This is a genomic window from Rhodoferax sp. BLA1, assembly GCF_013416775.1.
Lineage (GTDB): Bacteria > Pseudomonadota > Gammaproteobacteria > Burkholderiales > Burkholderiaceae_C > Rhodoferax.
The window spans coordinates 1-57,671 of record NZ_SZVI01000009.1; the positions used below are offsets into that span (position 1 = coordinate 1).

At 59.3% G+C, this 57,671-nt stretch carries 49 protein-coding genes and 1 pseudogene (1 of these 50 running past the window's edge); 12 read left to right on the forward strand and 38 right to left on the reverse strand.

Annotated elements, in window-relative coordinates; all coding sequences use genetic code 11:
• Positions 1-121: 121 nt before the first annotated feature.
• Positions 122-580 (reverse strand): RidA family protein, encoded by a 459-nt coding sequence (locus FDG13_RS08570; protein WP_180126764.1) that lies wholly within the window; start codon positions 578-580, stop codon positions 122-124.
• Positions 581-685: 105 nt separating this feature from the next.
• Positions 686-1,276, reverse strand: a complete 591-nt coding sequence (locus FDG13_RS08575; protein WP_370528196.1) for a hemerythrin domain-containing protein — start codon at positions 1,274-1,276, stop codon at positions 686-688.
• 131 nt (positions 1,277-1,407) lie between these two features.
• Between FDG13_RS08575 and FDG13_RS08580 the strand changes: the two genes are divergently transcribed.
• Genes FDG13_RS08580 through FDG13_RS08600 form a run of 5 tightly spaced genes read left to right on the forward strand, consistent with a single transcriptional unit; the run spans position 1,408 to position 6,381 of the window.
• A complete protein-coding gene (locus FDG13_RS08580; protein ID WP_180126766.1) occupies positions 1,408-1,998 on the forward strand; it encodes a 2-oxoacid:acceptor oxidoreductase family protein in 591 nt (196 codons plus the stop codon).
• A complete protein-coding gene (locus FDG13_RS08585; RefSeq protein ID WP_180126768.1) occupies positions 1,991-3,244 on the forward strand; it encodes a transketolase C-terminal domain-containing protein in 1,254 nt (417 codons plus the stop codon). Before FDG13_RS08580 ends, FDG13_RS08585 begins: the two co-directional genes overlap by 8 nt.
• 21 nt (positions 3,245-3,265) lie before the next feature.
• Positions 3,266-4,270 carry a thiamine pyrophosphate-dependent enzyme gene (locus FDG13_RS08590; RefSeq protein WP_180126770.1) on the forward strand — a complete coding sequence of 335 codons (1,005 nt, stop codon included), beginning with the start codon at positions 3,266-3,268 and terminating at the stop codon, positions 4,268-4,270.
• 3 nt (positions 4,271-4,273) lie between these two features.
• Entirely contained in the window at positions 4,274-5,899 is a 1,626-nt protein-coding gene (locus FDG13_RS08595; RefSeq protein WP_180126772.1) for an NAD(P)-binding protein, read from the forward strand.
• A gap of 44 nt (positions 5,900-5,943) precedes the next feature.
• Positions 5,944-6,381 carry a universal stress protein gene (locus FDG13_RS08600; RefSeq protein ID WP_180126774.1) on the forward strand — a complete coding sequence of 146 codons (438 nt, stop codon included), beginning with the start codon at positions 5,944-5,946 and terminating at the stop codon, positions 6,379-6,381.
• Positions 6,382-6,451: 70 nt separating this feature from the next.
• Here the strand turns inward: FDG13_RS08600 and FDG13_RS08605 are convergent, their stop codons facing one another.
• The 7 genes from FDG13_RS08605 to FDG13_RS08635 form a co-directional block, all read right to left on the reverse strand.
• On the reverse strand, positions 6,452-9,358 hold the full coding sequence (locus tag FDG13_RS08605) for an adenosylcobalamin-dependent ribonucleoside-diphosphate reductase (RefSeq protein WP_180126776.1): 2,907 nt from the start codon (positions 9,356-9,358) through the stop codon (positions 6,452-6,454).
• A gap of 283 nt (positions 9,359-9,641) precedes the next feature.
• Entirely contained in the window at positions 9,642-10,346 is a 705-nt protein-coding gene (locus FDG13_RS08610) for a Crp/Fnr family transcriptional regulator (protein ID WP_180126778.1), read from the reverse strand.
• Between the two features lie 88 nt (positions 10,347-10,434).
• On the reverse strand, positions 10,435-12,270 hold the full coding sequence (locus tag FDG13_RS08615; RefSeq protein ID WP_180126780.1) for a nitric oxide reductase activation protein NorD: 1,836 nt from the start codon (positions 12,268-12,270) through the stop codon (positions 10,435-10,437).
• Positions 12,270-13,268, reverse strand: coding sequence for a 4Fe-4S binding protein (locus FDG13_RS08620; protein ID WP_180126783.1), 999 nt, complete (start codon positions 13,266-13,268; stop codon positions 12,270-12,272). Before FDG13_RS08620 ends, FDG13_RS08615 begins: the two co-directional genes overlap by 1 nt.
• Positions 13,258-14,046: a CbbQ/NirQ/NorQ/GpvN family protein gene (locus FDG13_RS08625; RefSeq protein WP_180126784.1), complete on the reverse strand. Its 789-nt coding sequence runs from the start codon at positions 14,044-14,046 to the stop codon at positions 13,258-13,260. Before FDG13_RS08625 ends, FDG13_RS08620 begins: the two co-directional genes overlap by 11 nt.
• Positions 14,039-15,484: a cbb3-type cytochrome c oxidase subunit I gene (locus FDG13_RS08630; protein ID WP_180126786.1), complete on the reverse strand. Its 1,446-nt coding sequence runs from the start codon at positions 15,482-15,484 to the stop codon at positions 14,039-14,041. The genes FDG13_RS08625 and FDG13_RS08630 overlap by 8 nt, the downstream gene beginning before the upstream one ends.
• Positions 15,485-15,521: 37 nt before the next feature.
• Positions 15,522-15,959 carry a cytochrome c gene (locus FDG13_RS08635; protein WP_180126788.1) on the reverse strand — a complete coding sequence of 146 codons (438 nt, stop codon included), beginning with the start codon at positions 15,957-15,959 and terminating at the stop codon, positions 15,522-15,524.
• A 206-nt stretch (positions 15,960-16,165) separates the two neighbouring features.
• Between FDG13_RS08635 and FDG13_RS08640 the strand changes: the two genes are divergently transcribed.
• Genes FDG13_RS08640 through FDG13_RS08650 form a run of 3 tightly spaced genes read left to right on the forward strand, consistent with a single transcriptional unit; the run spans position 16,166 to position 18,269 of the window.
• Positions 16,166-17,374: an NnrS family protein gene (locus FDG13_RS08640; RefSeq protein ID WP_180126789.1), complete on the forward strand. Its 1,209-nt coding sequence runs from the start codon at positions 16,166-16,168 to the stop codon at positions 17,372-17,374.
• A gap of 18 nt (positions 17,375-17,392) precedes the next feature.
• Positions 17,393-17,986, forward strand: coding sequence for a cytochrome c oxidase subunit 3 (locus FDG13_RS08645; RefSeq protein WP_180126791.1), 594 nt, complete (start codon positions 17,393-17,395; stop codon positions 17,984-17,986).
• Positions 17,987-17,999: 13 nt separating this feature from the next.
• Positions 18,000-18,269 carry a cytochrome C oxidase subunit IV family protein gene (locus FDG13_RS08650; RefSeq protein WP_180126793.1) on the forward strand — a complete coding sequence of 90 codons (270 nt, stop codon included), beginning with the start codon at positions 18,000-18,002 and terminating at the stop codon, positions 18,267-18,269.
• A gap of 29 nt (positions 18,270-18,298) precedes the next feature.
• Here FDG13_RS08650 and FDG13_RS08655 read toward each other — a convergent pair whose 3' ends face one another.
• From FDG13_RS08655 to FDG13_RS08740, 18 genes and pseudogenes are all read right to left on the reverse strand, one after another.
• The gene (locus tag FDG13_RS08655; protein WP_180126795.1) at positions 18,299-18,745 is read right to left on the reverse strand and encodes a hypothetical protein; all 447 of its coding nucleotides are present in this window, start codon (positions 18,743-18,745) and stop codon (positions 18,299-18,301) included.
• A gap of 97 nt (positions 18,746-18,842) precedes the next feature.
• The gene (locus FDG13_RS08660; protein WP_180126797.1) at positions 18,843-19,181 is read right to left on the reverse strand and encodes a TonB family protein; all 339 of its coding nucleotides are present in this window, start codon (positions 19,179-19,181) and stop codon (positions 18,843-18,845) included.
• Between the two features lie 122 nt (positions 19,182-19,303).
• Entirely contained in the window at positions 19,304-19,639 is a 336-nt protein-coding gene (locus tag FDG13_RS08665; RefSeq protein WP_180126799.1) for a hypothetical protein, read from the reverse strand.
• A 113-nt stretch (positions 19,640-19,752) separates the two neighbouring features.
• Positions 19,753-21,090: a gephyrin-like molybdotransferase Glp gene (gene glp, locus FDG13_RS08670; protein WP_180126801.1), complete on the reverse strand. Its 1,338-nt coding sequence runs from the start codon at positions 21,088-21,090 to the stop codon at positions 19,753-19,755.
• On the reverse strand, positions 21,087-21,722 hold the full coding sequence (gene mobA / locus FDG13_RS08675; protein WP_180126803.1) for a molybdenum cofactor guanylyltransferase MobA: 636 nt from the start codon (positions 21,720-21,722) through the stop codon (positions 21,087-21,089). The genes glp and mobA overlap by 4 nt, the downstream gene beginning before the upstream one ends.
• 87 nt (positions 21,723-21,809) lie before the next feature.
• Positions 21,810-22,970 (reverse strand): GTP 3',8-cyclase MoaA, encoded by a 1,161-nt coding sequence (gene moaA, locus FDG13_RS08680; protein WP_180126805.1) that lies wholly within the window; start codon positions 22,968-22,970, stop codon positions 21,810-21,812.
• Positions 22,971-23,162: 192 nt separating this feature from the next.
• Complete coding sequence (locus FDG13_RS08685; RefSeq protein ID WP_370528197.1) at positions 23,163-23,669, reverse strand: ribonucleotide reductase subunit alpha; 507 nt, start codon at positions 23,667-23,669, stop codon at positions 23,163-23,165.
• On the reverse strand, positions 23,644-24,435 hold the full coding sequence (locus FDG13_RS08690; protein WP_180126806.1) for a peptidylprolyl isomerase: 792 nt from the start codon (positions 24,433-24,435) through the stop codon (positions 23,644-23,646). The genes FDG13_RS08685 and FDG13_RS08690 overlap by 26 nt, the downstream gene beginning before the upstream one ends.
• 10 nt (positions 24,436-24,445) lie before the next feature.
• Positions 24,446-25,180 (reverse strand): respiratory nitrate reductase subunit gamma, encoded by a 735-nt coding sequence (narI, locus tag FDG13_RS08695; RefSeq protein WP_180126808.1) that lies wholly within the window; start codon positions 25,178-25,180, stop codon positions 24,446-24,448.
• Entirely contained in the window at positions 25,177-25,896 is a 720-nt protein-coding gene (gene narJ, locus FDG13_RS08700; RefSeq protein ID WP_180126810.1) for a nitrate reductase molybdenum cofactor assembly chaperone, read from the reverse strand. The genes narI and narJ overlap by 4 nt, the downstream gene beginning before the upstream one ends.
• A 154-nt stretch (positions 25,897-26,050) precedes the next feature.
• The gene (gene narH, locus FDG13_RS08705) at positions 26,051-27,574 is read right to left on the reverse strand and encodes a nitrate reductase subunit beta (RefSeq protein WP_180126812.1); all 1,524 of its coding nucleotides are present in this window, start codon (positions 27,572-27,574) and stop codon (positions 26,051-26,053) included.
• Positions 27,571-27,933, reverse strand: a complete 363-nt coding sequence (locus tag FDG13_RS08710) for a cupin (protein ID WP_180126814.1) — start codon at positions 27,931-27,933, stop codon at positions 27,571-27,573. Before FDG13_RS08710 ends, narH begins: the two co-directional genes overlap by 4 nt.
• A 37-nt stretch (positions 27,934-27,970) precedes the next feature.
• Positions 27,971-31,777: a nitrate reductase subunit alpha gene (locus FDG13_RS08715; RefSeq protein WP_180126816.1), complete on the reverse strand. Its 3,807-nt coding sequence runs from the start codon at positions 31,775-31,777 to the stop codon at positions 27,971-27,973.
• Between the two features lie 88 nt (positions 31,778-31,865).
• A complete protein-coding gene (locus FDG13_RS08720; protein WP_180126818.1) occupies positions 31,866-33,494 on the reverse strand; it encodes an MFS transporter in 1,629 nt (542 codons plus the stop codon).
• Between the two features lie 26 nt (positions 33,495-33,520).
• Positions 33,521-34,777, reverse strand: a complete 1,257-nt coding sequence (locus tag FDG13_RS08725; RefSeq protein ID WP_180126820.1) for a nitrate/nitrite transporter — start codon at positions 34,775-34,777, stop codon at positions 33,521-33,523.
• Positions 34,778-34,943: 166 nt separating this feature from the next.
• Entirely contained in the window at positions 34,944-35,648 is a 705-nt protein-coding gene (locus FDG13_RS08730) for a response regulator transcription factor (protein ID WP_180126822.1), read from the reverse strand.
• Entirely contained in the window at positions 35,645-37,585 is a 1,941-nt protein-coding gene (locus tag FDG13_RS08735) for a type IV pili methyl-accepting chemotaxis transducer N-terminal domain-containing protein (RefSeq protein ID WP_180126824.1), read from the reverse strand. Before FDG13_RS08735 ends, FDG13_RS08730 begins: the two co-directional genes overlap by 4 nt.
• Positions 37,586-37,702: 117 nt before the next feature.
• Positions 37,703-37,966 (reverse strand): annotated as a pseudogene (locus FDG13_RS08740) (IS3 family transposase); the annotation flags it as partial.
• Between the two features lie 155 nt (positions 37,967-38,121).
• Between FDG13_RS08740 and FDG13_RS21300 the strand changes: the two are divergent.
• Positions 38,122-39,864 (forward strand): methyl-accepting chemotaxis protein, encoded by a 1,743-nt coding sequence (locus tag FDG13_RS21300; protein ID WP_180126826.1) that lies wholly within the window; start codon positions 38,122-38,124, stop codon positions 39,862-39,864.
• Positions 39,865-39,871: 7 nt separating this feature from the next.
• Here FDG13_RS21300 and ybiB read toward each other — a convergent pair whose 3' ends face one another.
• The 9 genes from ybiB to FDG13_RS08790 all read right to left on the reverse strand — a co-directional run bounded on the left by ybiB (position 39,872) and on the right by FDG13_RS08790 (position 53,449).
• Positions 39,872-40,786 carry a DNA-binding protein YbiB gene (gene ybiB, locus FDG13_RS08750; RefSeq protein ID WP_180126828.1) on the reverse strand — a complete coding sequence of 305 codons (915 nt, stop codon included), beginning with the start codon at positions 40,784-40,786 and terminating at the stop codon, positions 39,872-39,874.
• Between the two features lie 42 nt (positions 40,787-40,828).
• The gene (locus tag FDG13_RS08755; RefSeq protein WP_180126830.1) at positions 40,829-43,732 is read right to left on the reverse strand and encodes a nitrate reductase; all 2,904 of its coding nucleotides are present in this window, start codon (positions 43,730-43,732) and stop codon (positions 40,829-40,831) included.
• Between the two features lie 16 nt (positions 43,733-43,748).
• Positions 43,749-44,150, reverse strand: a complete 402-nt coding sequence (gene nirD, locus FDG13_RS08760) for a nitrite reductase small subunit NirD (protein WP_180126832.1) — start codon at positions 44,148-44,150, stop codon at positions 43,749-43,751.
• 84 nt (positions 44,151-44,234) lie between these two features.
• The gene (gene nirB, locus FDG13_RS08765) at positions 44,235-46,778 is read right to left on the reverse strand and encodes a nitrite reductase large subunit NirB (protein WP_180126834.1); all 2,544 of its coding nucleotides are present in this window, start codon (positions 46,776-46,778) and stop codon (positions 44,235-44,237) included.
• 198 nt (positions 46,779-46,976) lie between these two features.
• Positions 46,977-47,813 carry an ABC transporter ATP-binding protein gene (locus FDG13_RS08770; protein WP_180126836.1) on the reverse strand — a complete coding sequence of 279 codons (837 nt, stop codon included), beginning with the start codon at positions 47,811-47,813 and terminating at the stop codon, positions 46,977-46,979.
• A gap of 24 nt (positions 47,814-47,837) precedes the next feature.
• Positions 47,838-48,770 carry a nitrate ABC transporter permease gene (ntrB, locus tag FDG13_RS08775; protein WP_180126838.1) on the reverse strand — a complete coding sequence of 311 codons (933 nt, stop codon included), beginning with the start codon at positions 48,768-48,770 and terminating at the stop codon, positions 47,838-47,840.
• A 132-nt stretch (positions 48,771-48,902) separates the two neighbouring features.
• Positions 48,903-50,147 (reverse strand): CmpA/NrtA family ABC transporter substrate-binding protein, encoded by a 1,245-nt coding sequence (locus FDG13_RS08780; RefSeq protein ID WP_180126840.1) that lies wholly within the window; start codon positions 50,145-50,147, stop codon positions 48,903-48,905.
• A gap of 331 nt (positions 50,148-50,478) precedes the next feature.
• Positions 50,479-51,126, reverse strand: a complete 648-nt coding sequence (locus FDG13_RS08785; RefSeq protein ID WP_180126842.1) for an ANTAR domain-containing response regulator — start codon at positions 51,124-51,126, stop codon at positions 50,479-50,481.
• Positions 51,127-51,385: 259 nt separating this feature from the next.
• Positions 51,386-53,449 (reverse strand): sodium-translocating pyrophosphatase, encoded by a 2,064-nt coding sequence (locus FDG13_RS08790; RefSeq protein ID WP_180126844.1) that lies wholly within the window; start codon positions 53,447-53,449, stop codon positions 51,386-51,388.
• Positions 53,450-53,679: 230 nt separating this feature from the next.
• Between FDG13_RS08790 and ppa the strand changes: the two genes are divergently transcribed.
• Complete coding sequence (gene ppa / locus FDG13_RS08795; RefSeq protein WP_078363200.1) at positions 53,680-54,219, forward strand: inorganic diphosphatase; 540 nt, start codon at positions 53,680-53,682, stop codon at positions 54,217-54,219.
• Between the two features lie 177 nt (positions 54,220-54,396).
• Positions 54,397-55,251: a fumarylacetoacetate hydrolase family protein gene (locus tag FDG13_RS08800; protein ID WP_180126846.1), complete on the forward strand. Its 855-nt coding sequence runs from the start codon at positions 54,397-54,399 to the stop codon at positions 55,249-55,251.
• Positions 55,252-55,377: 126 nt separating this feature from the next.
• On the opposite strand, the gene bktB is transcribed toward FDG13_RS08800, so the two are convergent.
• Positions 55,378-56,565: a beta-ketothiolase BktB gene (gene bktB, locus FDG13_RS08805; protein WP_180126848.1), complete on the reverse strand. Its 1,188-nt coding sequence runs from the start codon at positions 56,563-56,565 to the stop codon at positions 55,378-55,380.
• 111 nt (positions 56,566-56,676) lie between these two features.
• Positions 56,677-57,432 carry an SDR family NAD(P)-dependent oxidoreductase gene (locus tag FDG13_RS08810; protein WP_180126850.1) on the reverse strand — a complete coding sequence of 252 codons (756 nt, stop codon included), beginning with the start codon at positions 57,430-57,432 and terminating at the stop codon, positions 56,677-56,679.
• 92 nt (positions 57,433-57,524) lie between these two features.
• On the opposite strand from FDG13_RS08810, the gene FDG13_RS08815 reads away from it, so the two are divergent.
• A protein-coding gene (locus FDG13_RS08815) for an HPF/RaiA family ribosome-associated protein (RefSeq protein ID WP_180126852.1) crosses the window boundary here: on the forward strand, positions 57,525-57,671 show its 5' end (the start). Its footprint extends 171 nt past the window's final position; only the first 147 of its 318 coding nucleotides appear in the window; the start codon lies at positions 57,525-57,527; its stop codon lies off the right edge, out of view.

Genomic DNA, 57,671 nt, shown 5'->3' on the forward strand with positions numbered 1-57,671 from the left:
TGGCGGCCTCAGTCAAACCGGCTGCGAGCAAGCCTGGGGCACCCAAGCCCGCACTGAGCAACAACCCTGCACCAGCCAAGGCCAAGCTGGCGGCTGGGGTGGAGTCGGATTGGGAGAGTTTTTAAGCCAGTTCGGCGATCAATTCGATCTCGACACAGGCGCCCATCGGGATTTGCGCCACACCAAAGGCACTGCGTGCATGGGCCCCTTTTTCAGCCCCAAACACCTGGCCGATCAACTCGCTGGCACCGTTGGTCACCAGATGTTGTTCGGTGAAGTCGCCGGTGGAGTTGACCAGAGACATCAGTTTGACGATGCGTTTGATGCGGTTGAGGTCACCCACCGCCGCGTGCAAAGTGCCGAGCAGGTCGATGGCAATCGCGCGTGCTGCCAGCTTGCCTTCTTCGGTGCTGATGTTTTTGCCTAATTGGCCGACCCAGGCTTTGCCGTCTTTCTTGGCAATGTGGCCACTCAGAAACACCAGGTTGCCACTCTGCACAAACGGCACATAGGCTGCAGCGGGAATGGCCACAGGGGGCAGGGTGATGTTGAGTTCAGTCAGTTTGTCGTAAATGCTCATGGTGGTCCTGTATATAAGAAATAGGCTTCCAGCCCTTGATATATAAGGGCTGATAGCTATTAAAAATGAAATTCCGAGAAGGCTGATGGGCGCAGGTTACTGTACTCATGCGTTGGCCAGTTTAGCCTGCACTCCATCGTCCGGCGTGCAGTTGGTGCCGTGACAGCCTTCAATGGCGCTGGTGGGCAAGGCTTCGGTCAAGCGTACCTGGCCAGTGGTTTCGTCGTAGCCGACATGTCGCAAGTGCTGTGCCAGCGCCGCGTCCATGCTGTTGGCGTGTTGCGAGAACCAGATGCTCAACTCGTCAGCCATCTGCCGCACCACGGCCAGCTCACCGGCGTCACCACGCTTTTTCCCATCACGTAGTACCCTGAGAACCATCTGGTGGTGGAGAGTGTGACAGTTGTTGGCGGAAAAACCTGTGTCTGTCATCCAGCGGTCTTCGCGTGCAAAGTGGCTCACGGTGTGTTCAACCAGGGCGTTCCAAAGCGCCATCAATTGCGCATCGTTTGCCTGCACAACTTGCGCCAGCAAATCGATAAATTCCTCATGGGTCTGGTCCATTACCGGCACACCCATCTCAAAACTCTCCGACCACCGCAACTCTGCCATACCGATTCCTTTTAAAACGAAGGTGCCAGCATAGGCAAAAACAGCTTTTCTGCATTGACCCAGGTCATGGCTCAGAGATGACATCAGACGCTGTCAGTCGTGTGTCAGTTGTCTTTGATGTGCATCAATACTCTTTTTGCTATATGAACCTAAATTGCGTTTTGCAAAATAGCCAACCAGGTCTGGTGGCCATAAGCATATTTGAGGAGCAACTCATGTTTCAGGTTCGTATCCATGGCCGTGGCGGCCAGGGGGTGGTCACCGGTGCCGAGATGTTGTCGATCGCAGCCTTTCTGGGCGGACGCCATGCACAGGCTTTTCCCAGTTTTGGTTCGGAGCGTACCGGCGCTCCGGTGGTGGCGTTTTGCCGTATGGATGACAAAGAGATCCGCTTGCGTGAACCCATCATGCAGCCCGATGCCATCATCATCCAGGACCCCACCTTGTTACACCAGGTGGATGTATTTGGTGGCCTCAAAAAAGACGGCTATATCCTGATCAACACCACCCGCAGTTTTAACGAGATGGGGCTGGAGGAGTTCGCCAAGGGCTTTCGCCCGGAGCGCCTGCTGCTGGTGCCCGCGAGTGAGCTGGCGGTGAAACATGTGGGCCGTGCGCTGCCCAATGTGCCTTTGCTCGGGGCGTTTGCCGCCCTGTGTGGCCTGATCTCGCTCGATGCGGTGCTCAAGGCGATTGACCAGAAGTTTTCTGGCGCGGTGGCCAAGGGCAACCAGGCCGCTGCCAAAGAGGCGTTTGAGAGCGTGATGCTGCAGCAAAAACAAGTCGAGGAGACCCAACATGCTTGAACAATGTGAAGGCTCCCATGCCGTGGCGCAGGCGGTGGCATTAAGCCGCCCCGAGGTGATCTGTGCCTACCCGATTTCCCCGCAAACCCACATCGTCGAAGGTTTGGGTGAGCTGGTGAAATCGGGCGAACTCCAGGGCTGTGAATTCATCAACGTCGAGTCCGAATTTGCTGCACTCAGTGTGGCAATTGGCTCCTCGGCTGCCGGGGCGCGCTCCTACACCGCGACCGCCAGCCAGGGTTTGTTGTTCATGGCCGAGGCGGTCTACAACGCCTCGGGCCTGGGCCTGCCGATTGTGATGACGGTGGCCAACCGTGCCATCGGCGCCCCGATCAACATCTGGAACGACCACACCGACAGCATGAGCATGCGTGATGCGGGCTGGTTGCAGCTGTTTGCTGAGACCAACCAGGAAGCGCTGGACCTGCACATCCAGGCCTTTCGTATTGCTGAGGAACTCTCTTTGCCGGTGATGGTGTGTATGGATGGGTTTATCCTGACCCACGCTTATGAGCGGGTCGACATGCCGGACCAGGCGCAGGTGGACAAATTTTTGCCACCCTACGAGCCGCGTCAGGTGCTGGACCCCAGCGACCCGGTCACGATTGGCGCCATGGTCGGGCCCGAGGCGTTCACCGAGGTGCGCTACCTTGCCCATGCCAAACAGATGCAAGCCCTTGATCTGATTCCGCAGGTTGCTACAGAATTCAAAGCAATCTTTGGCCGTGACTCAGGTGGTTTGATCAAGACTTACCAGACCGAAGACGCCGACACCATCGTGATTGCCCTGGGTTCGGTGCTGGGCACCATCAAGGACACGGTTGACGATTTACGTGCCCAGGGGCACAAGGTGGGTGTGCTGGGCATCACCTCGTACCGGCCGTTCCCGATTTCTGCCATCCGTGATGCCACGGTGCGGGCCGAACGCATTGTGGTGATCGAGAAGTGTTTTGCCGTGGGTGTGGGTGGCATTGTGTCGCGCGATGTGCGCAGCGCGGTGCGCAACCGCCCGCAACCGGTCTACACCGTTGTGGCTGGGTTGGGTGGGCGCGCCATCACCAAGGATTCGGTGAACAAGTTGCTGCTGCAGGCCATGTCGGACAAGCTTGACCTGCTCACTTTTCTGGATCTGGACTGGGCGGTGGTCAACCGCGTGCTGGACCGCGAAAAAGCCCACCGCCGCTCCGGCCCGGTGGCCGAGGGTGTGCTGCGTGACCTGGGCACGGTCCACACCCGTCTGTCCTGAAACCTCCAAGAAGGCAAGATCATGGAACAAACACAGGTCAAGTTCTACCAGACCGGCACATTCACCGTGGGCAACCGGCTGCTGTCGGCTGAGCAGCGCAGTGTGCAGGCCAATGTGCAGCGCAGCAATTCGCTCAACTCGGGCCACCGTGCCTGTCAGGGCTGTGGTGAGGCGCTGGGCGCCCGCTACGCCATCGACGCCGCCATGGCAGCCACCAAGGGCCAGCTGATTGCGGCCAACGCCACTGGCTGCCTGGAGGTGTTTTCCACCCCGTACCCGGAAACCTCCTGGCAAATACCCTGGATCCACTCGCTGTTTGGCAATGCCGCAGCAGTGGCCACCGGCATTGCCGCTGCGATGAAAGCCAAAGGCCGCAGCGATGTGCGGGTGGTGGCACAGGGCGGCGACGGCGGCACCACCGACATCGGTTTTGGCTGCCTGTCAGGCATGTTTGAGCGCAACGACGATGTGCTCTACATCTGTTACGACAACGAGGCCTACATGAACACCGGGGTGCAGCGTAGCAGCGCCACACCACCGGCGGCGCGCACGGCCACCACCATGGCGCTTGGGGAACATCCCGGCAACGATTTTGGGCAGGGTAAAAACGTGCCGCAGATTGCCATGGCACATGAGATTCCCTATGTCGCCACCGCCACCGTGGCGGATCTGCATGACCTGGAATACAAGGTCACCAAGGCGATGTCGATCCATGGTGCGCGGTACATCCACATTTTTGTGCCCTGTCCGCTGGGCTGGGGGGCGGCCTCACACGACACCATCAAACTCGCCCGGCTGGCGGTAGAGAGTGGTGTGTTCCCGGTGTTTGAGGCCGAACGTGGTGAAGTCACCGGAGTGGCCAAGATCCGCCGCCAGGTGCCGGTTGAAGACTATCTGCGACCCCAAAAACGGTTTGCCCATCTGTTTGGCAAACAACCCGATGTGGCCACGCTGGCCCGCCTGCAGGCGCGGGCCGACCGCAATATCCGCCGTTTTGGCCTGCTGGAAACAAATGAGGTGAGGTAAATCATGCAAAAACCTTTTGCCATCACATTGGATGTCGGCAGTTCACTGGCCAACCACACGGGTTCGTGGCGCACCTCGCGCCCGGTTTATCTGAGTCGCATCCCCCCTTGCAACCACGAGTGCCCGGCGGGTGAAAACATCCAGGCCTGGCTGTTCCACGCCGAGTCGGGCAACTACGAGGCGGCCTGGCGCACCCTGGTGGAAGACAACCCGTTTCCGGCCATCATGGGCCGGGTCTGTTACCACACCTGCGAGGGGGCCTGCAACCGTGGCCAGCTTGACGCGGCCGTGGGCATCAACTCGGTTGAGCATTTCCTGGGTGACCAAGCGATTGCCCAGGGCTGGAAATTTGCTCCCCCTGCAGCGGCCAGTGGCAAAAAAGTGCTGGTGGTGGGCGCCGGGCCGTCGGGCCTGTCTGCTGCCTACCATCTGGCGTGCCTAGGCCATGCGGTAACGGTGTTTGAGGCCGGCCCCTTGCCGGGCGGCATGATGCGTTTTGGTATTCCGCAGTACCGTCTGCCACGTCAGGTGCTCGACGACGAAGTCCAGCGGGTGGTGGATCTGGGTGTGAGCATCCAGTACAACACCAAGGTCACCGACGTGTTGCAGGCCAAGCAGGATGGCGGTTTTGACGCGGTGTTTCTGGCGGTAGGCGCCCATATCGCCAAACGTGCCTACATCCCGGCCGGGGACTCGGCCCATGTGCTCGACGCGGTGTCAGTGCTGCGCTCGATGGAAGGTGAAGACAAACCGCTGCTGGGCCGCAAAGTGGTGATCTACGGCGGTGGCAACACCGCCATCGACGTGGCACGCACCGCCAAACGGCTGGGTGCTACCGAGTCCATCATCGTTTACCGCCGCAACCGCGAAAAAATGCCCGCGCATGATTTTGAGGTCGAGGAAGCGCTGCAGGAAGGGGTGTTGATCAAGTGGTTGTCGACCATCAAACAGGCTGGGGATGCCTCCATCACCGTTGAAAAAATGGTGCTCGACGACAAAGGTTTTCCGCAACCCACGGGTGAATTTGAAACCCTGGAGGCCGACTCGGTGGTGCTGGCGCTGGGCCAGGACGTGGATCTGTCGCTGATCGAGAAAGTGCCAGGTCTGGTGGTGCAAGACGGTGTGGTGCAGGTCAATACCCAGATGATGACCGGTCACGCCGGTATTTTTGCAGGGGGCGACATGGTGCCCGCTGAGCGCAACGTCACGGTGGCCATTGGCCACGGCAAGAAGGCGGCGCGCAACATCGATGCTTGGCTCAAGGGTGAGGTCTATGTGGCACCGCCTAAACACAGCGTGGCCACCTATGACAAGCTCAACACCTGGTACTACAGCGACGCCCCCAAGACGGTGCGCCCGGTGCTCGACATCATCCGCCGCCAGTCCACCTTTGAGGAAGTGCAGGGGGGCCTGGATGAAACCAATGCCTTGTTTGAGGCCCGGCGCTGCCTGTCCTGTGGCAACTGTTTTGAGTGTGACAACTGTTACGGTGTCTGTCCCGACAACGCGGTGATCAAGCTCGGTCCCGGCAACGGGTTTGAGTTCAATTACGACTACTGCAAGGGCTGCGGCATTTGTGTGTCAGAGTGCCCCTGTGGCGCTATCAAAATGGTGCCTGAAGAGGTCTGAATTGGCGCACAATGACATGAGAAGATTTTGAGAAGGAGTTCATCATGTTCAAGCATATTCTGGTTCCCGTTGATGGTTCACGTACCTCCCAAGTGGCGGTTGGCAAGGCCACCGAATTGGCCAAGGCCTTTGACAGCACCGTGACGGTCATTTACGTCATTGACCCGTACCCGTTCACCGGGGTCGGTACCGACTTTGCCTACGGACAGTCCGAGTATCTGAGTGCCGCCACCGCCGAGGCCAATGCCGCGGTGCATGCGGCCAAGGAAAGTCTGGCTGCATCCGGTGTGAAGGTGGACACCTCGGTCATCGAGGCCCACACCGCTTGGCGTGGCATTGTGGAGGCTGGCGAGTCGCTAAAAGCTGACCTGATCGTGATGGGTTCACATGGCCGCAGCGGGTTCGAGAAGCTGGTGCTCGGTAGCGTGGCCCAGGCTGTTCTGTCACACACCAAACTGCCGGTGCTGGTGACGCGCGACTAAAAAAAACAGCCCCGAGCGGGGCTGTCGTGTTGCAAACAAAGGGCCTCAAAGGCCCTTTGTTGTTTTCAGCTTAACCGCACTGACCCACGTAGCCGCAAGCGGTACAGAAGTCACAGCCATCTTTGTGGATGACGGTGGGGTTGCCACATTCGGGGCAGGGTTTGCCGGCCATGGTGTGGCTGGCTTCCTTGGTCTCGGGTGTGTCGAGCACACCCATGTCGCGCAGCGGGAAACCTTCCTCGTTGAGGATACCCAGCATCGCATAACGGTGAATGATCAGGCGCGCGATGTACGCCACCGTGGATGGCCACACCTGCTGGCGGCGCTCGTTGTTGGGCAGGCCCGGCACAAAAGCCATGAAGTGGCCCAGTGGCTCAGCGTAGTTCAACAACTTGCGCAGCTTCATGCCGATCCAGGCTGGATCAATCACCCGCATGTCCAGCGACAGCAGGCGTGCCAGACCGTCCATGGCCTTGGGGTAGTTGCCGCTGAAACCCACGGCACAAGGGCGTGTTACCACACCACCGTCATGGCTGGGCAGGTTCACTTCCTTGAGGGTCACAGTGAAGGACTCGCTGGTGGCCGGGTTGTCCACGTCCACCGACCAGGCCAGGGTGCCGGATGTACCGGTCTGGGGCTCACCACGGCTGAACATCGCATCAATCACCGGTGTGTAGGCGGGTTTGGCTTCACTGGTGCGCAACTTGGCGTTGGCCGCGAGTTGCTCACAGCGCCAGCGGATCACCGCAGCGGTGGCAGCCACCACACCCGGGAACATGCGTTTTTCGCCATGCGGCGGGAAAGGCATGTCAAAGGCGTGTTCTTCACTCACCGTGGCCAGCGCATCAAGCTTGAGTTGCAACCAGGCCGGGTCGTTGGCGCGCAGGTCCATCGACAGGGTTTTGGCCAAGGCACCCAGGCCACGGGGTTGGTCAGAGCCATTCACCCAGACCTCAAACGGCTGAGGTGCGCCACCTTCTTCGGGCGAGAGTTCACCAATGAACAAGGCAAAGTCACCAAACGGGTGGTGCACCATGAAGGTCCAGGCCGAATTGCCACCCGGCAGTTGTGGGCGACCGGGCCAGCGCAGGCTGGAGAGCACCGGCGCGGGCAGGCGGTCCAGCGCCAGACGGTGGTTGGCGCTGTCGATCTGTAGCGGCTTGGTCACGGCGGGCGCGCTGGGGGTGACACTCAGTACCGAGCCCAGCACACTGTTGGGCCGGTAGGTGGCCAGACCTTTGAGGCCCGATTTCCAGGCTGCGGTGTACAGGTCCTGGAAGTCTTCATAAGGGTAGTCAGCGGGCACGTTGACGGTTTTGGAGATCGCGGTGTCGATGTACGGTGCCACCGCAGCCACCATTTCCTCGTGGGCTTGGGCGCTCATTTCCAGCGCGGTGACGAAGGCCGGGGTCAATGGTGTGTCCTCACCCTTGAGGTGGCGGAACAGGCGCCAGGCGTGGTCTTCCACCGCGTATTCCTTGAAGCTGCCGTCGGGCATGCGTTTTTTGCGGGTGTAGGTCCAGCTGAAGGCTGGCTCGATGCCATTGCTGGCGTTGTCGGCAAAGGCCAGGCTGATGGTGCCGGTGGGGGCAATCGACAGCAGGTGCGAGTTGCGCAGGCCGGTCTTACGGATGCGCTCTTTCAGGCTGTTAGGCAGACGTGAGGCAAAGGTCTGGCCGCTCAGGAACAGGTCAGCGTTGAACAGCGGGAAGGCGCCGCGCTCTTGTGCCAGATCGGCCGAGGCGTCATAAGCGGTGTCGCGCATCAGGATCGAGATACGTTGTGCCATGTCGCGCGCCTGCTGGGTGTCGTAGCGCAGGTTCAACATCACCAGGGTGTCGCCCAGACCGGTGAAACCCAGGCCCACGCGGCGTTTGCTGGCGGCTTCCTGTTGTTGCTGGGGCAGGGGCCAGACGGTGGCCTCCAACACGTTGTCGAGCATACGCACGGCCACGCGGGCCACGGCCGCAAAACCGGCTTCATCAAAGCTGGCCTTGCCGGTGAACGGTTTGCGCACAAAGCGGGTCAGGTCGATGGAGCCCAGGCAGCAGCAGCCATACGGTGGCAGCGGTTGTTCGGCACAGGGGTTGGTACTGGCGATGGTTTCGCAATACGACAGGTTGTTGTCGCGGTTGATCTGGTCCAGAAACAACACACCTGGCTCGGCGTGGTCGTAGGTGGAGCGCATGATCTGGTCCCACAGGGTGCGGGCTTTGAGTTTGCGGTAGACCCAGATGCCAGTGTCCTTGTTCTGGTAGGCGCCAGCTTCTTTTTGGGGCACGCCCGGTTCGGCACGGTGCACCAGTGTGAAGTCGCCATCGGCTTGCACGGCCTTCATGAATTCGTCGGTGACACCGACCGAGATGTTGAAGTTTTTCAAGTCGCCCTTGTCTTTGGCGTGGATGAATTCTTCGATGTCCGGGTGGTCACAGCGCAGCACACCCATCTGGGCGCCACGGCGTGCACCGGCAGATTCAACCGTTTCGCACGAGCGGTCAAACACCCGCATATAACTCACCGGGCCGGAGGCGCTGCTTTGGGTGCTGCCCACCCAGGCGCCACGCGGGCGGATGCGCGAGAAGTCATAACCCACACCACCACCACGGCGCATGGTCTCGGCGGCTTCGGTCAACGCGGTGTAGATGCCGGGATGGCCATCTTCCACATGGGCGATCGAGTCACCCACGGGTTGTACAAAACAATTGATCAGCGTGGCCGACAAGGTGGTGCCAGCGGCCGACTGGATGCGGCCTGCGGGCAGGAAACCGGCTTGTAAGGCCTCCAGAAACTTGCCTTCCCACTGCTTTTGCTGCTCAGGCAACTCCACACTGGCCAGTGCTCGCGCCACCCGCAGGTTGACGTCGGCAATGCTGCGCTCCTCACCTTTGCTGTATTTCTCAATCAGCACTTCTTCGCTGATGGGTTGGGGTGGGAGTGACAGGGCGGTGTGAGCTTGCTCTGGGGTGTGCAGTGCCATGGATTGATCCTAAAAAGTGAGCGCGAAATAAAGGGTTTGATTAAGGTTCAGGGACTTCTTGATCAGCCTGCCTGAGTATCAAAACCGGCTCCGGACACTACATGTAGTGTTCTCGGGGCGAAATCTTACCACCTATGGTGTTCTATTTTTTGATCGATTGCTGGCTGAAACAGTGATTTTTTGCACAAATCAAGGTTTGCTGATTGAGCAAAACTAAAACTGCAAGGCAGATGGTGTCTCGCAAACTTCCCCTGCACGAGGCGTTGCCAAGGTGTCTGGCGGCTTATTGCGAGCCGTAGTTGGCCAGGCGGCGCACGTCCAGGATACGGATCTCGCGTTTGTCGACCTGAATCAGGCCCTCGGTCTCCAATTCGCGCAACACCCGGGAAAAATACTCGGGGGTGAGTGACAGTCGGGATGCGATGGTGGCTTTGCTGACAGGCAAGGAAACGGTCACAACCCCAGACTGTATCTGGCCATCCTGCTCTACATCCCGCAGCAAGAAACCGATCAGTCGCTGCATGCCGCTGCGCAGCGCATACCCTTCCACGTCGTGCACCAGGCCATGCAGGCGCTTGGAGATGCCCGCCAGCATGTGCAGCGAAAAACGGTGGTCCTGCTCAATTTCCTTGAACACCGCCTGTTTGCCCACACTGAGCAGCAGGCTGTCGGCCAGCGACTGCACATTGATCATGTACGGGATGTCCAGAAACACAATGGCCTCGGCAAAACTCTGTCCCGGGCCCACAATTTCGATCACTTTTTCCTGGCCGCTGGGCGCCAGCATGAACAGCTTGACCTGGCCGACCACCACCACATAAAAGGCGTCACACGGGTCACCGGTGCGAAACACCATCTCACCCCGGGCGAAGCGTTTGAGCTGGCAGCCCTCAGACAGACGGGCACGTTCTTCGTTGGACAGGTCGCTGAACAGCGGCATGACTGCCAGGTAACGCTGGATGTCAAAAGTAGCGTTGTTGTTTTTCATAAGGTGTTTGTCTCAAGCAGTTACATCGGGCGCTGCTGCTTGTGGGTCCATCATGGGGCTCGCCACCATACCACTGTGCTGTGTTGTTTCAGCGCCGCGACAGGTTTGCCCATGCTTGGGTGAGTTGTTTCACCAGGTCGTGCGGTCGGTGTACCAGCGCGTAGCCTTGCTGGCCAAATAACATGGGCAGATAGTCATGCGCCTTTTCATCGATGGTGACGCAGAAGGTTGACAGGCCAACGGCTTGTGCTTCGCGAATGGCCTGGCGGGTGTCTTCCAGGCCGTAGCGGCCTTCGTACACATCCAGGTCATTGGGTTTGCCGTCGGTCAGCAGCATCAACAGGCGGCGCTGCTCACCCCGGCCAGCCAGTTGCTGCGTGGCGTGACGCACCGCTGCACCCATGCGGGTGTAATACCCTGGGCGGATCGCGCCAACCCGGGCACGGCAGCTCTCGTTCCAGGGTTCGTCAAAGGCCTTGAGGTGTTGCAGGCGCACGTGGTTTCGTCGCACCGAGCTGAAACCCCATACCGCAAACGGGTCGTCCACCGCACTGAGTGCCTCACCAAACACGTACAAGGCATCCCGGATCACATCAATTACCCGCTCGGTGGGTGTGGCGTAGGCATCGGTGGAGAGTGACAAATCGGCCATCAGCAGCGTGGCCAGGCTGCGCTCGCTGAGCGCACGGCGGGTGTAGATCGGTGGTGAATCGGTGTGCAGTCCACCTGCGCCTTGTTGGTCGGCGTTAAAACGCACCCAGGCGTCCAGGTCGATGTCGTCGCCGCTGTCCTGGCCGTGTTGGGGCCGGGGTGCGTCGCGCAGGGTTTCGAGTTTGCGCCGGATACGGCGGGCTGTGAGTTTGAGGGCAGGGCTGGGCACAAAAGTCGGCGCCTGGCGGGCCTGCATCACCTGCACCACACAGTGCCCGGGCAGCAGGGCACTCTTGCGGTAGTCCCATTCGGGCAATGGCAAGCCCGGCCCCAGCGGCACATCATCGGCGCTGGCGCTGGGCAGGTCCAGGTCAAACCTGACCCGACTGGCCAGGGTTTGGCCGTCCGGGGCGATGGTTAGCGCGTCCATGTCGTTGGCGGCGGTCAGCGCGTTGCCATCGTCCTCGTCATCGGTACCCCGGTTGACCTTGACGTGTTCACTCCAGGTCATCAACCCGCCGCTGTGAAACGGCAGCACCAGCGCCTGGCGTTTGTCCTGCTCCTCGGCGCGGCGGGTGCGGCGGCGTTGGGTTTCGGCGCTGGAGGTCGTTTTTGCAGGCTGGACTGTGGGGGGCTGGTCCCGAGATGTTTTTGGCCCTTGTTGTGTACCAAAAGCGCTGAGCCACAACCACACCGGGGCCACGTCTTGTGGGTTGACAGTTGCCAGTTGGCTGGTGGTGGTCTGGCCACGCAAATGAGCTTGCACCAGTTCTTCGGCCAACCGGTCCGGGCCGCGCAATGTGGCCAGATTCGGGCGTTGTGCCAGGTGGTCTTGTACCAAAAAATCATAGCGAGCTACGAAGCCTGGAAAAGCGCTCAAGGTCATTTTGGTGGCCCGATGGTTGTCACCCAACCAGTCCTGGGTGTCCTCAAAAAAAGCCGATAACAGGGCCAGCCACAGGTACAGGTCGCGGTTCAGGGCTGCTGTCTCAAACACTGCCAGTTGGCTCGGCAGGGCCAGCACATCGGGCTCCCACTGGGCCAAGGCTGCCCGCTGGCCGCTGCCAGACAGGCGTTGTAACCAGCCGCGTTGACCACCTACAAGCTGTTGACTGGCCTGGGTCAGCCGTGTGGCCGCGCCACCGCCTGCGCTGCGAAACAGAATACCGATGGACTTTTGCACCTCTGTCAAAGTTACCGTGGCCTTGGGATGCTCCACCCGCGCCAACCGGGTGATGGCCTGGTGCCACCATTGGCCCACCATTTCTTCCATCAGGGCGCCTCTTGACGGATTTGGGCGCGCTGGCGCAGGGTCTCGCGCAGTGCGTCAGTGCCAATACGCCATTCCAGCGTGGGGCTGCGTTGCTGGTCGCCTTGGGAGGTCTCGCAGGCATCCAGGCATTGGCCACATTGCACACACGAGAACATCATGCGTTTGATGTTGCGCGGGTTGAGTCGCATCGGGCAGGCGTTGTCACAGGCACTGCCACGCGGTGCGTCACAGGTTTTGCACTCCTTGGCGCGTTCGCGCTCAAAGGCCACAACCATCCCTTTGGGGTTGGCCATCCAGGCTAGGCTCTGGAAATAGCCCACTGCACAACCAAAACGGCAAAACAGATGGCGGGCAAAGGCCAGCTCCAGGCTGACCAACAACGTTGCCACACCCAGAAAACGAAGCTGGTTGGGCGTCAAGCTGCCGTGCACCAGATTGCCCCAGATCACAGCGGGGGGTAACAGATAGGTCAGCAAGGTGATGGCCCAGGCAAAACCCACCAGCCCACAGCTCAGGCCAAACAGCGGCCACCAACGGGTGTTGGGCAGCTGGCCCGCGCGGGGTGTGGGACTGCTGTCCCACAGGCTGAGCTTGCCGCAGGCGCGCTGCAGCAGACCGTTGAGCATCTCCACCATCGAAAAATGCGGGCACAACCAGCCGCAGTACAGCCGTCCATGACGGTAAGCAATAGTGATAAAAATGACCACTAACCCAATTGCAGGAAGGAAAGCACGCCATAAAATGTGTAGCGCAGCGGTGGTGGCGTCTATTTCCCCGCGCGCCAGCGCGTCGATGCCCAGTGACCAGCGCAAACCCAGAAACCAGAGTTGTGCCTCAGTCAGGTCAAAACGCAGCAGGTTCAGCGCCGGGGCCAGCAGAAACAGCAGGAAAAAGCCGGTTTGGGTAATACGTCGCCAGTCCTGCCGACCCAGGCCGCGCCGGGCCGACGTCACCGGCTTGGCCAGCGCTGCAGCGGGGTGCGACAAATCAGGCAGCATCACCAAACAAGGCCCGCATCACCTCGTCGAGTGCTTGTGCGGTTGTTGCGTCGTCGGTGAGGGCGTCCACAATGGCCGCGTGGCAGGCCTGGCGCATCGACAGGCCGCTGGCCACCAGCCGCCCGGCCGACACCAGCAAACGGGTGCTGGCGGTTTCTTCCAGGTCCTGGTCGGTCAGGCTGCGCAGGGCCTTGGCCAGCTGCACCAGTTGCTGCGCCTGGGCCTGGGGCAGGCCGGTTTCCTTCTGGACGATGGCCAGTTCCACCTCGGCATTGGGGTAACCCAGACTCAGCGCCACAAAACGCTGGCGTGTGCTGGGTTTCAGACCCTTGAGCAGGTTCTGATACCCCGGGTTGTAGGAGATCACCAGCATGAACTCGGGTGGGGCTTGCAGTTGTTCACCGGTGCGCTCAATCGGCAGGATGCGCCGGTCGTCTGCCAGCGGATGCAAGACCACCGTGGTGTCCTTGCGCGCCTCCACCACTTCATCCAGGTAACAGATGGCCCCCAGGCGCACCGCCCGTGCCAGCGGCCCGTCCGACCACTGGGTGCTGCCGTTGCCGATCAGAAAACGGCCTACCAGGTCGGACGCACTCAGGTCGTCATGGCAGGACACGGTGACCAGCGGGCGCTGCAGCCGGGCGGCCATGTGCTCGACAAAACGGGTCTTGCCACAGCCTGTGGGCCCTTTGATCAGCAGCGGCAGCTGCTGATCAAAGGCGTGTTCAAACAGCCCACACTCGTTGCCCTGCTGGGCGTAAAACGGGATCTCAGACACGCTGTTGTGGCCTCAGTTGGAACAGGCCGGTGCTGCTTTGTTCCTCGCTGTCCTGGCTGCCGGGTGCTGCAAAAAAGCTGTACAGGTAGGTCAACAATCCGGCGAGGAAGCCCACACCACCCCCCACACGCAGCCAGTAAAAGAAACGTAACTGCTCTTGGGTGGCCATGAAGGGCATGGCCGTACCGTCGGTGGGCATGCGTTGCAACCACACCTGCAGGATGCCGGCACCGGTGAGCGCCAGCACCATCAGACCCATGCTGATGGTCATGATCCAGAACGACCACATCTCAAAGGCCTGGGCGCGGCGGTTGTTGGCTTCAAAACCGCGCAGCGTCGGCATGGCGTAGCTGATCATCGCAATCACCACCAGCACATAAGCACCGTAAAACGCCAAGTGGCCGTGGGCCGCCGTGATCTGGCTGCCGTGGGTGTAGTAGTTGATCGCGCTCAGGGTGTGCATGAAGCCCCACAGCCCAGCGCCGAGGAAACCCACCACCGAGCAACCTACTGCCCACAACAAGGCGGCCTGGTTGACGTGGTCACGGCGGCGGCGCTGCACCATGTTGAAGGCAAACACCGTCATCATGAAAAACGGAATCGGTTCCATGGCCGAGAAGATGCTGCCCACCCACTGCCAGTAACCCGGCATACCGATGAAGAAGAAGTGGTGGCCGGTGCCCAGAATGCCGGTGATCAGCGCCATGGCAATGATCACATAGAGCCATTTGTCGATCACCTCACGGTCCACACCGGTGGTCTTGACCAGCACAAAAGCCAGCAGCGCGCCCAGAATCAGCTCCCAGGTTCCTTCGACCCACAGGTGCACCACAAACCACCAGTACATCTTGTCGCGCACCAGGTTGTCGGGGTTGACAAAGCTGAACAGGAACATCAGCGCCAGCCCCCACAAGCCCATCAGCAGCACCAGCGAAATGCTGGTTTTGCGGCCCTTGAGCACGGTCATGCTGATGTTGAACAAAAAGGCCAGGCAGACCACCACAATGCCCACTTTGGTGGGTAAGGGTTGCTCCAGAAACTCGCGTCCCATGGTTTTGAGCAGCTCGTTGCCGGTCAGTTCGGCCAGCTTGGCATAAGGCACCGCCAGGTAACCGACGATGGTCAGTGCACCGGCCACCAGGAAAACCCAGAACAGGACCATCGCCAGTTTGGGGCTGTACAACTCGGTCTCGGACTCTTCGGGCACCAGGTAGTATGCTGAACCCATAAAACCAAACAGCAACCAGACGATCAGCAGGTTGGTGTGCACCATGCGCGCCTGGTTGAACGGGATGTACGGAAAGGCGAAGTCGCCAATCACGTACTGCAGCCCGAGCGTGATGCCAAAAATGATCTGTGCCGTGAACAGCACCAGCGCCGCAATGAAGTAGTACTTGGCGACGCCCTGCGACTTGTATTTGAGTGTGATAGCTTGCATGTGAGGGTTCCTAAAGTGTTCTGTTCTGCTTCACGTTTCAGCCTTCAATGTTCGGTGGCCAGTTTTCGGTGTTGATCTCGCCCGTCCAACGCAGGAACTCGGTGAGGTCGTCCAGCTGTTCAGGTGTGAAGTTGAACTGCGGCATTTGCCGGCGCCCCTCAATGTGGGTGGGTTGAGAGGCGATCCAGGCCTTGATGAAGTCCGGCCCGCGACGCTTGTAGACATTGCCGAGCTCAGGCGCAAAGTAGGCGCCTTCACCCAGCAAGGTGTGGCAGCCAATGCAGTTGCGTGTCTCCCACAGCTGTTTGCCACGCACCACCTGCTCGGTGAGTGCCTGGGCGTTGGAACGCTGGGGAATCTTGCGCTCGCTGTCGAAGATCAACGCGGCAAACACAAAGATAAAAAACACCGACCCGCCATAAAACATGTTGCGGGCCATCTGCTTGGTAAAGCCGCTGGCTTTGGGTTGACTCATGCTGGAACGCTCCTTAAAAAAGTGACAGTCGGAGGTTAGGGGGCGCCCGCAGTTGTGTCCTTGAACCACTTCAAGAATTGATGCGAATCATGTTTTTTATGTTGGCAGCATGGCTTCTTGAAGTAGTTCAAGGACAGCGCACCAGGGTTTTCCCATAATGGGTTTTGACTGAACGAACCGCCCGGTGCAACCGGCACCCACACGCCATGAGCAAGACAACGTCCCTTCCGATCTTTTCCACCGGCCAACCGGCCACACCACCCCCCAAAGGCTGGCCATTGCTGCGCCTCGGATTCCGTCCGTTTTACCTGGGGGGTGCGCTGGTGGCGGCGTTGATGGTGCCGCTGTGGCTGTTCCTGTTTCTGGGCACACTCACGTTCACACCGGCGGTGTCACCCTTGTTGTGGCATGCCCACGAGATGTTGTTTGGTTTTGCCGCGGCGGTCATCGTGGGTTTTCTGATGACGGCGGGCAAAAACTGGACCGGCCTGGACACCCCGCGTGGCCCGCTGCTGGGAGCGCTGGTGCTGCTGTGGCTGGCCGCACGGCTGGCCTCGCTTTTCGGTTCAGCACTGGTTTATGCGGTGCTGGATGTGGCCCTGCTGCCGCTGGTGGCGCTGATTTTTGCCAGCTTGTTGTGGCGTGCCAAAAATTACCGCAACATGCCCCTGGCGCTGGTTTTGCTGCTGCTGGCCACTGCCAACGGCTTGTTCCATCTGGCGACCCTGGGTGTGCTGGACATCAACCCGATGCAAACCTTGTACGCCGCGCTGGCGTTGATCACGGTGATCGAAACCGTGATTGCTGGGCGGGTGGTGCCGATGTTCACCATGACCGTGACCCCTGGCCTGAAGCTGGAAGCGTCAACCCTGCGTGAACGGGTGACACTGGCCCTGACGGCGCTTGGTCTGGCGATGTGGGTGCTGCTGCCAGCCAACGCTGTCAGCGCTGTGGTGCTGGCTCTAGCCGGTGTGGCCCAAGCGCTGCGGCTGTGGGGCTGGCGTCCGGGCGTGACGATGAATCGCCCCATTCTGTGGATCTTGCACCTGTCCTATGCCTGGATCGCGCTGGCCCTGGGCTTGCTGGCGCTGGCCCAACTGGGCTGGCTGCCGGTGTCTGCCGGGGTGCACGCCCTGGGGTTGGGCGCCACCGGTGGCCTGATCATCGGCATGGTGACTCGCACCGCACGTGGCCACACTGGGCGGCCCATCATGGCTTCCAAACCCGAGGTGGTGATGTATGTGCTGGTGATGCTGGCCACCGTGTGCCGGGTACTGGCCTCCAGCCTGCTGATCCAGCATTACAGCCTGCTGCTGATGCTGGCCGCCACGGCCTGGAGCCTGGCGTTTGGGCTGTATCTGTGGGTGTTTACGCCCTGGTTGATGGCTACGCGTTTGGATGGCAAGGACGGTTGAGTTTTGAACATAGTCCACATGCCCGCACCAGCAGGTGTAGACACACCTGAGCGGCAAGAGCCACGGCTGGTGGGGGACCTGGCGGTGTGGCTGATCATCCTGGCTGAAATGCTGGCGTTTGGCATTTTTTTCCTGTCGTATGCCTTTGCCCGCACCCGTGATGTGGCGCTGTTCAATACCTCCCAAAGCACGCTGGATCTGAGTTTGGGTGGGATCAACACCGCGCTGCTCATCACCGGCAGTTGGTGTGTGGTGCGGGCCGTGCGCGCTGTCAAGGTCGATGCCTGCGCCACCGGTGTGCGCTGGATGGTTGCTGCCCTGTTGTGTGGGGGAGCCTTTGTATTGATCAAACTCACCGAGTACAACGCCAAATGGGACGCCGGGTTGGACCTGTCGACCAACACCTTCTACATGTTTTATTTTTTGATCACCGGCTTTCACTTTTTTCATGTGCTGGCAGCCATGGTGTTTCTGGGGATTCTGGCCGTCAGAACCGCGCAGGGAAACTATGGCAGCCACGACCACCATGCCCTGGAGACGGGTGGCGCGTTCTGGCACATGGTCGATTTGTTGTGGATCGTGCTGTTTCCGCTGATCTACGTCATGCACTGAGAGCCAACACCCCATGCGCCATCCCTCTGTCAACCTGATCTGGATGCTGTTGCTGCTGGCAACCGCCGTCACTTATTGGCTGGGTGAGTCCGGCCAGGTGGGAACAGGCCATCTGGGCCCGGTCTTGCTGATGTTTGCGTTGGCGGTGTTCAAAGGACTGTGGGTGATCAACGACTTCATGGAATTACGCCACGCACCGCCATTGTGGCGTCGGCTTTTGACAGGTTGGCTACTGATCGTGACGGCGCTGTGTGTGCTGGCGTATTGGCTGGCCATGGCCTGATCTGGGCAAGATGGCCTGCGCGTTGATATTCAACGTGCGCCCGTATCCGCGCCATTGGTTGGGCCAAGATGCTTTTGCATGTTTGTGAGGGCCAGCTGCAATCTCTTGGCCAGATCTGGATCGTTGCGAGACAAGGCGCCCTCAATTCCCGCGCGGGCTTTCTCCACGAAGTTGATGCGCGTGCTGTCTGTGGCCATGTCCACAGGCTGACCCGTCGCCACCGAGACCTTCATGGTCATCCCCAGAAAAGCCGAACTCTCGTCGAGTGACATGTTGCCGCTGCGGATTTGCCCATTCATCCAATCAAACAGGTCTTGGCGCGTCATGCTGGTGAAATCTGCTTGTTTGACGCCGGGGGCTTCCGCCGTTGCGGCGGCCAGTGCGGACGAAAACGATGTGGACTGGGTGTTTGTGGCTGTGGCGGCGTGAGCACGCTGTGTGGTGAACGTGGGATGTGAGTCGGTGTTGATCTTCATAAAAAAACTTCCTTCTTTGGTCGATGGGCTTGCAGCTACCCTCGGCCGCCGAGTCAAGCTTGCTGCTTGGGTGTCATGGCCCAGTGAACTCATTTGCCTAACGTGGCGACCTGCCGAGCCGGGCTGGCACATGAATGGGTACAACCAGGGTCACCTCGCTTGGCGCGCCGTCCAGTGTGTAGGGCTGGAACTGCATGACACGCATGGCGTGTAAGGACGCTTCGTCCAGATCGGGGTTCCCGCAAGACGCCAGCAGCGCCGTTCTGGTCACCAAACCTTCGGAATTGATGTGGGCCTGCAGGATGGCCGGACCCGTGACCCGCCCCTTGGCCACCAGACCAGGAACCTGGAGTTTGAAGTGGGTGAGCGGGCGAAGATCCTCAAACTTGACCACTGTGGTTGGCCAGGCTGGCCCGGCTGAATCTGCCGCGGCCATAGGGCAGGAGAGGCCTGTCAAGCTGAGCACGGTGGCTAGGCTAAGAAGTAGCTTCTTGAATTGAGACATGAATCGGTCAGTTTCTTGCGGTTACTGTGGGTACATATGACGGGTTGGGCAAGCTATTTCGCATTGCTGGTAGGAATGTCCGACAAACCAGCCGTCGCAGCTGCGCTTGCAGAACCAGAAGCTCTTAGCTCGACAACGACGCCGACTACTTTCCCTGAACTATCACGGGAATACTTGATGGTTCCAATACTCTCGATTCCTCGAAGGACAAGCTCTTGTACTCTTTGTTGTTCCTCGGCGTCAGCTTTGACGTCGTTGAGCGCCTTGAGATAGTAGACGTGAGAGATCCCCCATCCGCCTAAAAAACTAAGAATGGTCAAGACTATGTCTCTACGCAGAATGTGTCGCAATGACAATTTTTGAGATATCACGCCCATGTTGGTATCCACTGTGTGTGTGTTTTCAGTAATGTAATCGGCAAATTTGGCTTGAACATCTGTTGCTTGGCGAGTGAATCGCTATGGAAAAACAGGGCAACTTGCTTATCCGTCAGGGCGCCCCCTCACATCACCCCATCAAACATCATCACCTTGACCAGCTCACCGACCTGGACTGTGCCCTGGTCGTGGGCCAGCACAATCAGGCCATTGGCGCGGGCCATGGAGCTGAGGACCCCTGAGCCCTGGTTGCCGGTGGTTCGGACCTGTAACGTGCCGTCAGCTGCAGTGCTGACGATGCCGCGCTGGTACTCGGTGCGGCCGGGTTTTTTGGGGATGAGGTCGCTGGCATGGGCTTGCAACAGCGGTGGTGCTTCAGCATGGTGACCCATCAAACGCAACAGGGCAGGGCGCACAAAGGCCAGAAAACTCACCATGGCCGCCACCGGGTTGCCGGGCAGGCCAAACAGGATGGCTGAGTCAGCCGGAATATTGTCATTTTCATAGCTATCAGCCCTTTTGGTAAAAGGGCTAGAGGCCAATTTGTCTTTGAAGATCCGGCCCACCGCCAGCGGGCGACCGGGGCGCATGGCGACACGCCAGAAGGCCACCTCACCGAGCTGGGCCATGATCTGTTTGGTGTGGTCGGCCTCACCCACGCTGACGCCGCCGCTGCTGATGATGGCGTCGGCTTGGCTGGCGGCTTGTTCAAAAGCGGCTTGTAATGCGGCCGGTTCGTCGCGCACCACCCCCAGGTCGATCACCTCACACCCAAGCCGGGTCAGCAGGCCAAACAGGGTGTAGCGGTTGCTGTCATACACCGCGCCGGGGCGGGGTGGCTCACCCAGGCTCAGGATTTCGTTGCCGGTGGAGAAGGTGGCCACTTTCAAAGGCCGCCACACGGGCACGGTTTGTAGGCCCAAACTGGCCACCAGCCCAAGTGCAGCGGGGGTCAACAGCTCCCCTTTGTGCAGCGCGGGCTGGCCTTCTAACAGGTCTTCACCCATCAGGCGGCAGTTGTCGCCGGGCCGCACGATATCTGGCGGCAAGTCTATGTGGGTATTGGTGTGTTTGACCAGCTCCTGCGGCACCACGGTGTCCAGGCCGGGGGGCATCATGGCGCCGGTCATGATCTGCAGGCATTCATCACTTTGAATGGTGCCGCGCCAGGCTTGGCCGGCCAGCACGGTTCCAACGATTTTTAACTGCAAGCCCTCACCAGGCTTGAGCTGGCTGCTTTTAAAAGCATAGCCGTCCATGGCCGAGTTGTTGTGCGGTGGCACACTGATGGGCGAGATGATGTCTGCCGCCAGTACCCGCCCGAGCGCCTGGCACAGGCCCAACTGCTGAACCTCGGTCACCGGTTGCACCAGTTGTTCCAAAAAGCTTGTCACGCTGTCGGCAGACATGTTGTGCGGGTTGTAGCCGACCGGGTTGGTTGTTATCTGGTCCAGTGTGTTCATGGGCTGTGGCGCTCGGCCTGATGGAGTTCGGTCGGGGTGTTGGCGTTGAAAAAGGCCTGCGGGTCGTCACCGGGGCGGTCAAACGGCACCAACACGGTGTGGTGCTGCGTGGTCCAGGCGCCCACCTTGCGGCCACCGGCTTGGGTGAAGTGTGTCAGGCTGGCCAGCAGTTTCTGGCGCATCAGGCAAAACACTGGTTGCGGGCGCAGTTGTTGCTGACCGTTGTCATCAACTTCTGGCGCGCTGGCCATCGCGATGTCAGCTTGGTTTGCCTCCAGTGCGGCTGCCAGACGGCTGGCCAGGTCCAGCGGGAAAAGTGGGGTGTCGCAGGGCACAGTCAGCAGATAGGGCGTTGTGCAGTGCGTCAGCCCGGCCAGAAAACCCGCCAGTGGCCCGGCGAAATCGGCCTGCGCATCCGACACCACCGGCACCCCAAACGCTGCATAGGTGTTCTGATGGCGATTGGCATTGATCACCATGTGACCAACACCACCACTGCTTCGCAGGCGCTGGTGCGTGTGTTGTGCCAGCGGCACTCCGTTGAAAAGCAGCAAACCTTTGTCCACACCACCCATACGTGTGCCGCGCCCGCCTGCCAGGATCAATGCGGTGATGTCCGAGGGCTCAATCATGTTTTTCCGCCGGGCCGCCCCAAGGAAAAATGCGGCCCCCTCGGGGGGCAGCGCAGTACACGCAGTGACAAGCGTGGGGGCTCATGTTTATCCGCCGATGTAACTCATCTCGATCCGCTTGGTGCGTGCGCTCGTGTCTGGCGCCTGCATTTGGCGTTGTTCGGAGTAGTTGTCTTGCCGGCCCTGCCAGATGTGGCCAATGGCGTTGGCCAGATCGGCGTCGCTTGCCTCGCCACGCAACAGCTGGCGCAGGTCGTAACCTTTTTCGGCAAACAGGCACAGGTAGAGTTGGCCCTCGGTGGATAGACGGGCGCGGTTGCAGTCGCCACAGAACGCCTTGGTCACGCTGCTGATCAGACCAATTTCACCCAGGGCCGGGTCGTGGTGCCCCTGAGCGTCGGCATACCCCCAACGCTCGGCGGTTTCACCGGCTTGGTTGGCGCCCAACGGCACCAGAGGCAGTTCGGACTGGATCAGCCGCAGCACCTCAGCCGATGGCAACACCTCGTCCATGCGCCAGCCGTTGGTGGCGCCGACATCCATGTACTCAATAAAACGCAGCACCATACCGCTGCCCCGGAAAAACTTGGCCATCGGCAAAATCTGCTGCTCGTTGCTGCCGCGTTTAACCACCATGTTGATCTTGATTGGCCCCAACCCTGCCGCCTGGGCAGCGTCGATGCCTGCCAGCACATCGGCCACCGGGAAGTTGACCTCGTTCATGCGGCGAAACACGGCGTCGTCCAGCGCGTCCAGGCTCACGGTGATGCGTTGCAGGCCAGCGGCCTTCAGTGCCTGGGCTTTGCGGGCCAGCAGGGCGCCATTGGTGGTCAGCGTGATGTCCAGTGGCGCGCCATTGGGTGTGCGCAGGCTGGCCAGCTGTTCGATCAGGCGCTCCAGGTTCTTGCGCAGCAGGGGTTCACCGCCGGTGAGGCGGATCTTTTGTACCCCGTGTGCCACAAACTGGCGTGTCAGGCGGGTGATTTCCTCAAACGACAGCAGGGCCGAGTGCGGCAGGTAGGCATAGTTGGCATCGAAAATTTCCTTCGGCATGCAGTAGTTGCAGCGGAAATTGCAGCGGTCGGTGACGCTGATGCGCAGGTCACGCAGCGGCCGACCACGCACGTCGACCAACTGGCCGTTGGCAACCAGGCGCTGCGTGCTGCGCAGGGCGGCGTCTGGCAGCGCCCAGGCTTGGGGCCGCAGGTCTTGCAGGGGGATCACGCGGTGCGTGTGAGGGGCAGACATCAGGGGCAGGCTGGGCAAGGGCAAGCGGTGGGCAAAGAGGCGAATTTTGTCATGGACACCCGCTTGGTTGGATGCTGAAATACGGAGGTGTCCTAACACCTTTCCAAACAGGAGTCTGTACAAGCAGACGCGAGCGGTGACCTATCTGCCGCCCAGACCTCTAGGTCAGAGGGGCATCGTTGTTCATGGTAACTATTTTTGCGCAAGCGAGATGGTGTGACCAAGCTCATCAAAAGCCAGCATGTTGGCGAATGCCCCTAATTTGATGGCATCAACCATACGCTGTAATGCAGCCTGGACCTGGTCATCCGACGGCGGCTGATTGCCCAGCCCCGAGAGGCTGCTGGCAAACAGTACTTTCCAGGAGATGGCAAATTGGGTCGCCTCACGCTTTATGGATGCAAAGTCGATGACCTCGCTGGCGACCTTGTCCACACACATGGCCGGTACCAAAGCACCGCCAGCACCTTGTTCAAACTCAATGCGTTGCAGTGGGGTGGCGTCTTCGGGCAGTTCGGCTGTGGCAAATACCAACAACAGCCGTTGGACTTGCGCTTGCTGGCAGGCCATCACCAGGAGATTGTCAAAGTTGAAAATATTCATTGATTTGGTTGTTTGTGGAAAACCGCTGCTGGGAGGTTTTGCGACGGAGTGTGGACTCACGAGACCAATGTCATTGCACCAATGGCGTCTCGGCACTCTCCAGGTCCAGACCTTCAATGTCAGCCTCAGCAGCCAAAAGACTCAGGTATTGCCGCAGTGAAGTCACAAAAGTCTGCTGCTTGAGCGCCATGGCAACAGCGCCATGCACCGACTCGAAAGACTGAGCCACGCCTGACTCGCGCGCCAAAATTTCCACCACATGCAAGCCGAAGCGGCTATGGACTAAGCGTGGTAACACGCCAATCTCCTTGTTGCCAAACAGTTCTTTTGCAAATTCTGGTGCGCAGTCGGTGCTGCTCAACCAGCCCAATTGGCCTGCCTCGGCACCGCTGGGACAGTTGGATAACGTGCTGGCCGCCTTGGCGAAAGCATCATCATTGTTTGTGCCATCAAAGCAGCGCACGTTGAGCAAGGTGGCTTCAGCCTGTTTGCGCAGGGCGTTAAGGTCTACACCAGGCGTGACGGCAAACAAAATGTGCCTCAGCAAGAGTTTTTCGCCCGTGGTGTAAGTGGCTTGGTGGGCTGCATGGTGACGGCGGCAGGCTTTCTCGGACGGCTCGGGGATCAGCAGCGCCTGATCCAGCAGGGCCTCAATGGCGGCTGACGCCGCGTCGCTGGGAACACCGTCCAAGCTGGGTGTATCACCTGCCGACAGCAGGCCCTTTTGGATCGCAGTTTGGCGCAGCAGCTCGGAATAGGCCCGCTGATTCAGTTCATCAGATGTCAGGTTGACACCTTCAGCGTGCAGGGCCACACCGTTGATACGGGCCATTTGACGCTCTGTGGACAAGGTAGTTTGCATGGCTGCCTCCTTAAACGCTAGCGTCTGGTTGTCGCGGCTGGTTGCGCCCTGCGGGCACATTCAGACGACGCGAGCGCACCACCTGGTACGGGCGCACCAGATAAGCGACCGAGCCAAATCCGCTCCAAACATGGACCAACCGGGTGAATGGAAAGATGAAGAAGATGCTCATGCCCAGGAACATATGCGCCTTGAAGACAAAGCCGACGCCAGCCAACATAGCGGCTGCACCAGGCTGGAAGGTCACGATAGCCTGTGCCCAGCCAGCCAGTTGCATCATCATGCTGCCGTCCAGATGCTGACCCGACAGCGGTACGGTAGCCAGACCCAGCGCGAGTTGCAACCACAACAGCAGTAACAAAACAATATCGCTGGTTTTGGAATTGATGCGAATGCGCGCGTCCGACAGGCGACGGTGCAGCAGAATGTTGACACCGATGAAGCCCAAAACACCCGCCAGCCCGCCACTGATCATGGCCATCAGCTGTTTGTTGCCAGCACTGATGAAGTGTTCGTACACAAAGTGTGGTGTCAGCATGCCAAACAGATGGCCAAAGAACAGAAACAACACCCCGATATGAAACAGGTTGCTGCCCAGACGCAACTGGCCCGCTCTCAGCATTTGTGAAGAATCACTCTTCCAGGTGTATTGATCACGATCAAATCGCAACAGGCTTCCGGCAAAAAAGACGACCAGAGCCACGTAGGGAAACACGCCAAACAAGAGGTGATCAAGATAACTCATAGTGATGCTCCGGCGGATGTGGATACAACAGATGCAGTGGCGCTTGCACGCGTTTGACCTACTTCGGTTTTGACAAAGTGAATCGGTTGGGCCTGCCCAGGTTTGCTCTGACCCTTGACAGAACAGCCGCCAAAGACCTCGGGTTCTTCCCAACTGGCGTCCAGTGCCTCATCGGCCACCACCTTGACAGGCTGGGCTTTTTCACCGCTGAGCTCCAGCAGGGCGCCCAGGACTGCGGCGTAGGGTGTTTCGCGCGACTGCAGGGCACTGAAGATGGCGTTGAAGATGTGCGCCATCTCATTCAGGAAAGCTCGCGCTTCCTTGTTGGGTTGGGTCGATACGAATTCCAGCACCACCGGCAGGTAGTCCGGCAATTCGCCCGGGGCCAGAAACAACCCAGCCTTCTCATAGGTTTGGGTCAGGTCAATCATGGCTGGGCCACGATCGCGGGAGTCGCCATGCACGTGTTCAAACAGGTGAAGCGATGTGGCATGCCCGCGGTCAAACAGTTCCACGTAATCGGCTTCGAGATCCAGCGCGTTGCGCTGCTCCAGTGAACGCATCAACTGGTCTAGCTCGGCCAGGCGGACGGGGGCGATGGCACTTTCGGAGCGCAACGCCTGGCGCATGTCAGTCAGATCACCACGCAACTGGGCATCAGGGTAAGACAACAGACGGGCCAGCACCCGCAAGGTGATGGAGGATGACCTATTCATACAAAATCCTTCCGGAAAAAAGGAGTTACAGCGAGCACTTGTGATGCGTCAAACCAGAAACGCCGTGGAACCGGCTTTGCCGGGCTACCGGCGTTGCCCCCTTGAGGGGGTATGCGGCTACACGAAGTGAGCAAGCAACGGGGGGGCGCCATATCTAAACCTCCGCCTGTATTGGAATGGTGCGGCGCTTGGTGCCGCCAAACAAGCTGGTATCGCTGGCACCATCCGAGCAGCCATTGCCAAACGAGAAACCGCAGCCACCACGTACGTCAAAGGTGTTTTCGGCGTATTCGCGGTGGGTGCTGGGGATGACGAAGCGGTCTTCGTAGTTGGCAATCGCCATCACGTGGTACATGTCTTCGGCTTCACGCTGGGTCATGCCAACTTGGTCCAGTGCCGCCATGTTGATGCGGCCATCCACATGTTTTTCTCGCTGAAAGGCACGCATGGCCAGCATGCGTTCCAGCGCACGCTCCACCGGAAAGGTGTCACCTGCAGTTAACAAATTGGCCAGGTATTTCACCGGAATGCGTAATTGCTTCACATCAGGAATCTGGCCATTGATGCCGATGTCGCCCGCATTGGCTGCGGCGCTGATGGGGGACAGTGGCGGTACATACCAGACCATGGGCAGTGTGCGGTATTCCGGGTGCAACGGCAGGGCTACCTTCCAGTCCACAGCCATTTTGTAAACGGGGCTGTTGCGGGCGGCATCCATCCATTTGTCGGGAATACCATCCAGACGGGCCTGCTCAATGACTTTGGGGTCGTGCGGGTCGAGGAAGATGTCAAGTTGGGCCTGGTACAGGTCGCGGTCACGCTCCACGCTGGCAGCCTCCTGAATGCGGTCCGCGTCATACAACAACACGCCCAGGTAGCGAATGCGGCCGACACAGGTCTCGGAACACACCGTTGGCTGGCCCGCTTCAATACGTGGGTAACAGAAGATGCACTTTTCGGCCTTGCCAGACTTCCAGTTGTAATAAATCTTCTTGTACGGGCAGCCGCTGATACACATGCGCCAGCCGCGACACTTGTCCTGGTCGATCAACACAATGCCGTCTTCCTCGCGTTTGTAGATTGAGCCGGACGGGCAACTGGCCACACATGCCGGGTTCAGGCAGTGCTCGCACAGTCGCGGCAAATACATCATGAAGGTGTTTTCAAACTGACCGTAGATGTCTTTCTGGATGTCGTCAAAGTTTTTGTCTTTGCTGCGCTTGGAGAACTCACCACCTAGGATTTCCTCCCAGTTCGGTCCCCACTCAATTTTTTCCATGCGCTGACCCGTGATCAGGCTACGCGGGCGGGCGGTGGGCACCGCTTTGCCCTCGGGTGCTGACTGCAGGTGTGCGTAGTCAAAGGTGAAGGGTTCGTAATAGTCATCAATTTCCGGCAAATTCGGGTTGGCGAAGATGCGCATCAGCAGCTTCCACTTGGCGCCTTGGCGTGGCTCGATCTTGCCGTCGGCTTTTCGAACCCAGCCACCGTTCCATTTATCCTGGTTTTCCCACTCTTTGGGGTAGCCGATGCCGGGTTTGGATTCGACATTGTTGAACCAGGCGTACTCCATGCCGGGGCGGCTGGTCCAGACGTTTTTGCAAGTCACCGAACAAGTGTGGCAACCGATGCACTTGTCCAGATTGAGCACCATGCCGATTTGGGCGCGAATTTTCATGAAATTTCTCCAGAATTGTCGGATGAATCCGTATGTGTACCGAAAAGCGTCAACAGGGCGGAAGCATCTGTGAGCGCCCGCACGGCATGCTCCTCGTCGGCGGCTATGTGACAAAGATCGCCCGGGCTCAGCGTGAGTGCCCGGCCCATGGTTTCAAAAATCAGTTGCCCCTCAAGACACTGGATGACCAGACGCCGACGCACACGGTGAGGTTTGAGGCAATGTCCTTTGGTAAGAACAAGACGTGAGATCTGCAAATCACTGTCCATGACCAAGGTGGTCGACTGAGCGCCTAACAACTGCGGACCCAAAAGTCCAGCAGCAACAACTTGCCCCGTTGACGCATGTGGTTGAGCCATACTTGACCTTTCGTGATCAATGGTTTTCGTCTGGCGACTAGGCGCGCACGAGGTGCTCGTCGGCAGGGGCGTCGAGCCAATCCACCTTGTTCATCTTGCGCAGCACCACAAATTCATCGCGGTTGGTGCCAATGGTTCCGTAGTAGTTGAAGCCGTAGCTGAACTGCGCATAGCCGCCGATCATGTGGGTCGGTTTCAGCACAATGCGTGTCACCGAGTTGTGGATGCCGCCACGGCCACCCGTGATCTCAGAGCCCGGCATGTTCACCAGTTTTTCCTGTGCGTGGTACATCATGCACATGCCGTTGCGTACGCGTTGGCTCACCACAGCGCGGGCGGTGAGGGCGCCATTGAGGTTGAACAGCTCGATCCAGTCGTTATCGACAATGCCAGCGCTTCGCGCATCGTCTTCGCTGATCCAGACAATCGGGCCGCCCCGGCTCAAGGTGAGCATGTGCAGGTTGTCGCTGTAGGTGCTGTGAATGCCCCATTTCTGATGTGGGGTGATGAAGTTCAGCGCTATTTCGGTGTTGCCGTTGGGCTTCACGTTCTGAATGCCGTGCGTGGTTTTTAAGTCCACAGGTGGTCGATAGCTGCTGAATCCCTCACCAAACGCCGTCATCCAGGGGTGGTCCATGTAGAACTGTTGCCGCCCGGTCAGGGTGCGCCAGGGGATCATCTCGTGCACGTTGGTGTAGCCGGCGTTGTAGGACACGGTCTCAGACTCAATGCCGCTCCAGGTGGGCGAGCTGATGATCTTGCGAGGCTGCGCCTGAATGTCCCGGAAGCGAATCTTTTCGTCCTCACGGTGAATGGCCAGATGCGTATGGTCCAGCCCGGTCTGTTTACCAAGGGCTTCCCAGGCTTTCACTGCGACATGGCCGTTGGTTTCGGGCGCAAACTGCAAAATGACCTCGCAGGCGTCGATGTCGCTGTCGATTTTGGGCATGCCGCAGCTTGCGCCCGGATCTGTCACCAGGCCATTGAGCTCGCCGAGTTGTTTGACTTCAATCTGGGTGTTCCAGCTGATACCCTTGCCGCCGTTGCCCACCTTGTTCATCAGCGGTCCAACTGCTGTGAAACGCTTGAAAACGTTCGGGTAGTCGCGCTCAATCACGGTGAAGGTGGGCGCGGTTTTACCGGGGATCAGGTCAATCTCGCCCTTTTTCCACTCTTGCACACCAAAGGGTTGTGCCATTTCTGCCGGGGTGTCGTGCATGATGGGTGTCAACACCATGTCGCTCTCCACGCCAAGATGGCCCACACACAGTTCGCTGAACTTCTGGGCAAAGCCCTTGTAAATGTCCCAATCGCTGCGTGATTGCCAGGCCGGATCCACCGCCACTGACAAGGGATGAATGAACGGGTGCATGTCGCTGGTGTTCATGTCGTTCTTTTCATACCAGGTGGCTGTCGGCAATACGATGTCTGAATACAGGCAAGTGGTGCTCATACGAAAGTCCAGCGTCACCACCAAGTCCAGCTTGCCCTCGGGGGCCTTGTCGTGCCACACCACTTCTTTGGGTTTGGCCTCTTCGACGCCCAGGTCTTTGCCCTGCACGCCGTGGGTGGTGCCCAGCAGATGTTTCAGGAAGTACTCGTGGCCCTTGCCGCTGGAACCCAGAATGTTGGAACGCCAGACAAACATGTTGCGTGGCCAGTTGTCGGGATGGTCTGGGTCTTCGCAGCTCATGGTTTGGCTGCCGTCTTTCAAACCTTTGATCAGATAGTCCTTGGGGTCCATGCTGGCCGCTGAAGCATCGCGCACCAGTTGCAGCGGGTTGGTCTTGAGCTGGGGCGCACTGGGTAACCACCCCATGCGCTCGGCGCGTACGTTGTAGTCAATCATGCTGCCGCCAAACTGGGCTTTATCAGCCAAAGGAGACAGGATTTCATCAACCCCCACGGTTTCATAACGCCACTGATCCGTGTGGGCATAGAAAAAACTGGTGCTGTTCATTTGCCGAGGCGGGCGAATCCAATCCAACGCAAAGGCCAGCGCAGTCCAGCCGGTTTGGGGACGCAGCTTTTCCTGACCCACATAATGCGCCCAGCCACCGCCGCTTTGGCCAATACAACCGCACATCATCAGCATGTTGATGACACCGCGGTAGTTCATATCGGCATGGAACCAGTGGTTCATGGCCGCACCAATGATCACCATGGATTTGCCATGGGTTTTGTCCGCGTTTTCGGCAAACTGACGCGCTACGGTGATGAGTTGCTCACGCGGTGTGCCGGTAATGCGCTCTTGCCAGGCTGGTGTGTAAGGTGTGTCATCGTTGAAGTCTTTGGCGGCCATTTCACCGGGTAGACCGCGCGCTACGCCGTAGTTGGCCACTTGCAGGTCAAACACGGTGGCCACCAGGGCTTCACACTTCTCACCCTCCTTGCCGAGAGAAATACGCTGCACGGGCACGGTACGTACCAACACGTTGTTGGCGGCATCTCCTGTGGCGTTGTTTGGGAAGTGCTCCGATACGATGCCACCAAAATACGGAAATCCGACCTTGGCCGTCTCCGCGCTGGCCTGTTCACCTTCCATCACGGTGAGTTTGAGTTTGACCGCCATGCCATGGCGTGCTTCTTTTGCTTCCAGGTTCCATTGGCCTTGGTCTGCGCGTCCGTCTGCACCCCATCTGAAACCAATGGCCCCATTGGGCAGCACCACTTTGCCGCTCATGTCCAGCGCGACGGTTTTCCACTCCGGGTTGTTGGCTGCCCCGAGCTTGCCGTTGAAGTCCGACGCGCGCACGTAGCGGTCCGGCACCATCACGGTTTCACCACTGGGCAGGGTTTTCTCCTTGAGCATCACCAGCATGGGCATGTCGGTGTACCGACGCACGTAGTTGTCGAAGTATTCGCTGCGCGCTTTGCCACCGTCGGGGAAGTAAAACTCTTTCAGGATCACATGGCCCATGGCCATGGCCACGGCGGCGTCAGTGCCTTGCTTGGGTTTCATCCAGATGTCGGACAGCTTGGCCACTTCAGAGTAATCGGGTGTCACGGCCACGGTCTTGGTGCCCTTGTAACGTACCTCGGTGAAGAAGTGGGCGTCAGGCGTGCGCGTTTGCGGCACGTTGGAACCCCAGGCGATGATGTAGCTGGAGTTGTACCAGTCCGCCGATTCGGGCACGTCGGTCTGTTCGCCCCAGACTTGCGGGCTGGACGGGGGCAAATCGCAATACCAGTCGTAGAAGCTCAGAGGTACGCCACCAATCAGGCCCAGATACCGGCTGCCAGCGGCATAAGACACCATGGACATGGCCGGAATCGGCGAAAAGCCGATGATTCGGTCAGGCCCATGCTGCTTGATGGTGTAGATGTTGGCGGCCGCCACCATCTCGTTGACCTCATCCCAGCCCGAACGCACAAAACCGCCCATACCGCGCATGGTTTGGTAACTTTTGCGCTTGTCGTCAGATTGGGCGATTGAGGCCCAGGCCTCTACCGGCGCCATGGTTTGACGGGCTTCGCGCCATAGTTTGAGCAAGCGACCACGCACCATCGGGTATTTGACGCGGTTGGCGCTGTACAAATACCAGCTGTAGCTGGCACCGCGGGCGCAGCCGCGTGGCTCGTGGTTGGGCATGTCCCAACGGGTACGCGGGTAATCGGTCTGCTGGGTTTCCCAGGTGACGATGCCACCCTTGACGTAAATCTTCCACGAACAGGAGCCGGTGCAGTTCACGCCATGGGTGCTGCGCACAATTTTGTCGTGCGCCCAGCGGTCACGGTAGGCGTCTTCCCAGGTGCGGTCTTCGCCGGTGGTCACACCATGTTCACCCGAGAAAGATTCTCTGGGTTGCGAGAAGTAGGTGAGTCGATCAAGAAAGTGGCTCATGGGTGTCCTCTCATAAATATATGTAAAAACAGGTTCTAGCCCTTTTTATACAAGGGTATGTAGCTATCTAATTAATAACAAATTCAAGTTAGGGGTTTTTGATCTCTGACCCAGCGCGCAGGTAAAACCACCAGTTCAGCACCAGACACAGGGCGTAGAAGATGGCAAAGCCGTACATCGCGATCTGCGGTGTGCCGGCCTTGATCTGCGCACCGATCACCACCGGGGCGATGAAAGCGCCGTAAGCGGCGACCGCCGAAGTCCAGCCCAACACTGGGCCAGCTTGGGTACGGTCAAAAATCACACCGATGGTGCGGAAGGTTGAGCCATTACCAATGCCCGTGGCCGCAAACAACAGCACAAACAGCCACATAAACGTTGAAAAATACTGCTCTGGTGTGGCTGAGGCGTAGGCCTGCATCATCACGTAACCCACCGCGCCCGAGGCCAGCACCATCACTGCCGAAATCACCTGGGTGACGATGGAGCCACCGAGCTTGTCAGAAATCCAGCCGCCAATCGGCCGAGTCAGCGCACCGACAAAAGGGCCAATCCAGGCATAGGTCAGTGCTGAGACTGCGTTCGGGTTCTTCAGTGTGTGCTGCATCACCCCTGCGGCATCGGGCACGTGGCTGATGCCGAAGATCACTGTGATCGACAGCGGCAGTGCCATCGAAAAGCCAATGAACGAACCAAAGGTAACGATGTACAGCACGGTCAGCGACCAGGTGTGTTTGTTGCCGAAGATGGCGAACTGCTTGCTGATGTTGTCTTTCATGGCGCCAAAAGCGGTGAACTTCATCACCATCAGCGTGCTGAAAATGATCAGCGGCATCGCCACCCACATGTTCAGCAGACCCAGGCCGGTGGGGGCGGGCAGGTACAGATACAGGCCCAGACCCGCAGGCACAAACGACAGGGTGTATATCCAGATGATCTTGAGAAACGCGCCGATGGCGCTGCCGGTGTTGGGCGACACGGTGGTCAGGTTGTTCATGCCGAACCAGGCCAGCGCCGACAGCGGGATCAACGACAGTAGCCAGGCAAAACCTGCGTTTTGGATCCAGGTGGGGGTGCCAGCAACAATCTTGCCGAGGATCCACCCGCTGTCTTTGGTCAGAACCATGGACTCACCGCCGAAGCTGCCAAACAGGCTCATGGTCATGACGAGCGGAATCACGATCTGCATGGTGGTCACACCGAAGTTGCCCAGGCCAGCGTTCAGACCAAGGGCCGTGCCTTGCAGGCGTTTAGGAAAGAAGGTGCTGATGTTGGACATTGAGCTGGCAAAGTTGCCACCACCCACGCCCGACCACAGGGCCATCAGCTGGAAGGTCCAGAGCGGCCACTCCGGGTGCTGCAGCACGATGCCGGTGCCGATGGCTGGAGCCAGCAACATGGCCGTGGTGAGGAAAATGGTGTTGCGCCCACCCGCCACCCGGATCAGGAACGAGGCCGGAATCCGCATGGTGGCGCCCGCCAGACCGGCGATGGCCGTCAGCGAGAACAGTTCGGCCTGGGAAAACGGGAAACCCAGGTTGAGCATCTGCACCGTGATGATGCCCCACATGCCCCAGACAGCAAAACCGCACAGCAGACAGGGAATCGAAATCCACAGGTTACGGTAGGCGATTTTTTTACCCGTGCTTTCCCAGAAAGCCGTGTCTTCGGGGCGCCAGTCAGTCAGGTCGGCGGCGGAGGTTTTAGGGGAGGTCATGTCAGGCTTTCAAAGCGGAGGGGAGTTCAGGTGTGCGCGTGCAGGCGTTTGGACGGGTGACCCAGGTAGTCACCGGTGCGGACTTCGGTCCAGTACATCCAGATCAGCGAGACCCAGACCACGCCGTACATCAGCATGAACGCGCTGGAGCGGATGCCGGTGAAGTCCATCAGCGCGCCGAACAAAATCGGCAGCACAAAACCGCCCAGTCCACCGGCCAGACCGACCATGCCGCTGATGGTGCCGATGTTGTTGCCATAGTCGTCGCTGATGTATTTGAAGACACTGGCCTTGCCAAAGGCAAACGCAATACCAAGGGTGAACATCAAGATGGTGAACACATAGACGTTCAAGCCGAGGTGGAAGGTTGTCGGGCCTGTCACAGTCATGATGGTGAAGTCGGTTTGCGGATAACTGAGCAAAAACAGGCAGACCCAGCTGACCCACATCACCCACCAAGTCATGGCGTGGGCCCCGTATTTGTCAGACAGCCACCCACCGACAGCACGCAAGACACCGCCAGGCAGCGAGAAACAAGCAGCCAGCAAGGCGGCGGTGCGGATGTCCAGCCCAAATTCACCCACGTAGTACTGCACCATCCACAAGGACAGTGCCACATAGCCGCCAAAAACAATGCTGTAGTACTGACAGTATTTGATGACTTTGGGGTCTTTCAGCGTCTTGAGCTGGTCTTTGACGGTGACATGGCTGGGCACAAGGTGGGCCGGGTCGCTGTGACTTAAGAACCAGAACAGAATCACCGTGCCCAGCATGATGGCGGCATACACCTGCGGCACCATGGTCCAGCCAAAACCCACAACCAACGCAGGTGCCAGAAACTTGTTGACCGCCGCGCCCGAGTTGCCCGCGCCATAGATGCCCATGGCAAACCCCTGCTGCTTTTTGGGGAACCAGCGCGCGACGTAAGGGGTACCGACCGAGAACGAGCCACCCGCCAGGCCGACAAATAGGCCAATCATCAGGTACTGCCAGTATTCGGTGGCGTAAGACATCATCCAGATGGCTGGCACCGTGCTGGCCATGAGCAGGGTCATCACAATGCGACCGCCGAACCTGTCGGTCCAGATGCCCAGCGGCACCCGAACCAGCGAGCCGGTCAGCACCGGCATTGACATCAGCAAGCCAAACTGGGTGGCATTGAGGTCGAGTGCTTTTTTGATCGGAATGCCAATCACCGCAAACATCATCCAGACCATGAAACACACGGTAAATGCCAGGGTACTGACGATCAGCACCGAGAGGGCTTGCCCTTTTTTGGTCATAGCAAAGTTTCCTTTTTGAAGGCTATGACTCTAGGTTTTGTTGCTTCGGAGTGGTATCCCTCTTTGGAGCGAGTGTTGTCACGCAATGGAACTATGCGAGCCGACCCGATGTAGTTCTAAAGAACTAGCCAATGATTTTCCTGGCGGTTGTTTGCGCCAGGTCAACTCAAAACACGCCTTGCTCTGAAGCCATCACGGCGGCGTGAACCCGGGAGCTAACACCGAGCTTTCGCAAAATATGCTGCACATGGATTTTGACGGTGGTCTCGACAATACCGAATTCGCGAGCGATTTCCTTGTTGCTGGCACCCCGGGCAATACCGCGCAAAACCTCCAACTCACGCGGTGACAGTCTGGCCATCACCGATTCAGCAAGGGGTGATTTTGCTGGGACCTGTTCGACCTGAGCGGGTTGAGCTGATTTACCCGGCGTACCCTTGAACGCCGCAACCAGTTTCCCCATCATTTCCGGGGCGATGCTGCTGCCGCCTTGAAAAGCGCGGTGCACCGCTGCCGTGAGCTCATCGCCCTCCATGTTTTTGAGCAAGTAGCCACTGGCACCACCCTGTAACGCCGCTAACAGATCGTTCTCGTCCTCGCTGACGGTGAGCAGCAGAATGCAAGTTTGCGGTGCAACCTCAAGCAAGGAAGGAACGGCATCAACGCCGTTTACACCTGGCAAATGGTTGTCCAGCAAGATGACATCAGGTTGCAGTTCCTGGGCCTTGCGCAGCGCCTGACTGGCGTCTGCGGCATCTCCTACAACATTTAATTGTGGGTCGCGCGAAAGCAATGCAGTCAACCCTCGGCGAAACAAGGTGTGGTCGTCTACCACCAATATGCGGATAGGTGTTTCGTTGATGGATTTCATGGAAAACTCATGTTTGGGGCGTTCACGCCAAATGGACTGTCTCTACGGGATGGGTTGCTGGTGCTCGGATGCGCAGGTGATGGCAAGATCAAAATTACCGAGCTACCTCGAAAGGGCGTCGACACAATATCAATGTGAGCGCCAATACGTTGCGCTCGCTCGTTCATGATGCGCAGCCCCACATGGGTTTGGTCATGTTGATCAACGTCCGGGTTAAAGCCAATGCCGTCATCGCGCACCTCGAATCGCCAGGTCGGCTGTTGTTGTACATCCAGCCATGCCTGTGATGCATGCGCGTGTTTTCGCACATTCGATAAAGCCTCCTGGAGAATGTGTAGAACCTGGATTTGAACGTCAGGTGCCAACGGCAATCCCTGACCCTGCATGCTCAGCGACGATTTGACGCCACTCTGAAGCTCAAATTTCTTGAGTGTGGTCGCCAGCGCGGGCTCGATGTCCTCGGCGTTGGTGCGGGTTCTAAAGTGCAGCAGCAGTTCACGCACATCGCCATAACTCTCCCTGACGCCTGCATCAATTTCTTCTAAAATTTTTGCCGTTTCATCGGCATTGCCGGACTTTGTGGCATCACGCATCAATTGCACTTGAATCTTCAGAAATGCCAACGATTGGGCGATGGAGTCGTGCAACTCACGTGCCAGCAAATGGCGCTCCTGTGACACTGCAGCTTCTTTTTCCAGGGCGTTGAGACGCAAATTCTCCATGCCGCTGGCTAAATGACTGCACATCGCTTCAAAAAGTGATTTTTCAGCGGTTGTCGGGCTGATTTGTGCATGAAAAAACAGGTCCACTTCGCCCATGAAATTTCCATGCAATCGCACCGGAATAGTGACCAAGGTTTCAAAGCCTGCTTTGGCGCAGTCCGGTAGTTTGGCTGGGAAAAGATCCCGAATAGGGATCACACTTAAATCAGTACCTTGATCACTCGATCCACATAGACAATCTCCAGAGTAAATGCACTGCTCCTCATCCACCATGAAATCGGCCAAGCCATAGGTCGCGAGCAGCAGATAACGCAGCCCTCCTTGGCTGGACCAGCGCAGGGCCACACCGTCCGCACGCGAAATTTTCGCCAGACTTTTGGTGAATTCCTGCGCCAGTGCATCGAGCGACGTCGCCTTGGTCACCAATGCTGTGACCTCATACAAACTCTCCAGTCGTTCAGACTTCTCCTGCAACAAAACTGTTTTGTCGGCAACCTTGCTCTCCAGGTTGCGATACATGGATTGCAAGTGTTCGGCCATGCCGTTGAAGCCTTCTGCCAGCGTGCCAAATTCATCGCTGGTGACACGTTCTACACGTGCCTCAAAATCTCCCAACTGGATTTTTTCAATGGCTTGTTTAAGTTGTCCAACCGGTTCCAGTACAAACATGTACCCGGTATACAGCAGTGCGGTTGCGCCCAAGATGACAGCAGCCAACATACCCAACTGCAACAAGTGAAGCAGAGCAGTCCAATGTGCGATGTGCACCTCAATGCCATTTACAAAATGATCAATGTTGCTTGCAAATATCACCGTGTCATTGCGTAACTCGGCAAATGCAGTGGGGTTCGCATCTATCCAGCGTTTTTGGTATCGCACCCAATCAGCTTCCACAACAGCGAAACGTTGGATGGTTTCGTCGTCCCAAGGGACAAAAAGTGGTCGATTGGGATCCCCCTGTTTCATTGTCGCAATGCTGCGTTCAAACTCGGCGATCTGCTTTGGCAGTTGACTGGTTTCTTGCGTGCCGATGGCGAGTGACATTCGGTAAGACTGCATACGCATACGGCCGGCTTCATTGACCGCTGCAGCGCCGCCTTCCAGTTGCCATGAAACCCAAAGAGTTGCGATTGTGGCGAAGAACACCAACAGAATAAATGGTGTACCCACCATCAGCAGTTTGGCACCCAAGCTCCAATGTCGTGTTTTATTCATTGGCTCATTCTGAACGCATTTTTGAACACTGTACCGGTCAAATTGAGACCGGGATATAGGTGAGTCCTCGGTACAGCACGGTAGTGAATCGCTCCGGTATTCCTGGAGGCTGGATAGTTAGAGTGAAACCGGGGATTCAGTCTTCTGGGCGAGTTGCGGGTAGAAGCGGGCCTCCACCTCGACACGTGGAATATACCCAATAGGCTCCAGCAATCGATGGTCGTTGAACCAGTGCACCCACTCCAGGGTGGCCAGTTCCAATGACTCCTTGGTTTTCCAAGTGGCACGTCGGTGAATCAACGCGGCCTTGTACAGCCCATTGGTCGTCTCAGCCAGGGCGTTGTCGACCGAGGGCTCTCTACCCGCCTGGGTTAGGCGCTCTTAGAAAAAGCTTTCAAAACAGGCACAGTCCGGGGGAAATGCCGGATGGTCGTCATTTTTACCGTGTGATAGTCTGGCGTGGCACCCGTCTGTCCAGGCGCGTGTCAAATCAAATTGGCCCCTGTGCGGGCCCACCGTTAACAGGGAAGCATCGTATGAACACCTGGAAAATCTCAAAACGTCTGAACCTGATCATTGCCGTGTCGGTGGTGGTGATGCTGATTCTGGTGGCGGTCAACTGGCTGGGTTTGAGCAAGCTGCATGATTTGCAAAACGAATCCCAGCGCCGTGACCAGGAGGCGGGGCGATTGCTCTACGAGACCGGCCTGGGCGCACAGGCCTACCGCATCGTTGCCGACACCTTCATCAACCGCCAATTTGACGATGCCGCCAAGAAGTGGCAGGTCATGTCCACCCGCATGGAGGAGGCGCTGACCTATTACGCCAAAGTGGCCGACACCGACCAGGAAAAACAGTGGGCCAAGGAGGCGCGCGCTGTTATGGATGAGTTGCGCAAGCTCTACACCGACAGCTTTTTGCCGATGGCCCAACGCGACGCACCGGTGAGTGAGCTGGCGGTGGTGGATGACCAGATTGACAAGTTGATCGACAAATACGAGGGCCTGGTGAGCCAAGGTGTGGCCAGCTTGCAGGCCGAGTCGGTCGAGGCTGACGAGGCATTTGAGGACGGTGTGGCGGCCACACGCATGATCAGCATCGCGTCGGCTGCTTTGGGTGGTTTGGTTCTGGTGGTGTTGGCGGTGGTGGTGTCGCGCAGCATCACCGGCCAGTTGGGCATGGAGCTCAATGACGCGATGCAAGCGGCCAAGCAGGTGGCCGAAGGGGATTTGCGGCGGCTGCCCGCGCTGGAGTCGGCCAGTGCCAACAGCCTGGCCGGTGCGCTGGAGACGATGATCAAAACCCTGGTGACCACGGTGAGCCGGGTGCGCCAGGGCTCGGAGGCGGTGGCCATTGCCAGTGCCGAGATTGCCCAGGGCAACAACGATTTGTCGGCCCGCACCGAACAACAGGCCAGCTCGCTGGAGCAGACCGCCGCGTCGATGGAGCAGCTGGGCTCCACCGTCAAGCAAAACGCCGAAAGTGCCCACCAGGCCAACCAGCTGGCGCTGAATGCCAGCATCGTGGCCGCGCAAGGGGGCGAGGTGGTGGCTCAGGTGGTGGACACCATGAAGGGCATCAATGAAGCCTCGCGCAAGATCGGCGACATCATCGGTGTGATCGACGGCATTGCCTTCCAGACCAACATCCTCGCGCTCAACGCGGCGGTGGAGGCCGCGCGTGCGGGTGAGCAAGGCCGTGGGTTTGCGGTGGTGGCGAGTGAAGTGCGCAGTCTGGCCGGGCGTAGTGCCGAGGCCGCCAAGGAAATCAAGACCCTGATCAGCGCCAGCGTGACACGTGTGGAGCAGGGTACCGAGCTGGTCGACCAGGCCGGAGAGACCATGACCGAGGTGGTCAGCTCAATCAAACGGGTGACCGAGATCATGGGTGAGATCAGCGCCGCCAGCAAGGAACAGTCGCTGGGGGTGAACCAGGTGGGTGAGGCGGTGTCCCACATGGACAAAACCACCCAACAAAACGCCGCCTTGGTCGAGCAGATGGCGGCGGCGGCCAGCAACCTCAAGTCGCAGGCGCAAGACCTGGTGCAAACCGTGGCGGTGTTCCGACTGGATGGCAGCACCAGTGGGCCAGCTGCAGCCCATCACCCGGTGGCGTCACCCGCACAGACTACCAAGTTGTCGGGTACCAAGGCCGCCCCACGGCCTGCGACCACGGCCAAACCAGCCCCGCAGCCAGCTTCGACCAGACTGCTGGAGCAGGCGGTTGCCAAAGTGAAGGCGCCTGCCAAGTCAGAAGACGGCGAGTGGGAGACGTTTTAGAGCCCTGTCAGGCTGAGCTTCTGAGGCTGTGGCACAGCTGCACCAAGTGGGCCACTTGCTGGGCAATCGGTGCTGGCACCGGCACCTGCCCGGCCAATACCGCTTGAATCCATTGCGCCGTGGCCACCGGGTCGGGCGCGGGCAAATCTGGCAGGGTAGCTAGTGCACCGGCTTGGGCGTCTTGCACCTGGCGGGCATGGCCCCGGCAAATCACGGTCATGGCCGGGCAGCGGCGTGCATCGGCCACCGGTTCTCCTTCGGTGCCGCGCAACAGCAGGGCGTTGGTCTGGGTGAGCTCCAGCGTGGCCGCCATCGACACCGCGTATTCCGGGTGGGTGTAACTGCCCACCACCACGGCTGCGTCTGTGCATGGGTTCATCAGCTTGACCAGACTGTGAGCACTGTTGCGCAGGCCGACCAGCTGGCGCACTTCCAGCAGGCGCTGTAGGCCGGGCAGCAGCAAGGCCGTTGGCACAAATTGCACCGCGCCAGGTACTGCATTTTCAATAGCTGTCTGCCCTTGTATATCAAGGGCTTCAAGCACTTTTTGTGCAGAAATGCGGCCAGGCTCAGTAACGCAGCCGTGCACCACCACCGCCAGACCTTCGCGCGCCAGCAGAAGCGCCAGCAAGGGTGTGAGCACCGGCAGCTTGCGCGCGCCGTTGTAGCTGGGCAGCACCACTGTGGGCACCCCGTGGTTGAGAATGGGGTGCAAACGCTGGTTCACCGCGTCCAGAAACCCGGCCATCTCGAGCGGGGTTTCACCCTTGATGCGCATCGCCAGCACAAAAGCGCCGAGCTCCAGGTCGCTGACGGTGCCATCCAGCACCTGGCCCATCAGGTCGGCCGCTTGGGTGCGGTGCAGTGCGCGCGCGCCTTCTTTGCCGCGGCCAATGTCTTTGATGTAGTGGGTGATGCTCATGGGGGAGGTCGTGAAAGGCAGAGAACAGGTGGCTGAAAACACTCAGGTTACCACGCTGGCTGAGGCGGGTTGCTGGTGCACCAGCCGCTGCAATTGTGGCAGGCACGAGCCACAGTTGGTGCCACATTTCAAGGTGGTTTGCAGTGCAGCCAGCCTCTCCGATGGGGCAGCATCACAGGTGCTTAAAAATTCCTGGATGGCCACATCCGTCACGTTGAAACAGGTGCACACCTGCTGCACTTTGGAGGCCACCGGCACCGGCGGTGTTGCACCGGGCACCAGCAGCGCCTGACCGAACTGCTGCGCGGGCAGGCTCTCCTTGAGCAAGGTGCTGATCCAGGCCTGGGCCCGGGTGTCACCCGCCAGCATAAAACCGTCGAGCTGGGTTGATCCGTTGCCGTTCTTCACCAGCTTCACAGCGCGGCGCTGGCCACGTTTGGCATCCACGTAGCGCAGGATGTCCTGGCCATCCAACCCCAGCGCGGCCTCCACCTGGCATAACAAGCCCTCACCGGGTGGCTGCGCGTGGGCGGCGCGAAACAGCAGGCCGGTGCGTTCGCGTCCAAAAAGTACACAGGTGGCAAAAGCCAGTTGTGGCATCAGTGCCACCAACTGCGCGCGGGCGCTGTGCACCGACTCAGGCGGCAACCAGGCCAGAGCCAGCAGGGTCCAGGGCAGGTTGGCTTTTTCCACCTGGACGGCTGCATGTTTGAACTCTGGCTGTTTTGAGATGGGGCAATAGGCGGCGTTGGTCAGCGTATTGACACCGGCCAGCGGCTGGCCGTCCACCCCTTGGCCGCTCAAGACCTCGCTGCCCCAATGCATGGCCAAAAACACCTGGGTCAGGCCGAGTTCTTCACTGGCTTGCACCGGCACCAGCAGGCAACCGCGCTGGCTGCGTACCTGCACCAGATCACCGTCAGCCAAAGCCCGGCGCCGCATGTCTTGTGGGTGCATTTGTAATACTGGTTCGGGGACGTGTCCGAACAAACGACCCAGCGTGCCGGTGCGGCTCATGCCGTGCCATTGGTCGCGCAAGCGCCCGGTGTTGAGTGACAAAGGGTAGGCCGCTACTGGCACCTCTGCCAGCGGGCGGTAGGCCACAGCGGCAAACTGCGCCCGGCCATTGTGTGTGGGAAAAATGCCGTCTTCATACAGTCGCGCCTGGCCCAGTGCTTGGCCAGTTGCCAGACGCGTCGGCACATCGGCCGCGCGGGCTGGCCATTGTTGCGGGCCATGTTGGTCCAGCAGCGGGTAACTCAGACCGCTGATGTCCAGATCACGACCACGGGTGCTGTCACGGTGTTCCCGCCACACAGCTTCGACATTGGCAAAGGACAACAGGCTGGGCTGGCCCGGGCGCAGCGTGGCTTCCAGGCGCTGGCCTAGCTGCTGGGCGATTTTCCAGTCGGGCCGGGGGCCATCGTGGGGGAAGTCCGGGTGGGTGGGGGCGGGCACGGCGGCACGCACGCGGCTGATGCGGCGTTCGCTGTTGGTCACGGTGCCTTCTTTTTCACCCCAGGTGGTGGCGGGCAGCAACAGGTCGGCATAGTCGCAGGTGGCGGTGGTGGCAAAAGCCTCTTGCACAATTACAAATTCAGCACGCTGCAGGGCACGCCGCACCGTAGTCTGGTCCGGCATGCTTTGGGCTGGGTTGGTGCAGACGATCCATAACGCCTTGACTTCGCCGTCGGCCGCCGCCTGGAACATCTCTACGGCGGTGCGGCCCGGTTTCTCGGGCACGCTGGGCACTCCCCACAGTGCGGCCACTTCGGCGCGGTGCAACGGGTTGGCCAGGTCGCGGTGGGCACTCAGCAAATTGGCCAGGCCGCCGACCTCGCGTCCGCCCATGGCATTTGGCTGGCCGGTCAGGCTGAACGGCCCGGCACCGGCTTTGCCGATCTGCCCGGTGGCCAGGTGCAGGTTGATGAGTGCAGCATTTTTGGCGGTGCCGCTGCTGGACTGGTTCAGGCCCTGGCAATACAGGCTCAGTGTCGGTGTGCGGTTGCCGGAGCCTGTGTCACTCACACCGGCAAACCAACGTGCCGCAGTGAACAGGTCTGGCTTGGGCAGGCGGCACAGGTCGGACACATGCTCGGGTGTGTACTCGCGCACCAGGGTTTTCAAGGCCTCAAAACCACTGGTGTGGGCGGTGATGTAGGCGTTGTCCAGCCAACCTTCCCACAACATGATGTGTAACAGGCCGTGGCAGAGTGCGATGTCGGTGCCGGGTTGCAGCGGCAGATGAAGGTCGGCCTGGGCGGCGGTGTCGGTGCGCCGGGGGTCGGCCACGATGATTTTCATCGCCGGGTTCGCTGCCTTGGCATCCTCAATCCGCCGGTACAGGATCGGGTGTGCCCAGGCGGTGTTGCTGCCGCTGATGAACAGGGTTTGCGCGTGCTGGATGTCGTCGTAACAGGCCGGTGGTGCATCGGCACCGAGCGTGAGCTTGTAACCAGCCACCGCGCTGCTCATGCACAGGCGTGAATTGGTGTCGATCTGGTTGGTGCCGAGCACGCCTTTGACGAGTTTGTTGAAGACGTAATAGTCTTCGGTGAGCAACTGACCGCTGACATACACCCCGAGTGCATCCGCGCCATGTTGCTGCACGATGTGGGTCAAACGTTGACTGGCGTGGTCAAGTGCCTGGGCCCAGCGGATCGGCTGCGGTGTGGCACCCCGGCTGGTTCGTAATTGGGGTGTCAACAACCGGGTCTGGCGCGCCAGTTCTGGTGCAGCCGTATGGGCCAGTGTCGAGCCCTTGGTGCACAGGCGGCCAAAGTTGGCCGGGTGGTCCGGGTCACCGCGCACGCTGGTGATCTGCTGGCCGTTCGACGTGATGATCACGCCGCAGCCCACGCCGCAATACGGGCAGGTGGAACGTGTGTCGGTGTTGCCACCCTCGCCCTGCGGGAGAGGGTTGGGGTGAGGGCGGCTCAGCTGCATGGCGGTTTCCCTCACCCTAGCCCTCTCCCAGCGGGAGAGGGGACAAGGTCCTGCGCGCCGGGCCAGCCACCGGGCGGGTCTGGTCGATGGCATGGCTGGCCAGCTCGGTCGTTTTCAGGAACACCTGGCCGTTGTCCAGCTTGATGCTGAAGCTGGGCGTGCTGCCTTCATCGGGCGCTGCCGCGTGACCGGTGCACAGGCCAATGGTCCAGTTGTGTAAGGGGCAGGCCACGCTGGTGCCAAACACCATGCCCTGGCTCAGCGGGCCACCTTTGTGCGGGCAGCGGTCCAGCAGGGCAAACACCTCGTCCTGGTCGTTGCGGAACAGCGCCACATCCAGACCCTGGGTGCGTGACACGCGGCGTGCGCCCAGCACGGGGATGTCGTCGAGCTGGCAAATGGGGGTCCATTCGTTCATATTGCTATGTCCTTTGTAGCTATTAGTTCTTTATGTATAAGGGCTAGAGGCACAAATGGCTTGTAAACCGGGTGAAAGTGGGGTTCACGCCGTGAGCGCTGTGAATTGCCGGGTGTCCACCGCGGCTTTGTCAAACTCAAACCACGGGTCGGGTTCACCGTCCAGCGCAAACTGCAGCTGTTCCCACAAGGCTTTGCGGCCCGCAGCGTCGTCCACGATTTTTTTCTTGACGTAATCCAGGCCAACGCGGTTGACGTAATGCACGGTGCGCTCCAGGTACCAGCCTTCCTGCCGGTACAGCTCACAAAACGCGCCAGTGAATTCCAGCACCTCGGCTGCGGTTTTGACCTTGACCAGAAAGTGCGCCACCTCGGTCTTGATGCCGCCGTTGCCCGCCACGTACATTTCCCATCCGCTGTCCACGCCGATGATGCCAACGTCTTTGATACCGGCCTCGGCACAGTTGCGCGGGCAACCACTCACCGCAAACTTCACCTTGTGGGGGGCGTACATGCCCACAAAGGCGCGCTCCAGGTCCTTGCCCATCTGGGTGCTGTCCTGGGTGCCCATGCGGCACCATTCGCTGCCGACACAGGTTTTCACCGTGCGCAGCGCCTTGGCGTAGGCGTGGCCACACGGCATGCCGATGTCTTTCCAGACGTTGACCAAGTCCTCTTTTTTGACACCGAGCAAATCGATGCGTTGGCCGCCGGTGACTTTGACGGTGGGGATCTGGTATTTGTCCACCACGTCAGCAATCCGGCGTAACTCGTTGGCAGAGGTCTCGCCGCCCCACATGCGTGGGATCACGCTGTAGGTGCCGTCTTTTTGGATGTTGGCGTGGCTGCGTTCGTTGATGAAGCGGCTTTGGGGGTCGTCTTTGGCCTCTTTGGGCCAGGTGCTGATCAGGTAGTAGTTGACGGCGGGTCTGCAACTGGCACAACCGTTGGGTGTTTTCCAATTCAGCGAAGCAAACACATCGGCGATCTTGAGCAGCTTGTTGGAATGAATGGCGTCGCGCACCGCCTGATGGCCATGTTCGGTGCAGGCACACATGGCTTTGGTTTTGGGGGTGGCCGAGTAGTCGCCACCGGCCGTAAACATCAGCAACTGTTCCACCAGCCCGGTACACGACCCACACGACGCGCTGGCCTTGGTGTGTTTGCGCACCTCGTCGAGTGTGAACAGGCCTTTGTCCTTGATGGTTTTGCAGATGGTGCCCTTGGTGACGCCGTTGCAGCCGCAGACTTCGTCGCTGTCTTTCATGGCGACGGCTTTGTTTTGGCCCTGGTGGCCGACGTCGCCGATATTGCTTTCACCAAACATCAGCTTGTCGCGGATGTCGCCAATGGATCGGCCATCGCGCAGCAGCTTGAAGTACCAGCTGCCGTCCACCGTGTCGCCATACAGGCAGGCGCCCACCAGTTTGTCGTCTTTGAGCACCAGTTTTTTGTAGACGCCGCCTTGCGGGTCACTCAGGACAATTTCCTCAAAACCTGCACCACCGGTGAAGTTGCCCGCGCTAAACAGGTCAATGCCGGTGACCTTGAGCTTGGTCGAGGTCAGCGAGCCCACATAACGCCCGATGCCAAACTGCGCCAGATGGTTGGCCGCCACCTTGGCCTGCTCAAACAATGGCGCCACCAGCCCGTACGCGGTGCCGCGATGGGCAGCGCATTCACCCACGCTGTAGATGCGTGCATCGGTCACGGTTTGTAAGGTGTCGGTGACCACAATGCCTTTGTCGCAGTGCAGGCGCATGCTCTGGGCCAGCTCGGTGTTGGGCCGGATCCCAACCGCCATGACCACCAGATCGGCTGGCACCACGCTACCATCTTTGAAGCGTACTGCGCATACTCTATAAGGTCTAGAGGCCAATTTGGCTTGCAAATCAGGCACACCCTCGGCCACCACGGGTGCCTGCGCGTCGGTACTTGCGCTCACCAGGTCGGCGGGGCTGAGCAGTGCCTGGGTTTGTGCGCCCATTACAAAGCGCAAACCGCGCTCTTCCAGGGACTTTTGTAGCAGCTTGCCCGCCACCGCGTCAAGCTGGCGGTCCATCAGGGTGGGTGTCACATGCACCACTGTCACCTTCATGCCCCGGCGCATCAGGCCGTTGGCGGCTTCCAGGCCCAACAGACCACCGCCAATCACCACCGCGTGCTGGTAGGTTTTGGCCGCTTCGATCATGGTGTTGGTGTCGGCGATGTCGCGGTAGGCGATCACCCCGGCCAGATCCTTGCCCGGCAAGGGCAGCAAAAACGGGTTCGAGCCAGTGCACAGCAACAAGCGGTCATATTCGGCGCTACGGGTTTCGCCCGCACTGTTCTGCGCGTGGACCAGACGTTTGATCCGGTCCACCGAAGTCACGCGCCAGCCCGCATGCAGGGTGATGTGGTTGTCTGAGTACCACTCAAACGGGTTCAGGATGATCTCGTCAATCGTCTGTTCACCGGCCAGCACGGGCGACAGCAGGATGCGGTTGTAGTTGGGGTGCGGCTCGGCACCAAACACCGTGATGTCGTACAGGTCCGGGGCGATTTTGAGCAACTCTTCAAGGGTGCGTACACCGGCCATGCCGTTGCCGACCATCACGAGCTTTTGTTTGGTTTTGACGCGCATGTCCATGGAATTCTCCGGAGCAAGGGTTTTATTGAGTGACACCGCAGAACCGGCTTTGCCGGGCCGCTGGTGTTGCACTCTTGATGGGGCTGAGTGCCGCGGCTCCAAACCTGCCTGCGCAGGTTTGGACGACAACGAAGAGGCATGGCCTCTGGCGATGCCACCGCGCGCAGGGAAGTGGGCAAGCGACGGGGGTGAGCATCTTTAGGCTGCCTTTTCAACGTGCGCTTGCCGGGTGTACAAAAAGTCGATCACGGCTTTGCGGTAACGCAAATACTGAGGGCTGTCGGCCAGTGCGACCCGGCTGCGCGGGCGCGGCAGGTCCACACTCAGCACCTCGCCAATCGTGGCGCTGGGCCCGTTGGTCATCATCACGATCTTGTCGGACAGCAGCACGGCTTCGTCCACATCGTGGGTCACCATCACCACCGTGCTGTGGGTGCGGGCGACGATGTCGAGCAACTCGTCCTGTAGCTTGGCGCGGGTCAGCGCGTCGAGTGCCCCAAAAGGTTCGTCCATCAATAACACTTTGGGCTCCATGGCCAGCGCGCGGGCAATGCCCACACGTTGTTTCATGCCGCCCGAGATTTCGCCGGGGCGTTTGTGGGAGGCTGCCGTCAGGCCCACCATGTCCAGCGCGGCCTGGGTGCGCTCGGCCAACTGGGCCTTGTTTTCCGACGCCGCGCCGGTGGATTTGTTAGCTGCACCAAAAACCCGCTCGACACCCAGGTAGACGTTTTCAAAACAGGTCAACCAGGGCAAGAGCGAGTGGTTCTGGAACACCACCGCACGGTCCGGCCCCGGCCCGGCGATCTCGCGGTTGTCACACAACAAATGGCCTTGGGTGGGTGTGGTCAGCCCGGCGATCAGGTTCAGCAGGGTGGATTTGCCACAGCCCGAGTGGCCGATCAGGGCGACAAATTCCCCTTTGGCCACGGTCAGGTTGATGCCCTGTAACGCACAAAAAGGGCCTTTTTTGGTCTTGAAGGTTTGCTCGACACCCACGATGTCGATGAACTTGGTGGTCTGGTTGGCGTGCATGGTGTGTTCCTTGGTCAGGTTGAATCAGTTTTTGACTTCTTCGAAAGTGAACGCGGTGGCAATGCGAACCAGCGCGTATTCCAGAATCAACCCAACCACACCAATCACAAAAATCGCGATGATGATGTTTTTGACGTTGAGGTTGTTCCACTCGTCCCAGACCCAGAAACCGATGCCGACACCACCGGTCAACATCTCGGCCGCCACAATCACCAGCCAGGCGGTGCCGACTGCCAGACGCACCCCGGTCAACATATAGGGCAGCACCGAGGGGAACAAAATCTTGGTGAGGATCTTCCACTCGCTCAGGTTCAGGACGCGGGCCACGTTCATGTAGTCCTGCGGCACCCGCTGCACACCGACAGCGGTGTTGATGATCATGGGCCAGATGCTGCAGATAAAAATGGTCCAGATCGCCGCCGGGTTGGCACCCTTGAACACCAGCAGGCCAATCGGCAACCAGGCCAGCGGTGACACCGGGCGCAGCAGGCTGATCAGCGGGTTGAACATGCGGCTCAGAAACTCAAACCGGCCAATCGCAAAACCGGCGGGAATACCGACCAGCGCCGCCAGGCCAAAACCCACGGCCACCCGTTCCAGGCTCATCAGGATGTTCCAGCCGACACCCTGGTCGTTCGGGCCGTTGCGGTAAAACGGGTCACTGAAGATCACCACCGCTTGTTTGAAAGTGTCGGCGGGTGAGGGGATGCTGCTGGCGGTGCTGATGCTCACCAGCGCCCAGATGCCGATCAGCAGTCCCAGCCCCAACAGCGGCGGTAACACGACCAGCCACAGGCCGCGCCAGTCGTAGCCCGGTGTTTGTAGGTCTTTTGGGCCTGTAGCCCTTGTTGAATCTGGGCTGATAGCTATATTTGTCATAGTACCTTGCGGATTGGAAGACGTAACCGTTACTGAGCCAGAAGCTTCCAGTGGAGAGTGAAATACAGCGCTGACCATGGTGGTTCCTTTCCAAATAGAGCGTGATGCACGCAGGGTTCACCGCGAGGACCGCCTCACCACCGGTTTTGCCGGGGGGCTGTCCTCCCTAGAGGCAACGTGGTTACGTTGCGGGAATGCGTGAGGTGGGTTTTAGGCTTTGACCTTGAACCCGTCGGCGTATTTCTTGGGGTCCTTGCCGTCCCAGACCACACCATCCATCAGCTTGGAGGTGCGCATCACGTCCTTCGGAATCGGCGTTTTGCTGGCGGTGGCAGCCTGTTTGTAAAGCTCGATCTGGTTGATCTGTTTGGCCACGGTCAGGTAGTCTGGGTGTTCTTTGAGCAAACCCCAGCGTTTGTGCTGGGTCAGGAACCACATGCCGTCTGACAGGTACGGAAAATTCACCGCGCCGTCGTTGAAGAACTTCATGTAGTTCGGGTCGTCCCAGGTTTTACCCATGCCGTTTTGGTAACGCCCCAGAATGCGCTGGTTGATCGCATCGACACTGGTGTTCACGTAACTCTTGGCGGCGATGGTCTCGGCCATTTTGTTTTTGTTTTGCAGACCCGCGTCAATCCACTGGCTGGCCTCCAGAATCGCGGCGGTCACGGCGCGTGCGGTGTTGGGGTATTTCTTGACAAACTCGCCGGTGGTGCCCAGCACCTTTTCTGGGTGGTCTTTCCAGATGTCCTGGCTGGTGGTCGCAGTGATGCCAATGCCGTCGATGATGGCGCGGTGGTTCCATGGCTCACCCACGCTGTAGCCGTCCATGTTGCCCACCCGCATATTGGCCACCATTTGTGGTGGCGGCACGGTGATCACCTTGGCGTCGGTCATCGGGTTGATGCCGTTGGCAGCCATCCAGTAATACAACCACATGGCGTGGGTGCCGGTTGGGAAGGTCTGGGCGAAGGTGTATTCGCGCTTCTCGCTGGCCATCAGCTTGGCCAGGCTCGGGCCGTCGACCGCGCCTTTGTCCGCCAGTTTTTTGGACAGCGTGATGGCCTGGCCGTTGTTGTTGAGGGTCATCAACACCGCCATGTCTTTTTTGGCACCGCCAATGCCCATGTGCACGCCATAGACCAAGCCATACAACACATGGGCAAAGTCCAGCTCGCCGGTGGTGAGTTTGTCGCGCACGCCGGCCCAGCTGGCTTCTTTGGTAGGAATGATCTTGACGCCGTATTTTTTGTCCAGACCCAGTTCGGCCGCCATGACCACGCTGGCGCAGTCGGTCAGCGGGATGAAACCGATCTTGACCTCGGTTTTTTCGGGGGCGTCGGAGCCAGCGGCATAGACCGAGGCGCGTAACGCCGGGCTGATGCCCAAAGCGCCCACGGCGGCAGTTTGCAAAACAGCACGGCGGCTGAGGCTGGGTTTGAGAAGCTCGGTCATGGCAATATCCCTCAACGTTTCAAAAGCAGACAACAAAAAAGGCGTCCTCACGTGACATATCGCTTGTTAAAAGCCATATGCCCGTGGGGACGCCTTTGTCCTTTGGATCACCACCTAGCCCGCCGTTGGACCGGGTAACAATCACGACCCGTGAGGGTCTTGTGGTGAGTTATGCAATGTCTGTGCCAGGAGTTTTGGTGGGATTTGGGTGAGTTCTGGGCACAAATCTGCCGGCTTGCACGTTAAAAGGGCACCTTGGATGTGCAATGCACCATCTCGAACCGAAGTTGGTGCAAAAAAAGCCGTTCGTACCCGCCTGCGCCCTCTGCGGTTAGCCCAGCAGGTCAGCCACATCCAGCATACGTTGGGCCACATCGACCAAGCGCAGGTTTTTGTCCATGGCGGTTTTGCGCAGCCGGGCATAAGCTTCACCCTCGCTCAGGTGCTGGCGCTCCATCAGCACCGCCTTGGCACGTTCAATCACTTTGCGGTCTTTGAGTTCGGCGCTGAGTTCATTGACTTCGCTCCTGGCGTCGGCCAGTTCCTTGAGCAAGGCTTGTTCGTGGTGGAAGCGGGCGATGGCCACGTCCAGAATCGGGCGGATGCGCTCCGGTGACAGGCCCGCCACGATGTAGGCCGACACACCTGCGGCCACAGCGGCGCGCACATGGGAGGTGTCGTTGTCGTTGGTGAACATGACGATCGGGCGACGTGCATCACGGGTGGCGATGACCACATGCTCGAGCGCGTCACGCGCTTCACTCTCGGCATCCACAATCACCAAGTCCGGTTGCAATTGCGCCAGACGTTCGGTCAAAAACACGTCTGCCGGGATGGACGCCACCAAGTTGAAGCCGCTTTCCAGCAGCCCGATGCGCAGGCTGCGCGAGCGTTCGGCCAGCGCCAACGCATGTTCACCTGAACTCTCGGAAATATCCAGATCAGGAGCAATCACAACAATTCTGAGGGCTTCAACCATGGTTTATTCAAGCAAAACACAGACCATGCCAAACGTCGGTCGAACCGGACCGGGTGTATTCGCTGCAGAAGTCGTTATATGAGGTCCATCGGGGTGTTGGCATCACCGGATTGTGATCGACACGGGAAAACACCGGTTGGTCATGGTTTCACAGCCTTCAGTTGTGAACTACAGACCTCGGGTTCAAACGGTGACTCAACCGTGCCATCAATAAAAAACCCGCACAAGGCGGGTTTTTGGAGGAGGGGTGGTGAACCGATCAGCCGCCGTGGAGCTTCATCATCACCGGCACAATCAGCAGCGCCACGATGTTGATGATCTTGATCAGCGGGTTCACGGCCGGGCCTGCGGTGTCTTTGTAGGGGTCGCCCACGGTGTCGCCGGTCACGGCAGCTTTGTGGGTCTCAGAACCCTTGCCACCAAAATGGCCGTCTTCGATGTATTTCTTGGCGTTGTCCCAGGCGCCGCCACCGGTACACATCGAGATCGCCACAAACAGGCCGGTCACGATGGTGCCCATCAGCAAACCACCCAAAGCCGCCGGGCCAAGGATCAGGCCCACCAAAATCGGCGCCACCACCGGCAGCAGCGATGGGATCATCATTTCCTTGATGGCCGCGGTGGTCAACATGTCGACTGCGCGGCCGTATTCGGGCTTGGCAGTACCTTCCATGATGCCCTTGATCTCGCGGAACTGGCGGCGCACTTCGACCACCACGCTACCCGCAGCGCGGCCCACCGCTTCCATCGCCATGGCGCCAAACAGGTAGGGAATCAGGCCACCGATGAACAGGCCGATGATGACCATCGGGTCGCTCAGATCAAAGGTGATGTGTTTGCCATAGACATCGAGTTTGTGGGTGTAGTCGGCAAACAGCACCAGCGCGGCCAGACCGGCCGAACCAATCGCGTAACCTTTGGTCACCGCCTTGGTGGTGTTGCCCACCGCGTCCAGCGGGTCGGTGATGTCACGCACGCTGGCGGGCATTTCACTCATTTCGGCAATACCACCGGCGTTGTCGGTGATCGGGCCGTAGGCGTCCAGCGCCACGATGATGCCGGCCATGCTGAGCATGGAGGTGGCCGCAATCGCAATCCCGTACAAACCAGCCAGTTCGTAAGCCGAATAAATGCCTGCACAAACAAACAACACCGGCCAGGCGGTGGAGCGCATCGACACACCCAGACCGGCAATGATGTTGGTGCCATGGCCTGTTGTAGAGGCTTCGGCAATGTGCTGCACTGGTTTGTATTGGGTGCCGGTGTAGTACTCGGTGATCCAGACCAGCACACCGGTCAGCACCAGGCCCACGGTGCAGGCGCCAAACAGGCTGCCTGCGCCAATGATGCGGCCATCGGCCAGCGTCAGCGCTTGCGGGAACAGGCTTTGGGTCACAAAATAAAACGCCACCAGCGACAGACCACCGGCCACCGCCAGGCCCTTGTAGAGCGCAGGCATCACGTTTTTCATGCCAGGTGAGGCCTTGACAAAGAAGCAACCGATGATGGATGCCACGATCGACACCGCGCCGAGGGCCAGCGGGTACAACACCGCGTTGGGGCCGACGCCGGTGATCAGCAGGGCGCCCAGCACCATGGTGGCGATCAGGGTCACGGCGTAGGTTTCAAACAGGTCAGCGGCCATACCGGCGCAGTCACCCACGTTGTCACCGACGTTGTCGGCAATCACCGCCGGGTTGCGCGGGTCATCTTCCGGGATGCCGGCCTCGACCTTGCCCACCAGGTCAGCGCCCACGTCAGCACCTTTGGTGAAGATACCGCCGCCCAAGCGGGCAAAAATCGAGATCAGCGAGGAGCCAAAGGCAAAACCGATCAGCGGGTTGAGTTTGGCTGCAGTGGCCACGCCGTCCGGTACCAGGAACCAGTAAAAACCGGTCACGCCCAGCAGGCCCAAGCCCACCACCAGCATGCCGGTGATGGCGCCGCCACGGAAAGCCACGTCCAACGCCGGGCCAATGCCCTTGGTGGCCGCTTGAGCGGTACGCACATTGGCGCGCACCGACACATTCATACCGATGAAACCACAAGCGCCTGAGAGCACCGCGCCCACCACAAAACCGACTGCACTCAAGGGGTCCAGAAACACACCAATCAGCACAGCGAGCACCACGCCGACCACGGCGATGGTTTTGTACTGGCGGGCCAGGTAGGCTGCCGCACCGGTCTGGATGGCAGCCGCAATGTCTTGCATACGCTGGTTGCCAGCATCTTGGGAAAGGATCCAGCTACGGGCCCAGAAGCCATAGCCGACGGCGATCAAGCCGCAGATAAGCGCCAGAATCAGCGCAGAGTTGCCTGTCATTTGATAAATCTCCTGAAGTTGCTTCGCGAGGGAGTGGTGCAACGCAATCGGCACCACCGCTGCGTTGCTTCCTCGCCTCCGCGCACCCGTGAGGTGACTGCAGGGACGGTTGGCCAACGGGCAGACTGTAACGCCAAAAATGCGGCTGTTGGGCCGCTTGAAAGGGGCCAGTCAGTAAAATCAGACTTAATCTCAGATGTTCTTGATTTAAACCAAACCGTGCACAAACCATGTCATTAAATACCGTTACCCCCGGCTCTAAAGTGCCTGAAGAGTTCAATGTCATCATCGAAATCCCGATGAATGCCGACCCGGTCAAGTACGAGGTGGACCACGAAACGCACGCGATTTATGTCGACCGTTTTATGAGCACGGCCATGCATTACCCCACCAACTACGGTTATGTGCCACAAACCATCAGCGGTGACGGTGACCCGGTGGATGTGCTGGTGGTCACCCCGGTGCCCCTGATCCCGGGGGTGGTGGTGACCTGCCGTGCCGTCGGCATCCTGAAGATGGAAGACGAAGCCGGTATGGACGGCAAGGTGCTGGCGGTGCCGATCGACAAGATTCTGTCGCTCTACAGCCGCTGGAAAAAGCCGGAAGACTTGCAACCCTTGCGCCTGAAGACCATTGCCCACTTCTTTGAACACTACAAAGATCTGGAAGACGGCAAATGGGTCAAGATCCTGGGTTGGGAAGGCCCCGAAGCCGCTCACCAGGAAATTCTGGAAGGCATTGAAAACTTCAAGAACTTCAAGAAAAAGTAAGCCATTTATGCCTTCAGCCCTTATTCAATAAGGGCTGATAGCTCTTGAAATTAGAGCATTTAGAGCGCCTGTTTGTGGACACAGCAGGCGCTTTTTGCTGCTTGGCCCCAAACCCAGTGTTGTGACAGAGCGCGGGCCTAAACTTGTCCTTCTGTTTTGGAAAGGACGGCAAACCCCATGAAGTTGTTGCGTTACGGCCCGGCGGGCCAGGAAAAACCCGGTGTGCTGGATGCCAACGGCCAGGTGCGGTCTTTGAGTGCCTTGGTCGACGACATTGGCGGCACCACCTTGTCGCCCAAGTGTCTGGCGCATCTGCGCAGCCTGGACCTGAACAGTCTGCCGCTGGTTCCAGGTGTGCCGCAGCAGGACCTGCGCCTGGGGCCGTGTGTGGCCAAGGTGGGCAAATGCATCTGTATCGGTCTGAACTATGCCGACCATGCGGCAGAGTCCGGTATGCCGGTGCCGCCCGAGCCCGTGGTGTTTGGCAAATGGACCAGCGCCCTGAGCGGCCCGGACGACGCGGTACATATCCCCCGGGGTTCCCTCAAAACCGACTGGGAGGTGGAGCTGGCGGTGGTGATCGGGCAGGGCGGAAGCCACATTGCAGAGGCCGACGCGATGCAGCATGTGGCCGGTTACTGCGTGATGAACGATGTGTCCGAGCGCGACTTTCAGCTCAACCGCAGCGGCACCTGGGACAAGGGCAAGGGCTGTGACACCTTCGGCCCGCTGGGTCCGTGGTTGGTGACCGCTGACGAGGTGCCTGACCCGCAGGCGCTGTCACTGTGGCTGGAGGTGGACGGCCACCGCTACCAAAACGGCAGCACAGCCACCATGGTCTACCAGGTGCCGTTCCTGGTCAGTTACCTGAGCCGCTTCATGAGTTTGCAGCCTGGCGACGTGATCTCCACCGGCACCCCACCTGGTGTTGGCATGGGCCAGAAGCCACAGGTTTTCCTGCGCGCCGGCCAGACCATGCGGTTAGGTGTTGAGGGGCTGGGTGTGCAGACGCAGCGGTTGGTGCAGGGGTAAGCGGCTGTCAAGCTGCTGTTGAATTCGCCCCAGCCCAAATACAAAAAGCCCAACGGGATTCAGTTAGGCTTTTTCATTTTTGGTATTAGCCCCTTGCGTGGTCTGTTCGCGAGGGGCTTGCTTTTGTCAGCCTTGCCGCTCAAAAATAGCCGCAATCCCTTGGCCGCCGCCAATACACATGGTGACCAGCGCGTAGCGACCACCAATACGTTCCAGTTCGTACAGTGCTTTGACCGTGATCAGTGCCCCGGTGGCGCCAATCGGGTGGCCCAGTGAAATGCCGGAACCGTTTGGGTTGACCTTGGCTGGGTCCAGGCCCAGATCGCGGCTCACGGCACAGGCTTGTGCGGCAAAGGCTTCGTTGGCTTCGATCACATCCATGTCATTGACCGTGAGCCCGGCTTTTTTCAGGGCCATCTGGCTGGCGGGTACTGGGCCGATACCCATGTACTTCGGGTCGACACCCGCATGGGCGTAGGCCACCAGGCGTGCCAAGGGTGCGAGACCACGGGCCTTGGCGGTGGCAGCTTCCATCAGCACCACGGCGGCGGCGGCGTCGTTGATGCCGGAGGCGTTGCCCGCAGTCACGGTACCACCTTCTTTCATGAACGCTGGTTTGAGTTTGCTCAGTTCTGCCAGGGTGCAATTGGGGCGGAAGTGTTCGTCGGTCTCAAAAGCGACATCTCCTTTGCGGCTTTTTAAGATCACCGGCACGATCTGGCTTTTAAAACGGCCTTCTTCGATGGCACGTTGGGCACGGTTGTGGCTTTCCACGGCCAGCGCGTCCTGGTCGTCGCGGCTGATGCCCCACTTGGCGGCAATGTTCTCGGCGGTCAAACCCATGTGGATGGTCTCGAATGGGTCGTGCAGTGCACCCACCATCATGTCGATCATTTTGCTGTCGCCCATGCGCACACCCCAGCGCATGTTCAGGCTGGCATAAGGTGCTCGGCTCATGTTTTCGGCACCACCGCCAATGGCCACATCCGTGTCACCCAGCAAGATGGATTGGCTGGCCGACACAATGGCTTGCAGGCCTGAGCCGCACAGGCGGTTGACGTTAAAAGCCGGTGTGGCCTCGGGACAACCACCATGGATGGCCGCCACGCGTGACAGATACATGTCTTTGGGCTCGGTATTGACCACATGGCCAAACACCACATGCCCCACCTCTTTGCCCTCCACCTTGGCCCGCGACAGCACTTCGCGCACCACCTGAGCCGCCAGATCTGTCGGGGCAATGTCCTTGAGGCTGCCTCCGTAGGTACCGATGGCAGTGCGAACTGCACTCACAACAACAACGTCACGACCCATTTTTGTCTCCTCTGTGGTTTAAAAACATAGCGTCGATTCATCTTAGCCGTCACCCCTGCAAGTGGCTACCCAGGCAGACCCTAAGATCGGCCATATTCATTGAAACAGTGGTTAATTGCGAACATCAGCCACTGCTTGCTCACCAAAGTCCTTGCGACTCAGAAAAGCCAAGACCCGTGCCGCTGCGTCCTCGGCGCTGGTGAGTTGGTCGTTTGTTTTGAGCTGCGCAAAGTTGACCTGGTCGGGGAACAGGACCGGACTGGCGCTGCGCAGTTGTACCTGCATATCGGTGTCAATCACACCCGGGGCCAGAGAACAGACTTTGGCGCCGTTGGGTAGACCGGCTTCATCCAGCGCCAGGCAGCGGGTGAAGTGGTCCAGCCCGGCCTTGGCAGCGCAATACGCAGACTGCGAGGCCATGGGCCGCCGCCCCAGACCCGAGGAGATGTTCAGCACCCGGCGAAGTGTTTTCCAGGAACGGGTGCTGGCCAGAAAGGCGGCCGTCAACACCATCGGTGCTTCCAGACCAACACGCAGGGCCTGAGCCAGATCCGCAGGTTCGGAATCAGACAGCGGCACCAGGGGAGGAATCACACCCGCGTTGTTGATCAGGGTGGCACTGGCGATGGTATCGGGGTCCTGGGTCGCCAGCCAAAGCTTGAGCTGTTCAGCGGCGGGTATGGGGTCTGCCAGGTCAGTCACATACTGGGTCAATGCGGCGCCGCGTTGCTGGGCTGTGTTCGCCAGATGGGCGGACCTGCTGCGCGAGATACACAACAGCGCATGCTGTGGCGCCAACAATTGTTCTGCCAGGCAAAAGCCCATGCCACGTGAAGCTCCGGTGACGATGAAAAGATGGGTTGTCATAGGTCGATGTGTTGATAGGTGTCAATGGACAGGTGTTCTTGCCGCCTATCATTGACGATAAGCAAGGCCTTTGTTTTGACCAGGAGAAAAAAATGCTAGTCCAAATTCATACCGACAACCACATTGAAGGCACAGACGCTTTGGCGCAGTGGGCCAGCAGCAGCATCCAGGCTGCTTTGGCACGGTTCAGCGGCCAGATCACACGGGTGGAAGTGCATCTGAGTGATGAAAACGCGGGC

Bases quoted from the DNA above. Each gene is read 5' to 3' on its own strand.
- FDG13_RS08570 (WP_180126764.1), bottom strand. From the start codon at position 580: ATGAGCATTTACGACAAACTGACTGAACTCAACATCACCCTGCCCCCT.
- FDG13_RS08575 (WP_370528196.1), bottom strand. From the start codon at position 1,276: ATGTCATCTCTGAGCCATGACCTGGGTCAATGCAGAAAAGCTGTTTTT.
- FDG13_RS08580 (WP_180126766.1), top strand. From the start codon at position 1,408: ATGTTTCAGGTTCGTATCCATGGCCGTGGCGGCCAGGGGGTGGTCACC.
- FDG13_RS08585 (WP_180126768.1), top strand. From the start codon at position 1,991: ATGCTTGAACAATGTGAAGGCTCCCATGCCGTGGCGCAGGCGGTGGCA.
- FDG13_RS08590 (WP_180126770.1), top strand. From the start codon at position 3,266: ATGGAACAAACACAGGTCAAGTTCTACCAGACCGGCACATTCACCGTG.
- FDG13_RS08595 (WP_180126772.1), top strand. From the start codon at position 4,274: ATGCAAAAACCTTTTGCCATCACATTGGATGTCGGCAGTTCACTGGCC.
- FDG13_RS08600 (WP_180126774.1), top strand. From the start codon at position 5,944: ATGTTCAAGCATATTCTGGTTCCCGTTGATGGTTCACGTACCTCCCAA.
- FDG13_RS08605 (WP_180126776.1), bottom strand. From the start codon at position 9,358: ATGGCACTGCACACCCCAGAGCAAGCTCACACCGCCCTGTCACTCCCA.
- FDG13_RS08610 (WP_180126778.1), bottom strand. From the start codon at position 10,346: ATGAAAAACAACAACGCTACTTTTGACATCCAGCGTTACCTGGCAGTC.
- FDG13_RS08615 (WP_180126780.1), bottom strand. From the start codon at position 12,270: ATGGAAGAAATGGTGGGCCAATGGTGGCACCAGGCCATCACCCGGTTG.
- FDG13_RS08620 (WP_180126783.1), bottom strand. From the start codon at position 13,268: ATGCTGCCTGATTTGTCGCACCCCGCTGCAGCGCTGGCCAAGCCGGTG.
- FDG13_RS08630 (WP_180126786.1), bottom strand. From the start codon at position 15,484: ATGCAAGCTATCACACTCAAATACAAGTCGCAGGGCGTCGCCAAGTAC.
- FDG13_RS08635 (WP_180126788.1), bottom strand. From the start codon at position 15,959: ATGAGTCAACCCAAAGCCAGCGGCTTTACCAAGCAGATGGCCCGCAAC.
- FDG13_RS08640 (WP_180126789.1), top strand. From the start codon at position 16,166: ATGAGCAAGACAACGTCCCTTCCGATCTTTTCCACCGGCCAACCGGCC.
- FDG13_RS08645 (WP_180126791.1), top strand. From the start codon at position 17,393: ATGCCCGCACCAGCAGGTGTAGACACACCTGAGCGGCAAGAGCCACGG.
- FDG13_RS08650 (WP_180126793.1), top strand. From the start codon at position 18,000: ATGCGCCATCCCTCTGTCAACCTGATCTGGATGCTGTTGCTGCTGGCA.
- FDG13_RS08655 (WP_180126795.1), bottom strand. From the start codon at position 18,745: ATGAAGATCAACACCGACTCACATCCCACGTTCACCACACAGCGTGCT.
- FDG13_RS08660 (WP_180126797.1), bottom strand. From the start codon at position 19,181: ATGGCCGCGGCAGATTCAGCCGGGCCAGCCTGGCCAACCACAGTGGTC.
- glp (WP_180126801.1), bottom strand. From the start codon at position 21,090: ATGAACACACTGGACCAGATAACAACCAACCCGGTCGGCTACAACCCG.
- mobA (WP_180126803.1), bottom strand. From the start codon at position 21,722: ATGATTGAGCCCTCGGACATCACCGCATTGATCCTGGCAGGCGGGCGC.
- moaA (WP_180126805.1), bottom strand. From the start codon at position 22,970: ATGTCTGCCCCTCACACGCACCGCGTGATCCCCCTGCAAGACCTGCGG.
- FDG13_RS08690 (WP_180126806.1), bottom strand. From the start codon at position 24,435: ATGCAAACTACCTTGTCCACAGAGCGTCAAATGGCCCGTATCAACGGT.
- narI (WP_180126808.1), bottom strand. From the start codon at position 25,180: ATGAGTTATCTTGATCACCTCTTGTTTGGCGTGTTTCCCTACGTGGCT.
- narJ (WP_180126810.1), bottom strand. From the start codon at position 25,896: ATGAATAGGTCATCCTCCATCACCTTGCGGGTGCTGGCCCGTCTGTTG.
- narH (WP_180126812.1), bottom strand. From the start codon at position 27,574: ATGAAAATTCGCGCCCAAATCGGCATGGTGCTCAATCTGGACAAGTGC.
- FDG13_RS08710 (WP_180126814.1), bottom strand. From the start codon at position 27,933: ATGGCTCAACCACATGCGTCAACGGGGCAAGTTGTTGCTGCTGGACTT.
- FDG13_RS08715 (WP_180126816.1), bottom strand. From the start codon at position 31,777: ATGAGCCACTTTCTTGATCGACTCACCTACTTCTCGCAACCCAGAGAA.
- FDG13_RS08720 (WP_180126818.1), bottom strand. From the start codon at position 33,494: ATGACCTCCCCTAAAACCTCCGCCGCCGACCTGACTGACTGGCGCCCC.
- FDG13_RS08725 (WP_180126820.1), bottom strand. From the start codon at position 34,777: ATGACCAAAAAAGGGCAAGCCCTCTCGGTGCTGATCGTCAGTACCCTG.
- FDG13_RS08730 (WP_180126822.1), bottom strand. From the start codon at position 35,648: ATGAAATCCATCAACGAAACACCTATCCGCATATTGGTGGTAGACGAC.
- FDG13_RS08735 (WP_180126824.1), bottom strand. From the start codon at position 37,585: ATGAATAAAACACGACATTGGAGCTTGGGTGCCAAACTGCTGATGGTG.
- FDG13_RS21300 (WP_180126826.1), top strand. From the start codon at position 38,122: ATGAACACCTGGAAAATCTCAAAACGTCTGAACCTGATCATTGCCGTG.
- ybiB (WP_180126828.1), bottom strand. From the start codon at position 40,786: ATGAGCATCACCCACTACATCAAAGACATTGGCCGCGGCAAAGAAGGC.
- FDG13_RS08755 (WP_180126830.1), bottom strand. From the start codon at position 43,732: ATGCAGCTGAGCCGCCCTCACCCCAACCCTCTCCCGCAGGGCGAGGGT.
- nirD (WP_180126832.1), bottom strand. From the start codon at position 44,150: ATGAACGAATGGACCCCCATTTGCCAGCTCGACGACATCCCCGTGCTG.
- nirB (WP_180126834.1), bottom strand. From the start codon at position 46,778: ATGGACATGCGCGTCAAAACCAAACAAAAGCTCGTGATGGTCGGCAAC.
- FDG13_RS08770 (WP_180126836.1), bottom strand. From the start codon at position 47,813: ATGCACGCCAACCAGACCACCAAGTTCATCGACATCGTGGGTGTCGAG.
- ntrB (WP_180126838.1), bottom strand. From the start codon at position 48,770: ATGGTCAGCGCTGTATTTCACTCTCCACTGGAAGCTTCTGGCTCAGTA.
- FDG13_RS08780 (WP_180126840.1), bottom strand. From the start codon at position 50,147: ATGACCGAGCTTCTCAAACCCAGCCTCAGCCGCCGTGCTGTTTTGCAA.
- FDG13_RS08785 (WP_180126842.1), bottom strand. From the start codon at position 51,126: ATGGTTGAAGCCCTCAGAATTGTTGTGATTGCTCCTGATCTGGATATT.
- FDG13_RS08790 (WP_180126844.1), bottom strand. From the start codon at position 53,449: ATGACAGGCAACTCTGCGCTGATTCTGGCGCTTATCTGCGGCTTGATC.
- ppa (WP_078363200.1), top strand. From the start codon at position 53,680: ATGTCATTAAATACCGTTACCCCCGGCTCTAAAGTGCCTGAAGAGTTC.
- FDG13_RS08800 (WP_180126846.1), top strand. From the start codon at position 54,397: ATGAAGTTGTTGCGTTACGGCCCGGCGGGCCAGGAAAAACCCGGTGTG.
- bktB (WP_180126848.1), bottom strand. From the start codon at position 56,565: ATGGGTCGTGACGTTGTTGTTGTGAGTGCAGTTCGCACTGCCATCGGT.
- FDG13_RS08810 (WP_180126850.1), bottom strand. From the start codon at position 57,432: ATGACAACCCATCTTTTCATCGTCACCGGAGCTTCACGTGGCATGGGC.